50 protein-coding genes (2 of these 50 running past the window's edge) are annotated in these 57,671 nt (G+C 50.4%); 44 read left to right on the forward strand and 6 right to left on the reverse strand.

All coding sequences use genetic code 11. From position 1 onward, the window contains the following. The 8 genes from J7I43_RS13515 to J7I43_RS13550 form a co-directional block, all read left to right on the forward strand. Positions 1–874, forward strand: the end of a protein-coding gene (locus J7I43_RS13515; RefSeq protein ID WP_209146210.1) for a MutS-related protein. 905 nt of this gene lie to the left of the window's left edge; only the last 874 of its 1,779 coding nucleotides appear in the window; the start codon falls outside the window, past its left edge; its stop codon occupies positions 872–874. Positions 875–926: 52 nt separating this feature from the next. Then, positions 927–2,009 carry a PA0069 family radical SAM protein gene (locus J7I43_RS13520; RefSeq protein ID WP_209146211.1) on the forward strand — a complete coding sequence of 361 codons (1,083 nt, stop codon included), beginning with the start codon at positions 927–929 and terminating at the stop codon, positions 2,007–2,009. A gap of 185 nt (positions 2,010–2,194) precedes the next feature. After that, the gene (locus J7I43_RS13525) at positions 2,195–4,033 is read left to right on the forward strand and encodes a transglutaminase-like domain-containing protein (RefSeq protein ID WP_209146212.1); all 1,839 of its coding nucleotides are present in this window, start codon (positions 2,195–2,197) and stop codon (positions 4,031–4,033) included. A 7-nt stretch (positions 4,034–4,040) separates the two neighbouring features. Continuing rightward, positions 4,041–6,263: a hypothetical protein gene (locus J7I43_RS13530; protein ID WP_209146213.1), complete on the forward strand. Its 2,223-nt coding sequence runs from the start codon at positions 4,041–4,043 to the stop codon at positions 6,261–6,263. A 533-nt stretch (positions 6,264–6,796) separates the two neighbouring features. After that, the gene (locus tag J7I43_RS13535) at positions 6,797–7,363 is read left to right on the forward strand and encodes a DinB family protein (RefSeq protein ID WP_209146214.1); all 567 of its coding nucleotides are present in this window, start codon (positions 6,797–6,799) and stop codon (positions 7,361–7,363) included. A 171-nt stretch (positions 7,364–7,534) separates the two neighbouring features. Continuing rightward, positions 7,535–7,834 (forward strand): hypothetical protein, encoded by a 300-nt coding sequence (locus tag J7I43_RS13540; RefSeq protein WP_209146215.1) that lies wholly within the window; start codon positions 7,535–7,537, stop codon positions 7,832–7,834. A gap of 10 nt (positions 7,835–7,844) precedes the next feature. Next, a complete protein-coding gene (locus J7I43_RS13545; RefSeq protein ID WP_209146216.1) occupies positions 7,845–8,915 on the forward strand; it encodes an AAA family ATPase in 1,071 nt (356 codons plus the stop codon). Positions 8,916–8,920: 5 nt separating this feature from the next. Continuing rightward, entirely contained in the window at positions 8,921–10,330 is a 1,410-nt protein-coding gene (locus J7I43_RS13550; protein WP_209146217.1) for an RtcB family protein, read from the forward strand. 159 nt (positions 10,331–10,489) lie between these two features. Here J7I43_RS13550 and J7I43_RS13555 read toward each other — a convergent pair whose 3' ends face one another. The 3 genes from J7I43_RS13555 to J7I43_RS13565 form a co-directional block, all read right to left on the reverse strand. After that, positions 10,490–11,650 carry a lycopene cyclase family protein gene (locus J7I43_RS13555; protein WP_209146218.1) on the reverse strand — a complete coding sequence of 387 codons (1,161 nt, stop codon included), beginning with the start codon at positions 11,648–11,650 and terminating at the stop codon, positions 10,490–10,492. A 32-nt stretch (positions 11,651–11,682) separates the two neighbouring features. Further along, positions 11,683–12,222 carry an isopentenyl-diphosphate Delta-isomerase gene (idi, locus tag J7I43_RS13560; RefSeq protein ID WP_209146219.1) on the reverse strand — a complete coding sequence of 180 codons (540 nt, stop codon included), beginning with the start codon at positions 12,220–12,222 and terminating at the stop codon, positions 11,683–11,685. A 230-nt stretch (positions 12,223–12,452) separates the two neighbouring features. Further along, positions 12,453–12,953, reverse strand: a complete 501-nt coding sequence (locus J7I43_RS13565) for an RNA polymerase sigma factor (protein ID WP_120517189.1) — start codon at positions 12,951–12,953, stop codon at positions 12,453–12,455. Between the two features lie 535 nt (positions 12,954–13,488). Between J7I43_RS13565 and J7I43_RS13570 the strand changes: the two genes are divergently transcribed. The 31 genes from J7I43_RS13570 to J7I43_RS13720 all read left to right on the forward strand — a co-directional run bounded on the left by J7I43_RS13570 (position 13,489) and on the right by J7I43_RS13720 (position 51,014). Then, on the forward strand, positions 13,489–14,781 hold the full coding sequence (locus tag J7I43_RS13570) for a nucleotide sugar dehydrogenase (RefSeq protein WP_209146220.1): 1,293 nt from the start codon (positions 13,489–13,491) through the stop codon (positions 14,779–14,781). 504 nt (positions 14,782–15,285) lie between these two features. After that, on the forward strand, positions 15,286–17,382 hold the full coding sequence (locus tag J7I43_RS13575; RefSeq protein ID WP_209146221.1) for an SLBB domain-containing protein: 2,097 nt from the start codon (positions 15,286–15,288) through the stop codon (positions 17,380–17,382). Between the two features lie 31 nt (positions 17,383–17,413). Beyond that, on the forward strand, positions 17,414–18,493 hold the full coding sequence (locus tag J7I43_RS13580; RefSeq protein WP_209146222.1) for a hypothetical protein: 1,080 nt from the start codon (positions 17,414–17,416) through the stop codon (positions 18,491–18,493). Positions 18,494–18,537: 44 nt separating this feature from the next. After that, entirely contained in the window at positions 18,538–19,704 is a 1,167-nt protein-coding gene (wecB, locus tag J7I43_RS13585; protein ID WP_209146223.1) for a non-hydrolyzing UDP-N-acetylglucosamine 2-epimerase, read from the forward strand. A 31-nt stretch (positions 19,705–19,735) separates the two neighbouring features. After that, positions 19,736–21,634: a DCC1-like thiol-disulfide oxidoreductase family protein gene (locus J7I43_RS13590; RefSeq protein ID WP_209146224.1), complete on the forward strand. Its 1,899-nt coding sequence runs from the start codon at positions 19,736–19,738 to the stop codon at positions 21,632–21,634. A 5-nt stretch (positions 21,635–21,639) separates the two neighbouring features. Further along, positions 21,640–22,488 carry an NAD-dependent epimerase/dehydratase family protein gene (locus tag J7I43_RS13595; RefSeq protein WP_209146225.1) on the forward strand — a complete coding sequence of 283 codons (849 nt, stop codon included), beginning with the start codon at positions 21,640–21,642 and terminating at the stop codon, positions 22,486–22,488. Then, complete coding sequence (locus tag J7I43_RS13600) at positions 22,467–23,447, forward strand: ATP-grasp domain-containing protein (protein ID WP_209146226.1); 981 nt, start codon at positions 22,467–22,469, stop codon at positions 23,445–23,447. The genes J7I43_RS13595 and J7I43_RS13600 overlap by 22 nt, the downstream gene beginning before the upstream one ends. Before the next feature lie 12 nt (positions 23,448–23,459). Beyond that, positions 23,460–24,107, forward strand: coding sequence for an HAD family hydrolase (locus J7I43_RS13605; protein ID WP_209146227.1), 648 nt, complete (start codon positions 23,460–23,462; stop codon positions 24,105–24,107). 1 nt (position 24,108) lies between these two features. Continuing rightward, positions 24,109–24,756: an acetyltransferase gene (locus J7I43_RS13610; protein ID WP_209146228.1), complete on the forward strand. Its 648-nt coding sequence runs from the start codon at positions 24,109–24,111 to the stop codon at positions 24,754–24,756. A 24-nt stretch (positions 24,757–24,780) separates the two neighbouring features. Beyond that, positions 24,781–25,929, forward strand: a complete 1,149-nt coding sequence (rffA, locus tag J7I43_RS13615) for a dTDP-4-amino-4,6-dideoxygalactose transaminase (protein WP_236023366.1) — start codon at positions 24,781–24,783, stop codon at positions 25,927–25,929. Positions 25,930–25,940: 11 nt separating this feature from the next. Further along, the gene (locus tag J7I43_RS13620; protein ID WP_209146229.1) at positions 25,941–27,017 is read left to right on the forward strand and encodes a TDP-N-acetylfucosamine:lipid II N-acetylfucosaminyltransferase; all 1,077 of its coding nucleotides are present in this window, start codon (positions 25,941–25,943) and stop codon (positions 27,015–27,017) included. A 6-nt stretch (positions 27,018–27,023) separates the two neighbouring features. Continuing rightward, entirely contained in the window at positions 27,024–28,451 is a 1,428-nt protein-coding gene (locus tag J7I43_RS13625) for a lipopolysaccharide biosynthesis protein (RefSeq protein ID WP_209146230.1), read from the forward strand. A 9-nt stretch (positions 28,452–28,460) separates the two neighbouring features. Then, on the forward strand, positions 28,461–29,531 hold the full coding sequence (locus tag J7I43_RS13630; protein WP_209146231.1) for an EpsG family protein: 1,071 nt from the start codon (positions 28,461–28,463) through the stop codon (positions 29,529–29,531). A 308-nt stretch (positions 29,532–29,839) separates the two neighbouring features. Beyond that, positions 29,840–30,913, forward strand: coding sequence for a glycosyltransferase family 4 protein (locus tag J7I43_RS13635; protein WP_209146232.1), 1,074 nt, complete (start codon positions 29,840–29,842; stop codon positions 30,911–30,913). Continuing rightward, positions 30,914–31,288, forward strand: a complete 375-nt coding sequence (locus J7I43_RS13640; protein WP_209146233.1) for a sugar 3,4-ketoisomerase — start codon at positions 30,914–30,916, stop codon at positions 31,286–31,288. Between the two features lie 39 nt (positions 31,289–31,327). Then, entirely contained in the window at positions 31,328–32,008 is a 681-nt protein-coding gene (locus J7I43_RS13645) for a hypothetical protein (RefSeq protein WP_209146234.1), read from the forward strand. Positions 32,009–32,013: 5 nt separating this feature from the next. Beyond that, on the forward strand, positions 32,014–33,096 hold the full coding sequence (locus J7I43_RS13650; RefSeq protein WP_209146235.1) for a DegT/DnrJ/EryC1/StrS family aminotransferase: 1,083 nt from the start codon (positions 32,014–32,016) through the stop codon (positions 33,094–33,096). Between the two features lie 3 nt (positions 33,097–33,099). Beyond that, the gene (locus J7I43_RS13655) at positions 33,100–34,137 is read left to right on the forward strand and encodes a hypothetical protein (protein WP_209146236.1); all 1,038 of its coding nucleotides are present in this window, start codon (positions 33,100–33,102) and stop codon (positions 34,135–34,137) included. A gap of 51 nt (positions 34,138–34,188) precedes the next feature. Continuing rightward, a complete protein-coding gene (locus J7I43_RS13660) occupies positions 34,189–35,229 on the forward strand; it encodes a polysaccharide biosynthesis protein (RefSeq protein ID WP_209146237.1) in 1,041 nt (346 codons plus the stop codon). 20 nt (positions 35,230–35,249) lie between these two features. After that, positions 35,250–36,368, forward strand: coding sequence for a polysaccharide biosynthesis C-terminal domain-containing protein (locus J7I43_RS13665; protein WP_209146238.1), 1,119 nt, complete (start codon positions 35,250–35,252; stop codon positions 36,366–36,368). 21 nt (positions 36,369–36,389) lie between these two features. Continuing rightward, positions 36,390–37,529: a non-hydrolyzing UDP-N-acetylglucosamine 2-epimerase gene (gene wecB, locus J7I43_RS13670; protein WP_209146239.1), complete on the forward strand. Its 1,140-nt coding sequence runs from the start codon at positions 36,390–36,392 to the stop codon at positions 37,527–37,529. 54 nt (positions 37,530–37,583) lie between these two features. Next, positions 37,584–38,795, forward strand: a complete 1,212-nt coding sequence (locus J7I43_RS13675) for a UDP-N-acetylglucosamine 4,6-dehydratase (protein ID WP_209146240.1) — start codon at positions 37,584–37,586, stop codon at positions 38,793–38,795. A gap of 10 nt (positions 38,796–38,805) precedes the next feature. Continuing rightward, positions 38,806–39,468 (forward strand): sugar transferase, encoded by a 663-nt coding sequence (locus J7I43_RS13680; RefSeq protein ID WP_209146241.1) that lies wholly within the window; start codon positions 38,806–38,808, stop codon positions 39,466–39,468. 76 nt (positions 39,469–39,544) lie between these two features. Next, positions 39,545–41,251 (forward strand): glycoside hydrolase domain-containing protein, encoded by a 1,707-nt coding sequence (locus tag J7I43_RS13685; RefSeq protein WP_209146242.1) that lies wholly within the window; start codon positions 39,545–39,547, stop codon positions 41,249–41,251. 72 nt (positions 41,252–41,323) lie between these two features. Further along, on the forward strand, positions 41,324–42,910 hold the full coding sequence (locus J7I43_RS13690) for a hypothetical protein (RefSeq protein ID WP_209146243.1): 1,587 nt from the start codon (positions 41,324–41,326) through the stop codon (positions 42,908–42,910). Positions 42,911–42,969: 59 nt separating this feature from the next. After that, positions 42,970–44,154 (forward strand): glycosyltransferase family 4 protein, encoded by a 1,185-nt coding sequence (locus J7I43_RS13695; RefSeq protein WP_209146244.1) that lies wholly within the window; start codon positions 42,970–42,972, stop codon positions 44,152–44,154. Continuing rightward, on the forward strand, positions 44,151–45,074 hold the full coding sequence (locus tag J7I43_RS13700; RefSeq protein WP_209146245.1) for an NAD-dependent epimerase/dehydratase family protein: 924 nt from the start codon (positions 44,151–44,153) through the stop codon (positions 45,072–45,074). Before J7I43_RS13695 ends, J7I43_RS13700 begins: the two co-directional genes overlap by 4 nt. Positions 45,075–45,791: 717 nt before the next feature. After that, positions 45,792–47,684: an ABC-F family ATP-binding cassette domain-containing protein gene (locus tag J7I43_RS13705; protein ID WP_209146246.1), complete on the forward strand. Its 1,893-nt coding sequence runs from the start codon at positions 45,792–45,794 to the stop codon at positions 47,682–47,684. Positions 47,685–47,724: 40 nt separating this feature from the next. Continuing rightward, a complete protein-coding gene (gmd, locus tag J7I43_RS13710) occupies positions 47,725–48,837 on the forward strand; it encodes a GDP-mannose 4,6-dehydratase (protein ID WP_209146247.1) in 1,113 nt (370 codons plus the stop codon). 5 nt (positions 48,838–48,842) lie between these two features. Continuing rightward, on the forward strand, positions 48,843–49,763 hold the full coding sequence (gene fcl, locus J7I43_RS13715) for a GDP-L-fucose synthase (protein WP_209146248.1): 921 nt from the start codon (positions 48,843–48,845) through the stop codon (positions 49,761–49,763). 123 nt (positions 49,764–49,886) lie between these two features. Then, positions 49,887–51,014: an acyltransferase family protein gene (locus J7I43_RS13720; protein WP_209146249.1), complete on the forward strand. Its 1,128-nt coding sequence runs from the start codon at positions 49,887–49,889 to the stop codon at positions 51,012–51,014. Here the strand turns inward: J7I43_RS13720 and J7I43_RS13725 are convergent. From J7I43_RS13725 to J7I43_RS13735, 3 genes are read right to left on the reverse strand one after another with little or no spacing between them, the layout of a single operon-like run. Beyond that, positions 51,011–51,727 (reverse strand): peptidase associated/transthyretin-like domain-containing protein, encoded by a 717-nt coding sequence (locus tag J7I43_RS13725; protein WP_209146250.1) that lies wholly within the window; start codon positions 51,725–51,727, stop codon positions 51,011–51,013. The two genes, J7I43_RS13720 and J7I43_RS13725, sit on opposite strands and share 4 nt — an antisense overlap. Before the next feature lie 57 nt (positions 51,728–51,784). Beyond that, positions 51,785–52,300, reverse strand: coding sequence for a YdeI/OmpD-associated family protein (locus J7I43_RS13730; RefSeq protein ID WP_209146251.1), 516 nt, complete (start codon positions 52,298–52,300; stop codon positions 51,785–51,787). Beyond that, on the reverse strand, positions 52,275–52,667 hold the full coding sequence (locus tag J7I43_RS13735; RefSeq protein ID WP_209146252.1) for a hypothetical protein: 393 nt from the start codon (positions 52,665–52,667) through the stop codon (positions 52,275–52,277). The genes J7I43_RS13730 and J7I43_RS13735 overlap by 26 nt, the downstream gene beginning before the upstream one ends. A 216-nt stretch (positions 52,668–52,883) precedes the next feature. Here J7I43_RS13735 and pseB point away from each other — a divergent pair, with 216 nt between their 5' ends. The 5 genes in view from pseB to J7I43_RS13760 are tightly spaced (each overlapping or abutting the next) and all read left to right on the forward strand, a layout consistent with a single transcriptional unit that may run on beyond the window. After that, positions 52,884–55,049: a UDP-N-acetylglucosamine 4,6-dehydratase (inverting) gene (pseB, locus tag J7I43_RS24765; RefSeq protein WP_236023367.1), complete on the forward strand. Its 2,166-nt coding sequence runs from the start codon at positions 52,884–52,886 to the stop codon at positions 55,047–55,049. After that, a complete protein-coding gene (locus J7I43_RS13745; protein ID WP_209146253.1) occupies positions 55,042–55,725 on the forward strand; it encodes a class I SAM-dependent methyltransferase in 684 nt (227 codons plus the stop codon). Before pseB ends, J7I43_RS13745 begins: the two co-directional genes overlap by 8 nt. After that, positions 55,709–56,578 (forward strand): aldo/keto reductase, encoded by an 870-nt coding sequence (locus J7I43_RS13750; RefSeq protein ID WP_209146254.1) that lies wholly within the window; start codon positions 55,709–55,711, stop codon positions 56,576–56,578. Before J7I43_RS13745 ends, J7I43_RS13750 begins: the two co-directional genes overlap by 17 nt. Then, positions 56,575–57,336: a cytidylyltransferase domain-containing protein gene (locus J7I43_RS13755; protein WP_209146255.1), complete on the forward strand. Its 762-nt coding sequence runs from the start codon at positions 56,575–56,577 to the stop codon at positions 57,334–57,336. The genes J7I43_RS13750 and J7I43_RS13755 overlap by 4 nt, the downstream gene beginning before the upstream one ends. Further along, on the forward strand, positions 57,326–57,671 hold the 5' portion of the coding sequence (locus J7I43_RS13760; RefSeq protein WP_209146256.1) for a glutamate-1-semialdehyde 2,1-aminomutase. The gene runs 974 nt beyond the window's last position; 346 of the gene's 1,320 nt are visible here — the first part of the coding sequence; it begins with the start codon at positions 57,326–57,328; the stop codon falls past the right edge of the window. The genes J7I43_RS13755 and J7I43_RS13760 overlap by 11 nt, the downstream gene beginning before the upstream one ends.

The following is a 57,671-nucleotide window of genomic DNA, read 5'->3' on the forward strand; positions in this document are numbered from 1 at the left end:
GGATAGGTCGCTGCACAAACTCGCGTCTATCAGTAACCTGCTGGACCAGCGCTTGAATCTGCTGGTAGGGTTTGTGCTTAATTCGGTGATGTTGTACGATATCCACTGCATATTCAGGCTGGAGCGGTGGAAAGCCGAGCACCGGCTGGATGTGGAGGAATGGATCGAAGTGATCGCGCGGGTGGAAACAGTGGGCAGTCTTGCTACTTTTGCATTTAATCACCCGAATTACACTTATCCTGAGATCAGCGACCAGCCGGGCGTTTCGGGCAAAGCGGTGGGGCATCCGCTGATCCCTGAAGGGGAATGCGTGGTGAACGACTGGAACATCGGTGAGGGAGAACAGTTTCATATCATCACCGGCTCCAACATGTCCGGCAAAAGCACGTTCCTGCGCAGCGTGGGCGTCAACTGGCTGCTGGCGATGGCGGGCGCGCCGGTATGCGCGGCGGAGTTTACCTGTCACCCGCTGCGGATCATGACTTCGATGCGCATTAAAGACTCGATCGCGCGGCATACGTCTTATTTCCAGGCGGAATTGCTGCGGCTGCAGCATATCATACAGGTATTGAAAAGCGGGCAGCGCGTGTTCATCATCCTGGACGAGATATTAAAAGGCACCAATTCGGAAGACAAGCTGACGGGCTCGCGGGAGCTGATCCGGCATTTCCTGCAATATAACTGCATGGGCATGATCGCCACGCACGACCTGGAATTGGGCGGGTTGGAGCAGGAACATCCGCGGCAGATCAGGAATTATTGTTTCGAGAGTAGTCTCGACGGCGGGCGCCTTCACTTTGATTATAAAATGCGGCCCGGCGTGGCGCGCAATAAAAACGCGACCTTTTTGATGAAACAGATGGGAATCATTTAAAAATTTGCCAGTACTAATATATTTAGTATTTTTACTAAAATAATTAGTGCAAATGACGCTCCCTTTTAGCGACAACGCATCTGGAAACCCTTACTATAAAGGTCGCGGCGCGCAGGTGAACCCGAAGAACAAATACCTGGCGGCCGAATACGCCAAGGAACATCCCGAAGGGATCGACGAATGGTGGCAGGCGGACGTGCCTACGCAGATCTTCGAGGAGCATTCCAAAACCCTGGTGAACAAGGTGGATAGTCCCGACGTGGGCATGTGGTATTCGATGAACCCTTACCAGGGCTGCGAGCATGGCTGTATCTATTGTTATGCGCGCAACAGTCACCAGTACTGGGGTTTCAGCGCGGGGCTCGATTTTGAAAGGAAGATCGTTGCCAAAACGAATGCGCCGGAGCTGCTCAAAAAATTCCTCAATAATAAGAACTGGGTGCCCAAGCCGATCTCGCTTTCGGGGAATACGGACTGTTACCAGCCGCTGGAAAGAAAGATGTGGCTGACGCGGCAGTTGCTGGAAGTGGCCTGGGAATACCGGCAGCCGGTGGGCATTATCACGAAGAATTCGTTGGTATTGCGGGACAAATACATCCTGCAGAAAATGGCGGAGCATAACCTGGTGTGCGTGTATGTATCGATCACTTCGCTGCAGGAAGAGCTGCGGCAGAAGATGGAGCCGCGTACGGCCACGGCTGTGCAGCGTTTGAAGGTGGTGCGTGAATTATCCGAGCTGGGCATCCCGGTGGGGGTGATGACGGCGCCGATCATACCGGGGCTGAACGACCACGAGATACCGCGTTTGCTGGAGCAGGCTTCGGAGAACGGGGCTCGGTTCGCGGGGTATACGGTGGTGAGGCTGAACGATGCGGTGAAGATCATTTTTAACGACTGGTTGTATAAAAATTTTCCTGACAGGGCGGATAAAGTGTGGCATCTGATCGAAAGCATGCATGGCGGCAAGGTGAATGACAGTGATTTTGGAAGAAGGATGCGGGGCGAGGGAAATATCGCGGACCTGATCCGGCAGCAGTTCAAATTGCAGGTCAAGCGGTTAGGGATGAACCAGGAGCGGTTTGAGTTTAATACGGAATTATTTCAGCGGCCGAACAGCCAGTTGAGATTGTTTTAGGTTTTCGGAGAAGGCATAAAATTTTAGGTGGGCATGAGGGAATAACATATGATCTTTATTTGTATCTTTATGTTCCTTATACCTATTTACCTATGCTTTGCACTCGTAATCGACTGTGTATCAATCTCATACTTTGCGGATTGTCTTTGCCGGCTTTGGCTGCCGGTGGGAATTATTGGCCTGAAGTGGCTGAGAATAAGCGTGTTGTTTCGGCGTTCGAAGAAAATAAAAATATCGTTATCCGCGAAAGAAAAGAGCGGTATGAATTTGTAAAAGGCGATGAAAAGAACCCGGTATGGGTGAAACAGTCGTTCACGACTTTTTACCGTTGCGACGAATATCGCGGTTCCGTTCCCGTAGTGGAGTTTTATGACGACTACAGCCGCGTAGATGAAGTGAAAGCCTATGTGAACGGCGACAGGATGAAAGTGAAAGTAGAACACGACTACTATTCCGTAGAAGGGCTTTTTTATTCGGACGCGCGTGTTTGCGGCTTTATGCTTCCCCTCGAAAAGAAAGGCACCGAAAGCCGGGTGGAAATGCAGAAAACCGTGCTCGACCCGCGTTATTTCACCTCCATATTTTTCCAGGAAGAATTTTTCCAGGAACAAAAAGAAGTGACGCTCGTAGTGCCCCGGTGGATGAAGATCGAGATCAGGGAGATGAACTTTGCGAAGGCAGGCGTAAAAACATCCAAAACCTACGACGAAAAGACCAACGCGGATATTTACACCTATTCCGCCAAAGGCATCAAAGCTTCCAAATCGGAGCCCCATGCGCCCGGCCCCAGCTATCTTTATCCGCACCTGCTCGTAATGACGCACGCAGCGGAAACACCTTCCGGCAAGATCACCTACTTCAGCAACGTCAACGACCTCTACGCCTGGTATCGCAGCCTTGTGAAAGAGATCGGCAACGATCCGGCCACCGTTAAGGCCACCGCGCTGAACATCACGAAAGACAAAAAAGAAGACATCGACAAAATAAAAGCGGTATACACCTGGGTACAGGAAAATATCCGCTATATCGCCTTCGAAGACGGCATCGCCGGTTTCCGGCCCGCCAAAGCGCAGGACGTGCTTGAGAAAAAATACGGCGACTGCAAAGGCATGGCCAATCTCACCAAGGAAATGCTTGCCGCCCTCGGCTTAGACGCCCGCCTCTGCTGGATCGGCACAAGGCACATCGCGTACGATTATTCTACGCCTACGCTCTCCGTAGACAATCATATGATCTGCGCCGTGAACCTCAAAGGCAAACAATATTTCCTCGACGCCACCGAAACCTACATCGGCTTCGATCAATACGCCGAACGCATACAGGGCCGCCAGGTGCTCATCGAAAACGGCGACCAGTTCACCCTTTCCAAAGTGCCTCTCCGCACCTTCGAACAAAACCGCCAGGTCGAAAAAAGAACGCTGGAAATAGACGGCAACAACCTCACCGGCAAAGTCGATCACCAATATACCGGCGAATGCACCGAATACATCCTCACACAGGCACACCAGATCAAAAAAGATAAGCTCGAAGAGGCGCTGGAACAGTTCCTTTCCAAAGAAAACCGCTCCTACGCCATCTCTTCCGTAAAAACTTCCGACCTGCACGACTGGAGCAAAGACATGACCATTCATTACGATCTCCAGCATAAAGACGCGGTGAACAATTTCGGCGACGAGCTCTACGTGGAGCTGGACTTCCGAAAAGAAATGGAAGACGCCGGCATAGACACCACGTTGCGCGAGCACGACCTATGGCTCAGCTTCAAACGCCAGCTGGTGCAGGAAACGGCGCTCACCATTCCCGCGGGCTATAAAGTAAAATCGCTTCCCCCGGCCGTCAATATCGACCAGCCGAAATACGCCTTCAAAGCGGCGTACGAACAGCAGGCCGACAAGATCGTGTACCGCAAAGAGATCACCATTAAAGACACGCACCTGGAGAAAAAAGATTTTCCCACCTGGAACAACGACATCAAAAAACTCCGTCAGACTTACCTCGAACAAATAACCCTTACCAAAAAATAACGCACGCATGAAAACCTACATCGCCATACTGATCTGCCTGCTGCTGCTGATTACAGGCATGATGGCGCAGGAAAGAAAAATGGAACCCTGGGATGCAAAGGCCGAAGTGAAATACAAAAAACGCCTCGCCGAAGTGAAAGAAGAGATCTGGGGCTGGAAACAGGCCGGGTTTAAAAACCGCACCGTGCCCGCCGAATACGCCAAAGAATCCGCCGTGGTGCTGGCCAAACATACTGAGCTCACCACGCCGGACAAAGACCGCGAGCTGCACCGCTCGTTCCGGGCGCTGGTGGCGATCAACGACAAGGCCGCGCTGGAAGAATATTCCGAGTTCACTTTCAAACAGTACGAAACCCTCAGCAGCTGGTACCCGCTGGAGCCGTTCGATAAAATGACCAAAGTGATCTACATGGGCGCCCGCATCTTCAAAAAAGACGGCGGCACCCGCGAAATATATTCAGACGAAGCCGTGGTGACCGAAGTGAACCGCCGCTCGCACAAAACCCGCAAGCTGGCCATTCCGGACCTGCAGATAGGCGACCTGATCGAATATTTTGTAAGGGAAGAAAAATTCATCAACCACAATACCGCTTACACCGAAGAGATCTTCGTGCTGGGGGAAGAAGAGCCGGTGCTGGAATATTCCGTGCACGTATCCGCCTGGGAAGAAGTGTTTGCGCTGGAATACCGCAGCATGAACGGCGCGCCTAACTTCAAACAAAAGATCGCAGACCATATGCTGCAGCTGGACATGCTCGTGAAAAACGTTCCGCCGCAACCCGTCAGCCTCTGGATGAACCCCTTCCGGCAGATCCCCATGCTGCGTGTTCACCTGCGCGTGGGCGTGCGCCGCGAAAAGCTGGGCCGCCGCAAAGAAGGCACCATTTACAGCAATCCCAATGCGCTGAAAACCAGGGATGAAGCCGTAGCCGGGATCGTAGGCATGCGCAATGCCACGTCCAGCAGCACTTTGCCTTTCCTCGGCGAGGTGTGGGACAATGTGAAACGTTTCAAAAAGGAAAACAAGAACGTTACCGACGAAGAGCTGACGCATTATATATATTACCTGATCCGTTATATGGGCCTTTACCGCGTAAACCCCCAGGACGCCATCGTGGTGGACCAGCGGCGCAACTGGGCCGGTCTCAGCGAGATCAACTTCCTCCGTTATGTGAACTACATGCTCGTGAAAAACGATATCGACGCGGATTTTGTGTTGGCCACCCCCCGTTACGGCCCGGCGCAGAACGAGGTGTTTGAGGCGGACGACTTCAGGGTGATGCTCAAAACCGTCGGTAAAAAACCCGTTTACATGAGCGCCGAAGGCATCTTTTCCAATACGGACTACATTCCCGCCGAATTTGAAGGTCAGAAGGCCCCGCTGGTGAACGGCGGGCCGAAAGAAGACGGCATCAAAGGAAACGTGGAAATTCCCTACAGCGATGCCTCGAAAAACCGGCAGGTAGAGAACATGAAGATCAGTTTTGCCAAAGACGACCTCCAGCAGCTGAAGATCGACCGCACTTCCAGCGCCAGCGGGCATTTCAAAAGGCCCCTCCAGCAAAAGCTGCTCCTGTACGAAGATTATTACGACGCCGAACGCCAGGCGCTGGGCATCAAACAATCCTTTATGGAAGAGTTTGCGGACAGCAAAAGGAACCGTTCCCTGGCGGACGAATACCGCAACGCCTTCGACAAAGCCCGGAAAGACGTGAAGGAATCTTTCCTGGACGAGGTGAAGGAGCAATTCGACATCTCCCCCGAAAGCCTGGACGGCTACAAGGTGCTGAAGATGGGCCTGCGGCACAACGTGCCGGAGATTGCCTACAACACCAACTTTACCATGAACGGCTATATCAAAAAGGCCGGCAGCAATTATATTATCGACGCGGGCAGGCTGATAGGCCCGCAGATGAGCATCAAACCCTCGCAGCGTGAGCGGAAGGCGGATATTTATATGTCATTCGCCCGTTCTTTCGAATATAACATTGAATTCCAGATACCTGAAGGGTACACGCTGGAAGGGGCAGACAAGCTGGCCAGGAACGTAGACAACGAATGCGGCAGCTTTGTGGTGACCACGAAGCAGGCGGAGGGCAAGCTGACGGTAAATGTGAAAAAGATTTATAAAAACTCCTTCGCGCCGGCCGCAAAGTGGCCACAGTTGCTGGAAATGGTAGATGCGGCTGAGGCATTCCAGCAGCAGAAGATCCTGCTCAAAAAGGCGTGATCAAAAAAAGTTTTGCCGGAAACAATTTTTTAACGATAAAAAATTGTGTAAGAAAAAAAATAAAAATTATCTTTGTTGCGTAAACAAACAGTAGTAACAATGTCTCGCAATTGTACATATAAGATGAAGGTCTCAAAACGCATGCACAAGCAGGCGGTTGAGCTCATGCGGGCAGGTTATAACTGGTAGTAACAAGACAAAAGTTATCCAAAAGATATAACAGAAGGGTCCCGCAGACGAAGCGGGGCCCTTTTTTTTATGGTGTTGATGAAGATAGAATTGATAATCACGGTGTCTGTTGAGCGATGCATGGCAAAAGCGTCAGGGGTGTGCTATAAGGTACGGTCCCGGCGGAGAAGGTATGTTTTGATGTAAACGAAAAAAACGTTTTAAATCAGGAATATAGCCCGGTCCGCTACGCAAAAGCAGGCCGGGCTTTTTTAATAAAATATGGAAAATAAACAAACCGAACATCTATAATATAACCTGGTAATGGCTTTTATGTAAAAGTGATTGCCCCAAAAACAGCAGCGATGAGAAACGTAGTACAATTCGTAAGAGAGGCCCTGATCAACAATTTCCGGGAACTGGACCAATGGTTCAAAGAAGATAATGTGTTGCTTCATTTTAAACCTTCGCGGGAACAGTGGAGCATACGTGAAGTACTGGAGCATATCAGCCTTACCAATTATTTCCTGTTGCTTACCATCAACAAAAGCACCCGCAGGGCGCTGGAACGCAAGCTGGACGGACTTATCATCATGCCTCCGCATGATTATGAGGAAAAATTCCGGCAGATCGAGATCGTGAGCAGCAAATCCTTCGGATGGGTAAATCCCGCGCACCTGGAACCTACCGGCGAAAGGGACCTTCACGAAGTGAGAACATTACTGAAGCAACAGTTCGCGCAGTGCATGTATAACCTGAGCCTGCTCAAAAACGGGGAAGGCAGGCTGGTGAAAACAGAAATGACCGTCAATAACCTGGGAAAACTGGATATCTATCAATATATCTTTTTCCTTACAAGACATATCGAACGCCACCAGGCGCAGATGAGGGAATTGAAGGAACAGTATGAAGACAGCGCCGTGCTGATATAAATTTTTATTACGCAAGAGGTAAAGAGTCAACCCGGCTCTCCCATTGCGGGAGAGCTTTTTTTATCTCATTATTTTAAACAATGCCGACAATGAAAAAGAGTTTGACATCCACATACCAGCTGCAAAGACAAAACCGCCTCGCGGTATTATCAGCTCATTACTACATCAGGTATGATGGATTATACGACAATGGCGCAGGGAAAGGACTTTTGGCCATCCTTGCGCATACGGTGCCCGCGGCGAAAAAAACGCGCGCTGCGGGAGCACCGGGAGAAACAAATGTTGAAACTTGAACGGGAATTAACAACGATTTCCACGCTCCAACATAATTTGGGTGAAGTACCCCTGCATCCGCCTGTCATGCGCGGCTGGAAGCGGACCTTTGTGCTGCGCGCCGACGTGGCCGCGGGGCCGGAGGCCGCTTTCTACCAGGGAATTCCCGACCGGATCAATGTGAAGAGCAACGACTAAAATTCCAACGATGGAAAACAAAGATTTACACCAGATAGCGTTGCACGCTAACCTGTGCGACGATTATTACATAGACCCCAAGGCCCTTTACCTGCAAACGCACGGAAAAATGCCGAGCATCAGCTCCATTTTCCCGCTGGACTTCAGTAAAGCTTTCGAATGGTTCAAAAAGAACCGCGCCGAATGGATCGAAGACATCTACACGTACAGGAATTACAAACGTTCCGGCAAAGGGTACGAGACAGAACGCATCATCGTGCTGCTGAAAAACGCGCCCGTGATGCTCTTTTTCGCGCCGGACTACGTGGACATCCTGCACGGGGAAAACGACCTGGCGCTGGCCGAAGAATTGACGGCCAACGTAAAACCTTTCCGGCAAAAACAAAAACGGAAGGCGCACGAGATCAACCTCGTGGTGCAGAGCGGCGGCACGCTCCGTCTTCGCAGCATGGAGATCAAACGGACGAAACTCGACCTTGGCCTGTATTACGAGCCCGATTTTGAGGATATCGACAGGGTTATCCTCAAACGCCTCAACACGAGCAAAGATAAAGGCCTGGTGTTGCTGCACGGGAAGCCCGGTACGGGCAAGACCACCTACCTGCGCCACCTTACCGGCAGGCTGAAAAAGCGCGTGCTTTTTGTGTCGCCCGCCCTGGCGCAGGAGATAACCGGCCCTTCATTCATTGAATTGTTGATCAGTTACCCCAACAGCGTGCTGGTGATAGAAGACGCGGAAAACGTGCTGGCAGACAGGGCGCAAACGGAAAATTCCTCCGTTTCCAATTTGCTGAACCTGTCCGACGGATTGTTGGCAGACTGTTTGAATGTACAGGTAGTTTGTACCTTTAACGGCGCCCTCTCCCGCATAGACAGCGCGTTGCTCCGCAAAGGGAGGCTGATCGCGCAGTACGAGTTCAGGGAACTGTCCATTCCCAAAGCGCAGCGCCTGAGCGCGCACCTGGGCTTCGACACGCTGATCGACCGGCCGATGAGCATCGCTGAAATCGCGAATCAGCACGAACGGAATTTTGAAGTTAAAAAAGTGCAGATCGGTTTCCGGGCTGCACTGCAATCTTAAAACGAATGGCAAAATTAAAATTACGGGGCAAAGACCTGCGGAACATCGGTTACCCTGAGGGGCCGGTGATCAGCGTTGCCATGGCCGTAATGGAACAACATTACAAACATTATACGCAGGAAGCCGCGCTTACATTGCTGCAACAGGTGCTGGAAGCGCCGGCTTCCTTTACGGGCGACGAACAGCTGTCGAAGATCTCGGTGAAGCTGATCGTGGAAGCGCCCACGGAAATTGCGATCAATCCCCAGGCGCTGCCGTACGAAGTGTACGGGAAGTCCTTCATCGACGAAGGCGCCATCAGGCAGATGGATTACGCGATGCGGCTGCCGGTGACCGCCGCGGGGGCACTGATGCCCGACGCGCACCAGGGCTACGGTCTGCCGATCGGCGGGGTGCTGGCGGTGAAAAACGCCGTGATCCCTTACGCCGTGGGCGTAGACATCGGTTGCCGGATGTGCCTGAGCGTGCTGGATATCCCGCACGAACAGCTGGAGAAAAAAGCCTCAGTATTCAAAAGGGAGCTGAAAGCCGGGACCGTGTTCGGTGCCGGCGCGGAATGGCGGCCGCGTATCGACGACGAAGTGCTGGAACATCCGGCCTTCAACGAGATCGGGCTGCTGAAACACCTGCATGGCAAAGCCGCGGGTCAGTTGGGCACTTCCGGGTCTGGGAACCACTTCGTGGAATGGGGCCTTGTTGAGATCGGCGACGCCGCCAACGAACTGGGGCTTGCGCCGGGCACTTACCTGGGCTTGCTGTCGCACTCCGGTTCGCGTGGACTGGGCGCGCAGATCGCGGGGCATTACACGAAAGTGGCGCGGGAGATCTGCCAGCTGCCGCGTGAAGTGCAGCACCTGGCCTGGCTGGGGCTGGATACGGAAGAAGGACAGGAATACTGGATGGCGATGAACCTTGCGGGGGATTACGCGTCCGCCTGTCACCGGCAGATCCACAAAAGGCTGATCAAAGCCGTGGGCGGCGCTTTGCTGGCGAGGGTGGAGAACCACCACAATTTCGCGTGGAAAGAAACCTACGGCGGCGAAGAGTTGATCGTGCACCGGAAAGGCGCTACGCCGGCGGGCAAGGGCATGCTGGGAGTGATCCCCGGCTCGATGACCGCACCAGGCTTTATTGTACGGGGGCGTGGCGAACCGGCATCGCTGAACTCGGCTTCTCACGGCGCCGGGCGGCAGATGAGCCGGAGCAAAGCAACGCAGACGTTTACGCGTCACGAACTGACGAAGATACTGGCCGAGCACAATGTGCACCTGATCGGCGGCGGTCTTGACGAAGCTCCGGGCGCTTACAAGAACATCGCGGATGTGATGGCGGCGCAGACCGCGCTGGTAGACGTGATCGGTTCATTCCACCCCAGGATCGTGCGGATGGCCGATGGCGGCCCGGGGGAGGATTAACATGAGAAATCTATTTGAACCACCAGGGACCTTCAGACAGACAATGACGAAGGTTCCCACGGATGCAGGGCTTTAGCTCGGCACCCCCAAAACATCTGCAGTTTCAGGTAGAGAAATTTAGTCTGATAACAGCCGGCATGCAATTGCCGGCTTTTTTTGTCACCCCATGATCCTCAACCACAACTCCTTCCATGCGGCGCGGAAGAACCGCAGCTTACGCAGGCTCATCGTGAGCAGCACTTCTTCCCGTAAACTGCTCATGTTGTCGAAAAACCTGAACACGCGGGGAGCCGGGTTGCGGGTGAACATCCTGGAGAACACCGCCGCGCCAATGGCGCTTCGTTCACTGAGCATGCGCAGCAGTACGCTGTCATAAAAATGAAAACGTTTCCATCCGGCGCGGCTGCCGAGGTAGGGATGGCCGTTTGCGGCCAGCTGATCGGTAAGCCGGCGTGAATGCTGCTGGATGAAGCGGAAGGTATAACCCGTTGAAGGTTTCGTTTGCCCGCCCGCGGTACCGATAAAAACAATGCGGCCTTCGTGCGGGGCGAACCGGTGATTGGTCATGGGAATGATGCCGGCCGTCTCTTCCGCCACGGTAAATATCGCGCCGGGAAAACTGGCCTCCATGTGCTCCTGCAGCGCGAGGTCGTAGTCAGACTGCGGCAGCGGGCCTACGGAAAAAACGGTGTATTCCACGATCGCTTCGCTGGCGGAAACGGGAAGCGTGTAAATGAACGATACGCCGTGTTGCTGCAGTGGCCTGAAATCCATCAGGGTGGCGGCTTCCGGGTCGAAGATAGGGTTGCCGGACTGTACGGCCCAGCTGCGGAAATGTTGCACGAGGTAATGTTTTCCTTTTTGTTTTTCAATGGGTGCAATGGGAATGCTGCTGAAGATATAATCCGCTGCGATGGTTTCGCCGCCGGCCTGGACAAAAGCGTGGTCTTTCTCGGACCACATCTTTTCGATATGCAATTGCCGGATGGTGAAGTTGGGATGGCGGCGGATAATGCCGCGCGCGTGATGGTAGAAATCTGCGGAGCGCACCATTTTGTAGGTATACGGCCGGATGTCGAGCAGGGAGGATTCGCCATTTTCGTCGTGGAACCAGACCTTCTCCCAGCGGCGGTGAACGATCTTTTCAAAAAGACCGGGGGCGGTTTCCCAGAAACACCAGGTGCGGTCGTTCTCTTCTTTGGCGTCTTTGTCAATTACCAATACCCTTTTACCGCGCAGGCGTGCGCAGTCTGCAAAATGCACGGCCAGGCTCAGGCCCGCACAGCCTGCTCCCGCGATGATATAGTGGTAATGTTTCACGAACGAAAGGTTGGTTGAACATCATTCTCCTTTTAGCCTGCCTGTGTTTCTTTATGTTGTTCGAGATAGTCTGCAATTTTTGGAAAGGCGAGGTGGAACCAGGGGGTGAAGGAGCCCGGTTCTTCCCGCAGCAGCGCCCTGATGCGGTCGAGCGGCAGAAAGCGGTACGCCTGAACCTCGGATGCATCCGGCGATATGGCGCCGTCGTAGGTTCCTACAAGCACATGATCGTATTCGTGTTCGGTCAGCCCGTTGTCGAACCGGGCGTGATAGGTAAAACTAAAAATTTCTTCCAGCGGGCAGTCGAATCCCATTTCTTCCATGAGGCGGCGGTGCGAGGCGGCGAGGGTATCTTCGCCCGGAAGCTGATGGCTGCAGCAGGTGTTGGTCCAGAGGCCGCCGCAGTGGTATTTGTCCAGGGCGCGCTGCTGCAGCAGCATATCGCCGCCGGAATTGACGACGAACACGGAAAACGCGCGGTGGAGCAGGCCTTTCTGGTGTGCTTCCAGTTTTTCCATGGTACCTAGGGGCTCGTCCTGTTCGTTGACGAGTATAACGGGTGGTAGTAACATTTTGCGCCGGATGGTCTGGTTATAAATTTAAACAAGTTCGGTTGATTTTCCGGCGCGAGCGAAAAAAATGATGGCCTGTATCACGGGATGTGTCCGTGAAAAATTTTGCATACGGGTACCATTTCCGCCGGGGGTAACAGTTTTGCCGGGGATGCGGTATGTTAAGGGATGTCTGTTTTTGATGGAGCGCTTTTCCGTGAGGACGGAGAAAAAAGAATCGGGTTTTAGTTTTAGTAGCGGGCTACCTGGGCTTTCAACATTTTACGGGCGAAATGGATACGGCTTTTGATGGTTCCTAAGGGTTCTTCCAGGATGTCTGCAATCTCGAAATACTTGAATCCGTCGAGGTACAAAATGAATGGTTTTTTAAAGATAACGGGCAGGTTGTGAACGGAGGTCTGGATGTCTTTGATCCGGAGGCCGCTTTCTGCCTGGTTACCGATAATGACCTGCTGGGTGTTGAGGAGGAAATCGTTGGTGGAATTGTCAAAACAGAGGTGTTGTTTTGATTTCCGCCGGTAATTGTTAATAAAGATATTCCTCATGATAGTGTAGAGCCAGGCGCGTATGTTCGTTCCCGCAAGATATTTTTCCTGGTTGGAAAGGGCTCTGAACATGGTTTCCTGGTAGAGGTCCTTGGCGGATTCGGCGTCCTTCGTGAGAGTAATGGCGAAGGGCTTTAGGAAGTCAGCATTGCTGAGCAATAGGGTGTTAAATTCAGCGGATGACATATTGTTTAATTTTTGTTCTTCTAATTTAAACAAAATAAGGCGATACTCCAAACAATTTCCACGATTTTTTTTCGTTGCGGGCCAGGATGCTATCGGATTAATCATTTAATAATCAGCATTTAGCAAAATCTAAGGGAGTATTATTCACATGTATAGACGATGGTTAACGGGGTTAAATATGTTTAACTATTTATGCATAAAATATTAAACAAATGTATGGTTACTTCTATATAACATGAATAGTCCACGTCTTTTATATATACGAGCCAGGCTACCCAATGGTTTTGTAATTTTGAAAAAAAATTAATCACGAATTTGGGCGCTGATTTTCAGCCAGCTAACATTTATATGTTATTTTTAATAAATTTGCCGGGCTTTCTGTAAAGCCCCAACGGGATGTTCCTGGTCTGCCAGGCGAACATCCTGAACGGCGTTGCTTTACATAAAGATTTTTATGCCGGATTCCGGGGGAACAAATTGTTTTTTCACTAACTCCGAAAATATTATCTAAAAACATTGCTAACACCGTTTAAAAATGACAGCCAACGATCAAAAAATTGCCGTGATAGGTTTAGGATACGTAGGATTACCCCTTGCCATTGAATTTTCCCGGAAATACCCTGTACTGGGTTTTGATATAAATGCCTCCCGCGTAAAAGAGCTTTCGGTTGGCGATGACCACACCAACGAAGCGGATATCGAAAGCCTGAAAGCCATGCTCCTTTCGGGCAAAACGAACGGAGGCAGCGGGTTGAAAGTCTCTTCAGATGAAAAGGACCTTGCCGGTTACAATATTTTCATAGTAACTGTACCCACGCCGATCGACCAGTTCAAGGCTCCGGACCTGAGACCTTTGCTGAAAGCGTCGGAGATGCTGGGCAGGCACCTGAAAAAAGGAGATATCGTGATTTATGAGTCTACCGTTTACCCCGGCTGCACGGAAGAAGATTGCGTGCCCGTACTTGAAAAGTTCTCGGGCTTGCGGTTCAATTCGGATTTCTTCTGCGGTTATTCCCCGGAGAGGATCAATCCCGGCGACAAGATCAATACCCTCACAAAGATCAAAAAAGTGACCTCCGGCTCTACGCCGGAAATAGCGGAAAAGGTGGATGCGCTTTACCGCAGCATTATTACGGCTGGCACCCATAAGGCGCCCAGCATTAAGGTGGCCGAGGCTTCCAAAGCGATCGAGAATGCGCAGCGCGACGTGAACATCAGCTTTGTGAACGAGCTCGCACTGATATTCGACCGCATCGGCATCGACACTACGGACGTGATCGAAGCCGCCGGCACCAAATGGAACTTCCTGAAATATAAACCCGGGCTGGTTGGCGGCCACTGCATCGGTGTGGACCCTTATTACCTCGCGCATAAAGCGGAATCGTTAGGTTATCATCCCCAGGTGATCCTTTCCGGGCGGCGCGTGAACGACAATATGGGTATGTTCGTAGCCAATAAAGTAGTGAAGCTCATGATCAAAAAAGGGCATAAGATCGACGGTGCAAGGGTGCTGATACTGGGCGTTACCTTCAAGGAAAACTGCCCGGACGTACGCAATTCCAGGGTGGTGGACATTTACGGGGAACTGTCCCAGTTCGGCGTGACGGTGGACGTATATGATCCCCATGCTTCCAAAGAGATCGTACATGAAGAATACGGGATCACCTTATGCGATCAACCAGGCACCGGTTACGATGCGGTGATATTGGCCGTTTCGCATAACGAATTCCTCGCGATCGATTTTTCTAAAATCACCAATGGGAAAAACGGGGTGATATTCGACACGAAATCGTTCCTCGACAGAAGTCTTGTGGACAGCAGACTCTAAGACTTTAGACTGATTCTCAATAGATTAACTTTTAGCTGTATTTTTAAATAAATTTGACGATCCTATCCTGCGCTCCCTGAACGTGGCAGGAAGTTTGCGGAAGAGGACCAACATTTCAAAATAATTCGGGAACAGCTTTTTATCTGAACATACATGAAGAAATTATTATTTGTTCAATTTTTTTTGCTGGTTGGGCTATGTACATATGCACAAGTGCCTTCTCCCGCGCAGATGCAGCAAATAAAAATAGAGAACCTGTCCGATGAACAGATCCGTCAGATTGTGAGAGAGATGAAACAGAATAAGGTTTCGCTTGATCAGATAGATAGCTATGCCCAGCAAAAAGGAATTCCTCCGGCAGAGGCGGTCAAACTAAAAAGCAGGATTAAATCGCTGAACCTGGAAGCAGAGCTGAACGGCGCGCCCGCTGCCAGTTCAACGGATCAATCGTCAGAACGAACTGTCGATGAGGGTACGGTCACATCGGCAAAGGATATACAGCCTATGACGGAAGCGGAAAAAAGAAGATCGAAGATCTTCGGTACAGAGCTTTTCAGCAACAAGAACCTGACCTTCGAGCCGAACCTCCGCATGGCCACTCCTCCCAATTACCGCCTGGCAGCGGGTGACGAGCTGGTGATAGACGTATATGGTTATTCGGAAGTGCAGCACAAGGTAAAAGTAACGCCGGAAGGCCATGTGCGCATTCCTTACCTCGGGCCTGTGTATGTAAACGGGCTTACCGTTGATGAAGCGAAGAAACGCATCACGACGCAGCTTGCCACCATTTACGGCGGCATCAAGTCCGGGAACACTTTTGTACAGGTATCTCTCGGCAGCATCCGCAGCATCCGCGTATTGCTTATCGGGGAAGTGGTCCGCCCCGGTTCCTATACACTTCCTTCACTTGCTACCGTGGCCAATGCATTGTATGTTTCGGGGGGGCCGGATGAAAACGGTTCTTTCCGCTCCATCCAGGTGATCCGGAACGGGCAGCCGGTTGCGGATTTCGATCTTTATGACTTTCTCAGGAACGGCGACCTGAGCAACAATATCGTATTGCAGGACCAGGACATCGTAAAGATCAATCCATATAAAACGCGGGTAGAGCTGAGCGGAGAAGTAAAGCGGCCCGCCATTTTCGAAGTGAAGCCGGGTGAGAGCCTGCAGGACGTCATCGATATCGCTGGCGGATATACGGATCTTTCCTATAAAGAAGCCATCCGGGCATACCGGATCAACAATAAAGAGCGGGAAGTGCTCAACATTTCCGCTGCAGAAATTGCGTCTTTCCCTCCCCGTTCCGGCGACCGGTATTTTGTGGAGGGCATCCTGGATCGTTTCACCAACCGTGTGCTGATCTCCGGCGCAGTGTTCTACCCGGGTGAATATGCGCTTGAAAACAACATGACCGTAGCGGACCTGATCAAAAAAGCCGCGGGTGTAAAGGAGGATGCTTCCCAGGGGCGCGCCATCGTTTTCAGGCAAAATGAAGATCTCACGCCCTCCTCGCTCAGCTTCAGCCTGCAGGACGTGCTGTCTGGCAAACAATCCGTATCGTTGCGCAGGGAAGACAGCGTGGTGATCTATTCTAAACTTGCATTGCATGAAGATTACCAGATAAAGATCAGCGGCGAGGTGAACAACCCGGGATATTTCAAATACGCGGATTCTCTTCGCGTCGAAGACCTGATATTGATGGCGGGCGGACTGAGCGATGCCGCATCCCTCAAAAGAGTGGAGGTAGCCAGGCGTATCCGCGGAAAAGAATACAGTCCTTCGGATTCCGCCATAGCTATCGTAGCACAGTTCGAAATCACCGACGATCTGAAACCGGTGAACGGATTTGCCCTGCAGCCCTTCGATGAGGTAATGGTAAGAAGGTCTCCCACCTATGCGGAACAATCCTCCGTTTCCATCGATGGCGAAGTGGTATATCCCGGCACCTACGCCATCAATTCCAAACGCGAGCGTATTTCCGACCTGATGAGAAGGGCCGGCGGCCTGAAATCCGAAGCTTATGCGGAAGGAGCATTGCTGCTGCGCAAAACCTTCACTAATGCTTCCGACAGCACGCTGCTCGAAAATAAGCTCCAGGTATATTACAACAAGCTGGAAGACAGCTCGGACATCAACAAATTACAAAGTTCCGTTACGCAAAAAAACCAGCTGCTGGGCATCAGCCTGAATGAGATCATCAAAAATCCCGGCTCCAAGTACGACCTGTACCTGGAAGAAGGCGACGAGATCAAAATCCCCAAAAGACTGCAGACGGTCCAGCTTTTCGGGGAAGTATATTTCCCTAAAAAAGTAAGATACGACAAGAGCGTCTCCTTCAGGGACTACATCCGCGGGGCCGGCGGCTTTACGGACAACGCGCTGAAAAGAAGAAGCTACGTGGTATATGCAAACGGGGATGTAAAAGGTGCCCGGAAAATACTGTTCTTTAACAGCTATCCCAAAGTGAAACCCGGCGCAGAGGTATATGTGCCGAAAAAAGGCGAGAAAAAAAGCTTGTCCAGCCAGGAAGCCCTCGGCATCACCACCGGCATCGCTTCATTGGCGTTGATCATCGTGACCGTATTGGAAAAGATAAAATAGTATTCAAAAGTACTTTGTAATTAATACATTCATGGAGCAGACAACACTCCCTCCGCACAACAAGGACGAAGAACTATCGATAAAAGAACTGATCCTGAAGATCCGAAGCTGGGTACGTTATTTTTCAGGCAAATGGAAAATAATCACCGTGCTCGGCTTGTTGGGCGGAGCGCTCGGCTTTTTATACGCAAGTTTTCAAAAAACACAATACCTCGCCGAGCTCACCTTCATCCTGGAAGATAATTCGTCCAACCCACTCGGGTCCTATTCGGGTATAGCCAGCCAGTTTGGTGTAGACCTGGGGGGAGCTTCTTCATCCAACGGCCTTTTCACGGAAGACAATATCCTCGAATTTCTGAAATCGCGGCTGATGATAGAAAGAACACTGCTTTCAACCGCTGTTTCCAACGGCAAAAAAATAAGCCTGGCCGACTTCTACATCGAAATGACAGGCGCGCGGAAGAAGTGGGAGCAGAAAAAAAACCTCAAAGACGTTTCTTTCCCTTTAAATGCCAACCGCGCGGATTTTTCGCTTATGCAGGACAGTATCCTGAATGTCATTTACTCCAATATCGTCGAAAAAAACCTTGAGGTTGGCAAACTGGATAAAAAGCTCAGCTTCATCGAAGTGAAATGCACGTCTCCCAATGAAAAGTTCTCCAAGGCCTTTATCGAAAGACTGGTGAAGGAAGCCACCGAGTTCTATGTACAGACCAAAACAAAACGTCATAAATCCAATGTGGACAGGCTGCAGGAAAAAGCCGACTCGGTGGAGCGCCTGCTGAACCAGAAAACATATTCCGTTGCCGCCACGCAAGACCTGAACCTCAACCCAGCGCGCAGCGTTGCCGGTGTAAACCTGGAAGTGGGCACGAGAGATAAGCTGGTGCTGCAGACCATGTATGGGGAAGTGATCAAAAACCTGGAGATCAGCAAAATGGCCATGCTGCAGGAAACACCTATCATCCAGATCATCGACACCCCGATACTCCCGCTGGAAAAAGTAAAGGTAAGCAGGCTGAAAAGTCTCATACTCGGCGGCATGATCGCGGGGTTCCTCATCATACTGTTCCTTTTCGTCAAAAAACTTTATAACGAAAGCATGCGATAATATGCTGCGGAAGCCCAGGCCATGCAGTATTTAATAAATAAAAGATGTTCGACAACGCCAAATTCAAGCTGATTCTTGTCGCAGGTGCCAGACCCAATTTCATAAAAATTGCGCCTTTAATGCATGCCCTGCAAAACCACCCGGCTATTCACGCCATCCTCGTTCATACCGGGCAACACTATGATGAAAAAATGTCTGACCTCTTTTTCAGGCAGCTGAATATTCCCCAGCCGGATATCAACCTGGAGGTAGGCTCGGCATCGCATGCCGTTCAAACCGCCCGCATCATGGAAGGGTTTGAGCAGGTTTGTCTCAAGGTAAAGCCGGATATGGTGCTGGTTGTGGGAGATGTGAACAGCACGGTGGCCTGCACCCTGGTAGCATCCAAAATGGGCATCAAAACCGCGCACTATGAAGCCGGTCTCCGCAGCCGGGACCGCTCCATGCCGGAAGAGATCAACCGCCTGGTAACCGATTCCATCAGCGATTATTTTTATACCACCAGCATCGATGCAGACGAAAACCTGCTGAAAGAAGGGGTAGACGCCTCGACGATACATATGGTAGGCAACCTGATGATAGATACGCTGGCAAAAAATCTTCCCAATATCAACAGTTCTGCACTGACGCTGAACCTCATCAATAAAGACCGGTCCATCGCCTGGGGAACCGATTTCACCAAGGATAACTTCGGCGTAATGACCTTTCACCGTCCTTCCAATGTAGACGACAGGCAACAACTGCTCACGCTCGTAAAGATCTGGGGCAAGATCGCCGCCCATATGCCTTTGCTGTTCCCCATCCACCCGAGGACCTATAAAAATATCCAGCTGTTCGGGCTGCAGGAAGAAGTAGATAAAATAGCACAACTCTATCTCGTTGAATCGCTCGGTTATTTCGAATTCATTTCCCTGGTAAGGAATGCCCGCTTTGTGCTCACCGATTCCGGCGGTATCCAGGAAGAAACCACATACCTGAACATCCCCTGCCTCACTGTACGGCCGAATACCGAAAGGCCTGTGACCATCTGGGAAGGCAGCAATAAACTGATAAGGATAGAAGATATAGAGGATGAGATCATGCTTATCCTGAAAGGACAGGGCAAAAAAGGCAAAGCCCCGAAATTCTGGGATGGCCATACCGCTACGAGGATCGTACAACTGATCGAGAAAATCGCCGGCAAAACAGCGTATGCCGTGCAGCATCAGTAGGTGGCCAATTATCCGAAAAACCTTTGTTACTATGAATTATCTGTTTAAAAAAGTTGACGAGTTCTATAATAAAAAAATAGACGGCAGGGGATTGGCCGTATTCAGAATTCTTTATTGCCTTGTGCTGCTCGCAGAAGTGATCCAGTTCTTTTACTTCAGGCACCTGGTATTTGATAAGATCCCCTTCATCGAGGAAGGCCCTATAGATCCCACCATCCCTATATTATTATGGATAGCCTGCATCATTTTCCTGGTATTCGGATGTTTCACAAGGCTGGCGAGCATCGTCAACTATTTATTTTCCCTGATATTCATCGGCACCATCACCTCATATGAGTACCATATGTTCTACGTGTACATGGGGCTGAACTGCCTGTTCATCTTTCTGCCGGTTTCTCAATGCTGGTCTCTGGACAGACTGTTTAAAAAGCTAAGATACTCCGGCATCCATACTCAGTACGATCCTCCAATGACCGTTCCTGCACTGGCTTATACGCTGCCCGTATTTATCACCGTCGGTTATGTATATATCGATTCCGTATTTTTTAAGATCACGTCCTATAATTGGATGAGCGGCCTGGGTATGTGGGTGCCTTCCTCGCTGCCCATGATAACCCATTCCAACGCCTCCTTTCTGCTGGACAACGAATTCCTGATCAAATTCCTGGGTTACCTCACGCTTGCCTTCGAAACAGTATTCGTTTTTCTTTTCTGGTTCAGGAAGTTCAGGGTTCCCCTGCTGATCATTGGTCTCGGCTTGCATATCGGCATCCTCGTTCAGTTCCCTATTCCCTGGTTCGCACTTGGTTACTCAGCGATCTACCTGCTAATGGTGCCGGTGAAGGTCTGGAAAAAGTTATTCACCAGGACCAAAGCCTCCAGCCCTGTACTGACGTTCTATTACGACCTGGAGTGTCCGCTTTGCCTGCGAACCAAAATTGTCATCGAACACCTGGACGTTGCCGGTAAAATAAAATTTGCATCCGTACAGTCATACGCATCCGCGGAGCCCGCATTAAAAGATATTCCCGAAGAAACACTTCTGCTTGACATACACAGCGTCGATAAAAAAGGAAAGGTCTACAAAGGCGTAGATAGTTATATCCGGGCTTTCCGGAGCATTTTCTACCTGAAACCGCTCAGCTGGCTGCTGCGCATACCCGGGATCTATCATCTTGCCGGAAAAGTTTACCGGTTCACCGCGGAGAACAGGACCAGGCACAGGTGTACTGAAGCCAATTGCGGCTTCAAGCCGCAGATACTGCCCGGTGCGGAGAACCAGGTGAAGATCATGGAGAACATCTCCCTGAAAGATCTGAAAGTGGCTGGCATCCTGGCCGGTGTGCTGTTCCTGACCTTGCTCCAGCTGAATACGACCTATAACTCCGCGTTCATCAAAAATCTCCGGGAAAGCTCCGGTTTTGAGAGCACGAAGCCCGGAAGGACGATCGGGAAAGCGTCCACCGGTCTTTCCATCATCACCAGGACCCTTTTTGGCATTACCACTCATGCGGTGTTTATGGATTTTCACTTCAACAAGTATAACCACATCATCGCCATCACCTATAAACCGCAGGACGGCGGAGCACCGGTATTCCTGCCGATCATCGATGAGAAAGGCATGCCCGGCTTCTATATCTATGGCCCCAACTGGGTAAAGTGGACATTCCGCGTAAATGCGCCCAATGTGAATACCCGGGAACTGGAAACAGGCATCAGGGACTTTACCGCCTTCTGGGCGCACAGAAATAATGTGGATCTCAACAACGCGACATTCGAAATACTTGTAAAAAAGGTGGAAACTCCCGTTATCTGGAGAAAACATTTCCTCGAGGAACAGATCCGGCATCCATGGCAGTCTGCCGGCGAAATAACCTGGGAGAACCGCCAGTTTAAAGTAGTAAGTTTATCGCCCATTGAATCACTGTGACCGGTATGAACGAAAGATCCCTTATAATAGGAGCTAACAGTTTCATAGGAAGTTACCTGGCACGGGCCATCCAGCCTTTCAGGGAGGTGACAGGCGTATATCATCAAAACACCGACCGCCTGCCTGCCGGAATGCGGCAGGTACCGGTGGAGCAGCTCGGCGTGTTGGAAACCGGCTTTCGGGAAGTCTATATCGTGAGCGCATTTATACAGCGCGGTAAATGGGATGTGCAGGCGCGGAGAAAAGCTTTCCGGACGAATGTGGAACTGGTGGGAGATATCTGCGAAAAGTTTGCCGGCAGCAGGATCATTCTCTGCTCATCCGTATCGGTTTATAACGTACAGGAAGATACGGTCACCGAACAAAGCAGCAAGAGCGCCCTCAATGAATACGGCGTATCCAAGCTATGGAGCGAAAAGATCGTGACAGGGACAGATAATTTCGCCCTTCTGCGGTTCTCTTCCGTTTTCGGCACCGGCATGAACATGGATACCATCCTGCCGCAATATGTTAAACAGGCGCTGGAGCGGAAGGAGATCACTGTTTACGGGGAAGGCAAACGGCTGCAAAATTACCTGCATGTACAGGACGCCGCCGGATATCTTTGGGCTGCCGCCAACAGCCGGGAGAATGGCGAATTCCTGGCCTGCGCGCCTGAAAGCATCTCCAACCTCGACCTTGCCAGGCTCATTGCGGAGGAAACGGGCAGCGTGGTGAAGTTAACAGGTGAAGATCATTCGCCGTCTTTTGTATACAACAATACGTTCACTGCCAGGACCCTGAAATATCATCCGGGCGTATCCATGCAGGAAGGCGTGAAAGAAATTATAAAATGGATAAAAAAAGAGTTTTAGTTACGGGTATCGGGGGCAATGTGGGCCAGGGAATCATCCGTAATATCCTGAAATGCAATTACGACGTCGAGATAACCGGGACGAATATCAGCAGTTTTTCCGCGGGCAACCACCTGTGCGACAGGTTCCACGAAGTGCCGTATGCCTATGATCCGGCATTTCTTCCCGCCATCCGCGCCATCGTGGAGCAGGAAGGCATAGACCTCGTTATCCCTTCCACCGATTACGAAGTATATTACCTCTCGGCGAACAGCGCCTCGATCGGCGCGAAAGTGGCTGCTTCCGGGCCGGTAGCGGCAGAGCTGTACCTGGACAAATTTCTTAGCTACCAGCATCATAGCCGGCATAATATTCCCTTTGCGGCATCCCTGCTTCCCTCCGCATACCAGTCGGAATTCGACGGGATCATTGTAAAGCCCAGGAAAGGCCGAGGGTCCAGGGGACTGCACATCAATCCTTCTGACCTCACGCCCTACAGTGACGAAGAATACATGGTGCAGCGGTTTGCAAGAGGAAAGGAGATTACTACCGCTTTTTATGTGACCAGGGAAGGCAAGCTGCATGGTGCCATTACCCTCATGCGCTCCCTGGAAAACGGCGCCACATCGCAATGCCGGGTGGTATTCGATTACGATGACGCGCTCGTTCCCATCCTGCAAAAAATGATCGCGCATGCCGATATCAGGGGCGCTGCGAACCTTCAGTCCATCGTGACGGAAGAAGGTGAGATCGTGCCCTTTGAAGTGAATTGCAGGATATCCGGCACTAATTCCATCAGGTCTAATTTCGGGTTCGAAGACGTTAAATATACCTTGCAAGAATACCTGTACAATACCAGTCCGGACAAACCGGCCATCAAACCCGGCGTAGCCGTGAGGATACTGATGGATGTCATTTACCCGGATGTGACCGATTTCGATCAATGTAAGGACAATTCCGCAGGGTTTCACATCTTTTAACACCAGGCACCGATGAAAAAAGAACCGATCAGATACATACTTTTCGACGCTGCCAACACCTTGATACACAAACCGCTCATTTGGGACAGGATGGAGGCGGTATTCCGCCGGCATGGCCTTCAAGTGGACGGCAGGGCGTTGCGCATACATCATAAACTGATCTCGGAACTGATCGAGTTCCCGGACAAAACCTCCGCGGAATTTTATCATCAATTCAATTCCGAATTGCTTTTCTCCCTGGGCATACTCCCCGGGGATGCTTTACTGAAAGACATCTTCGACAGCTGCACCTATCTGCCCTGGGAGAAATTCGACGATACGGCGATCCTCTCCCGGACCGGCCTGCCGATGGGCGTACTGTCCAATTTCAATAACGGGCTGGGAGGGGTCATGAACAATCTGTTCGGCCACCTTTTCACAGACATCATCGTATCGGAAGAAAGGCAGTTAAGAAAACCGGACGCTGCATTTTACGAGCTCGCCCAGGAGGCCATCGGCCTACCGGCTGACCAGATCCTGTACATCGGCGATTCCCTGAAACTTGATATATTGCCGGGAATACGGATGGGCTGGAATGTATTACTGATCGACAGACTGGAAATATTTACGGCGTCTCCCCTGTCCATACCCTCCCTTGAACGAATAAAAAACTATCTGTAACATGAGTGCAGGGAATATGAAACGGCTGGCCATCATCGGCTCCGGGGATCTCGGGCAGCAAATAGCCTATCATGCCGGGCACGATAACCATTACACGATAGCAGGTTTTTTCGACGATTTTAAGAAACCCGGTGAAACCGCCGGCGCATATACCGTATTAGGGGGCCTGCCGGACGTACTCGAAAAATACCAGGAAGGTATGTTTGACCACCTGATGATCGGGATCGGCTATAAACATTTCGAGAAACGCCGGGAATGTTTTGATGCCTTTGCCGGCCAGATCCCTTTCGGGAGGATCATTCATTCGCAGTCCAGCGTGGACCCATCCTGCCGGATCGGCGAAGGCGCGTTCGTTTTACCAGGCTGTGTGCTCGACCAGCAGGTGGTGATCGGTGAAAATGTACTGATCAACGTGGGTTCCTGCATTGCGCATGACTCGCAAATCGGACGGCACACCTTCCTTTCTCCCCGCGTGGCAATAGCAGGATTCACGACAGTAGGCGAATGTTGCAATATCGGCATCAATACCACCATTATCGATAATATCCGGGTCCAGGACAGGGTACAGACCGGCGGAGGCACAGTTGTGATACGCGATCTTGACCAGCCCGGCCTGTACGTAGGGAATCCGGCCCGTTTTGTTCGATAACAATAAAAAAAGTAATAAGCTATAATGATGAATCCATTAATTCCATTCAATAAACCGTACCTGACCGGGAAAGAGGCGCACTATATATACCAGGCCGTTTATTCAGGCAAGATATCCGGTAATGGCATCTATACAAAAGGTTGCCAGCGTTTTTTTGAAGAACGTTATGGGTTCAAAAAAACCCTGCTGACCACCTCCTGCACCGACGCCCTGGAAATGGCCGCCATACTGGCCAACATTCAGCCGGGGGATGAGGTCATCGTTCCCTCCTATACGTTCGTATCTACCGCCCTGGCGTTTGTACGCGAGGGTGCTAAAATAGTTTTTGCGGACAGTTGCGCTAACAACCCGAACATCGATGCGGACAAAATCGAGGCGCTCATTACCGAACGTACCCGTGTGATCGTGCCGGTTCATTATGCCGGCATTGCCTGCGATATGGACAAGATCATGCAACTGGCGGAAAAATATAACCTGCTGGTGATCGAGGATGCGGCACAGGCGATCGATTCGTTTTATAAAGGCCGGGCGCTGGGCGCTATCGGGCACATGGCAGCATTTTCTTTCCATGAGACCAAAAATATCGTTTCCGGCGAAGGCGGCATGCTGGCCATCAACGACGACCGGTTCGCCGATCGCGCGGAGATCATATGGGAGAAAGGCACCAACCGCGCGCAGTTCTTTCGGGGTGAGATCAACAAATACGGTTGGGTTGATACGGGCTCATCCTTCCTGCCTTCCGAGATTGTCGCCGCATTCCTCTATGCGCAGCTGGAAAACCTGGACGATATCCAGCGCAAACGCAAAGAGATCTGGGGCCTGTACGCATCCGGGCTGGCCGGCCTGGCGGAAAAAGGCCTCATTACGCTAACAGATATCCCGGATTATGCAACAAACAACGCGCATATGTTCTATATCGTATGCCGCGACCTGGATACCCGCTCAAAGCTGATCGAGCATCTCAAAGCCAGTAACATCCACAGCGTTTTCCATTATCTTAGCCTGCACAAAAGCGACTTCTACAGCGCCAGAAGCGGCAAAACGGCTTCGCTGCCCAACAGCGACCATTATACGGACTGCCTGCTGCGCCTGCCGATGTATTTTGAGCTGACGCACGACAATGTGAGATTCATCACAAAAGAAATAGTTGATTTTTTCAATGATCCCTCTTAAGCTGCTGTGAAATGAAGTATGTGCATGTGATCGTCAATACGGCTTATACCGCTCCTTTTATTTCGTTTGTCAACACACATTTTAAAGCGGAGGAGCATTTTTTTTACGTGATCGGCGGCTGGTCTGAAGAAACGGTGCGCGTGCCGGTATCAGGCAACGTGCGCTCCCTTTATCACACCAGGCATCTATTGAACGGATTCCGCATGCTGAAGGACATGAACGTTTCCAAAAAGATATTCATTCATGGCCTGTTCAGCCCTTATATATTATGGGCGCTGGTTACCCAGCCATGGCTGCTGAAAAAATGCAGCTGGGCCGTTTGGGGAGGAGACCTCTACCATTACCAGGTGCCGCGCGAAACGCTGCGGCTCAAAGTGGAAGAATGGCTCAGAAGGATATGCATCAAACGTTTCGGGGAGCTAATCACCATCAAAGGCGATTATGAGCTGGCGCAGAAGTGGTACGGTGTAAAGGGAGTTTACAAATATGCCATGTATTCCACTCCGCTTAAGATCGCGGAGATAGACCAGATCATCCGTTCCGGCCAGCCGAAGGTCGACACCGGCGTTATTTCCATCCAGATCGGGAATTCAGCGGCTTATGAAAATAATCACTTTGAAATAATCGATCTTTTAAAACAGTACCGCGATCAGAATATTAAGATCTATGCATTGCTTTCCTATGGTGAGAACGACTATGCGGAAAAGGTCATTGCCTACGGCCGGTCGGTATTTGAAGATAAATTCGTACCTGTCAGGAACTATATGGAATTCAAAGATTTCGTTCTGTTCATGAACAGCATGGACCTGATCGTATTCAATCACAAGCGGCAGCAGGCGCTGGGCAACCTGTTGCTGGCCACCTATCTTCAAAAGAAGGTGTTCATCAGCAGCGAAAGCAGCCTTTGGGGATTGTTCACCGACGAGTTCGGGATGATGATGGAAGACACTCAAAGCATCAGGGACCTGGATTATGAAAGGTTTAAAACGAAAAACCAGGCGGGCGTTGAAAGGAATAAAATAAAAGCGGATGTGATCCTGGACGAGAAATTTATTATTGGATTATGGGACGCCCTGTTTGATAAATAACTAAGCATGAACATCGTCAAAAAATTCCTTTCTTTTTCCATAGGCACATGGATTGGCGCCATAATCGGAATCATCACTATTCCGCTTTCCACCTATTTTTTTTCCCCCGAAGATTTCGGCAAGGCATCCATTTTTACATTGGCGTTGAATATCCTGATGCTGTTCACGCTTTTCGGCATAGACCAGGCTTTTATCCGTTTTTTTTATGAGGAAAGAACCGAAAAGCTGCTCAGCAAATGCCTGGTGCTCACCACCGCCGTTTATCTTTGCCTGATGGGCGCGCTGTTCGTTTTCAGGCAGGAAGTGTCCATGTACCTGTTCGACGTTTATTCCCCTGAAATGATCCTGCTGTTAGGCGTCGCCACCATCGTCAATGTGCTGAACAACTACGCCGCCTCCATCGTAAGAATGAAACAGGAAGGCCTCATCTATTCCATCATCCAGATCGCCCTGCGTTTTCTTGAGCTGGCATTTATCCTGATATTCCTGCTTTTCATGACGCGGGACTACGCGCTGCTGGTATATGCCAAAGCCGCATCCCTGCTGCTGGCCACGATCTATGCCATTTATGTGACAAAAGAAACATGGGCAAAAGTGGAAGCGGCGCCGGGGCAATCCACCTATTCCTATAAAGATATTTTTAACTTCAGCTATCCCCTGGCCTTTACCAACCTGGTCACCTGGGCGCTTCAGTCCATCGACAAGCTGGCGCTGAAGGAATGGGCTACCCCCGAAGAGCTCGGCGTGTATTATGCCGCATTCAAGGTGGTGCTGGTACTGCAGATCATCCAGACCTCATTCACCACCTACTGGATCCCGCTGTCCTACGAACGTTTCCACCAGTACCAGGACAAGGAGGTGAATCAGGTATTTTTTGGCAAGGTGAATCAGAACGTATCCGTAGCCATGCTGCTGTTCGGCGTCGGGCTGATCATGTGCAAGGACCTGGTATCCATTGTGCTGGGCGCAGAGTACAGGTCGGCAGTATCCATGATCCCGTTCCTCATTTTTATGCCCGTCATGTACACTATCGCAGAAACCACCACCATCGGCCTCAATTTTTTCAAGAAGGTGAAACTGATCCTGCTGATATCCGTCATTACGCTGATCGTCAACCTCATCTGCAATTACCTGCTGGTGCCGGCCTATCATGGCGTTGGCGCAGCCATTGCGCTGGGTGCTTCATCCATCCTGTTTTTTATCCTGCGTACCCATTTTTCCCTGCGGTATTTCAGGGCGGATTATAAGCTGCTGAAGTTCTACGCCATGCTGTTCCTGGTGGTCTGTTACGCGCTGTTCAGCACGTTTTACCCGTGGAGCCCGTTGAATACAGCCGCGGGCATCCTGTTGTTTATTTTAATATTTGCCTTATATTCCAATACAGTACTGCCCGAAATCAAAAAAATCATTGCGGGGGACAAGGTAGCCGGTTAAACTAAAAATATGCTGATCACCGTTTTATTCATATTACTTGCCGCATTGAGCTTCTACCGGAGAGACAACGGCAGTACGGTAAAACTGGTATTTCTGCTGCTGCTCATCATCTCCTTCTTCCTTTCGTTCAGAGCGGATTTCGATACATACAAGGCTTTTTTCGACCACATCGATTCCCTGGTCACTGTGCTGGCCAGCGGCAATTTCAAATCATTTCAAAGCGAAGAGAATTTTGAGATAGGGTATGTGCTGCTAAATTCCTTTCTCAAAATATTTACCGACCAGGTAGCGGTATTGTACTACATCTGTAATGCATTTGTACTCTTCGTAGTATATATTTTCATAAAAAATAAGTCCCTGAATATCTATAAGCTCCTGCTGACTTATTTCATGTTCGTATTCATCTCCATCCAGGTAACCATCCTGCGGCAGGCCATTGCCATTGCCATTTTCTATTTCAGCATCCGGTACCTGGTAAAGCGTGAATTCTGGCGGTATTTATTATGCATCGTGGCGGCTTCGTTGTTTCACAGGACAGCAATGTTCCTGTTACTGCTGTATTTCCTGGTAAAACGCACCTATTCCACGAGGTTTTTGCTGATCCTGTTCTTCGTTGGAATGCTGATCTTCGTGCAGATCATTCCTTTTTCGGCTTTAGGCGCGTTTGAATCCATTACCCAGTACCTGCTCCCTTCCATCGGTAATAAGCTGGCATATTATATTTTCCAGAACAAAAACCTGGAAGCTCCTGCCAGGTTTACCCAGGGCATCTTTGAAAACGTCGGTATCTTCTTTCTGCTGCTTTGGATCAGGCGCACGCTGATCAAAAAGGAATTATATTCCGCTTTTATGAATATCTGCTTCAATCTGTCTCTTTTGTATATATTTATATATATATATTTATTTGATCTGATTACATTCACATACCGGATCAACTATTACTTCATATTTTTTAAATTTTTCCTTATCGTCAAGTTTATAGAAACGATGGAATCAAAAGAGCACCGTTTCATCGGAAACGTGACCCTTATCTCATATTGCGCTATCATGTTAACAATCAGGTTGATACAAGGCTATTAGGGCGTGCGTGACAGCCTGTATGACATTCTTTCATAATTTATTTATTGTCAATCTTTTATAACTTATCTGAAATAAATTATTTTTGCGGATCAATTCTTGTTCCGGAGAATGCCCGGGTTTAACCCTCAATGTAGACTTTCAGGTTAAACTTGGTGAAAATGAATAAAATAAATCATAATGTATTCACTAATATTAACTGGCAGTCGCGTCCCAATCATCTCCTCCGCTCCCGGGAAGCACACATTCCGGAAATGGGAAACCTCATTAAAATCGAACCGCATCTAAAGCAAGCTTAAGCGCGATATTTTATGGCCAAAGTTTTATTGATCCAGAATTATATCACCAACTATAACCTGCCAATCTATAACCTGCTCAGCGAAGAACCGGGTGTAGAGCTGACAGTGGCTCACTTCGGGGAGAAGGTCAAAAATGAAAGAAAATTCAGTGAACTGATCCTGCATGAAAACAAAAAAGGGCCTTTTCATTTTGCCCAGGAAAACCTTCGTGCTATTTGCAACGAATATGAGGTCGTGATCAGCCTGGGTGATATACACTGGGTGCCGCTAATGATGCTGGGAAAGATGATAAACCGGAAGTTCAGGCTCATCTACTGGGGCATTGGCGTATCCGCTTCTTATAAAAACAGGTTCGACGAGAATAAAAGATGGGATTTCCTGAGATATTTTTTCATGCGCGGCGCGGATGCGCTGGTTTTCTACAGCGATTACCCCGTTGAAAAATATAACAAAAAAGGCTTCCCCAGGGAAACGCTGTTCGTAGCCCACAATACAGTAGAGGTGCCCCGTTCCGCTCCTTCAAATGCAACGAGGGATAGCCTCCTGTTCGTAGGCACCCTGTACCGCGAAAAAGGCATCTTCGAGCTGCTGGATGCTTACCGGGAAGCTCATCGCATCAATAGCGGCCTGCCCGCACTGAATATTATAGGTGGAGGCGACGATTTTGAAAACGTGGCACGATGGATAAAAGAAAAAGAGCTTGCGGACAAGATCCGTATGCACGGAGCGATTTACGACAACAAAAAACTTGAAGGATATTTCTCCCGGGCCCTTGCCTGTATATCGCCCAACCAGGCCGGCCTGTCCGTGCTGATGAGCATGGCTTACGGCGTGCCCTTTGTGACCAGCGTCAACGCCATCACAGGAGGAGAAAGATTCAATATTCAAAATAACGAAAACGGCATTTTATATACGGACGCTGCGGAACTGGTAAAAGTATTGGGCGACATTAGCATCGCTCCCGGGAAATACATCAGGATGGGCGAAAAGGCGAAGGATTTCTATGATAATTTCAGAACGCCCCGGCACATGGTAAAAGGGTTCGTTGACGCAATAAACTTTGTACAATCAAAAAAGCTCAGGTAAATGGCAAATATAATCGATCTGAAAACTTTCACTGATTCAAGGGGCAACCTCACTGTAGTGGAAAAAGTCATCCCATTCGATATAAAACGGGTATTCTATATTTACGGCGTGGATGATTCCGTGCGGGGCAAGCACCGGCATAAAAAGACCCTCCAGGCCGCCATTTCCATACAGGGCTCCTGCAGGATCATGAACCAGTCGGGAACCGGGCAACCTTATCAGGAGTTTACACTGGATTCTCCCTCCAAATGCCTCATAATCAATCCTGAAGACTACCATTGGATGGACCGGTTCTCCAAGGATTGTATACTGATGGTATTTGCTTCGGAGTTTTATGACGCGGGAGATTATATATTTGAACCATACGAACAATGATCATTTTCTACCGGCTTATTCCAGCTTAACAATATCCTTATGAAAATAAAACACTACGCTGTTTTTAATAACGAATCGGAAAAACTGAACTGGGAGCGTCTCAGGAATGATGCTACCGAGTCGTCCTATTTTCTGCCCTACACAAAAGAGGAGTACCTGAAAAAGGTGGATACCGCCGCCCCATCGGACATGACAGCCATTATCATCAGGGAAATCAAAAAAACAGGCTGCGATCATCTCTTCTCGTTGGGCTCCGGCGTGGCTGCCCAGGAATATCAGATCAAAAAATTCTCGGACCTGCGGGTGGTAGTGTCCGACTACAATCCGTCGGTATTGCGGTTGAAAAGTTTCGGCGTGTTCGATGATGCCGTGATGCTCGACGCGTTCAAGGATAAAATTCCTGTGGATAAAGACTGCATCATGCTGTTCCCAAGGATCGACACCGAATTTGACGATGAGGCCCTCCGGTCGCTCTTCGAAAAATGCGCGGGGCTGGGCATCAAACATATCTGTTTCATTCCCGCACAGCTTCTCGATTTTTCCGTGGTCGTTTCGGAGATCAAAGTGATGCTGCTCAGCGTACTCAAAAGGAAAAAAAGAGTGTTCTGCGGCTATTCCAGGACGAAAGCGGCTTTTAACAAGATCTGGGGCGACTTTTACCGCATTTCCGGGGAGTTTAACCCCGGCAAAGAATTTTTCTTCTTACAAGCAATAAAATGAACGTAATGATAGAATACGAAAACCTCGGCAAACTGAACCAGCCTTTTTTTGACGAGTACAGGGATAAATTCGAAAAGATACTTGCATCGGGATGGTATATCCTCGGGAATGCCGTTGCTGCTTTTGAAAAAGAATATGCGGATTATACGGCATCCAAACATTGTATCGGCGTGGCCTCCGGTCTGGATGCGCTCAGCCTGTCGCTGCGTTGCCTGGATCTGCCGGCGGATTCTGAAGTGATCGTGCCTTCCAATACCTATATCGCCACTATATTATCCATTGTGCAGAACGGCTTCGTTCCCGTGCTGGTAGAGCCCGACATTCGCACGTACAACATCGATCCCGAAAAGATCGAGGAAAAGATAACGCCCCGCACGCGCGCCATCATGGTTGTGCATCTTTATGGCAAATGCTGCGGGATGGACCGTATCTCGGCCATCGCCCAACAGCATGGCCTGTACGTGATCGAAGATTGTGCACAGTCGCAGGGGGCAAAATTTAAAGGGAAACTTGCCGGCAGCTTCGGGCATTTCGGCGCACACAGCTTCTATCCCACAAAAAACCTGGGCGCTCTCGGCGATGCCGGCGCAATTACGACGGACAGTGCCGGGTTCGACGAAAGGCTGAGGGCCCTGCGCAACTATGGCTCCAAGGTTAAATACATCAACGATTACGTCGGCGTCAATTCAAGGCTGGATGAAATGCAGGCCGGGCTGCTGTCTGTAAAGCTGGCGCATCTCGATAAAATTAACAGCCACAAAAGGGAACTGGCCAGTATTTATTCGGCCTCGCTCAAGGAAGATTTTATTAAACCCGTGGTGGACGAGGATTATTTCGATGTCTATCACATTTATAATATCCGGCATCCGAAAAGGGACGATCTGCGCGCATACCTTCTGAACAAAGGCATCAAGACGGAAATTCACTACCCGGTTGCCCCCAATAAACAAAAAGCCATGCAGGGCATACTGGAAGGCTCATACCCGATCTCTGAAGAGATCCATGCCACCACGCTGAGCCTGCCCATTTCCTATTATCATTCGCAAGATGACGTATTACAGGTGATCGAGGCGTTAAATTCATTCTAACAGATGAAATACAATTTCTGTACATTATTCGATTCATATTACCTCACAAGGGGCATCGCTTTATACCGGTCGCTGGAAAAACACTGCAGGGATTTTCACCTGTACATTTTTTCCTTCGACGACAAATCGTTCTCCGTGCTTACGGAAATGAAACTCGCACATGCCACTATCATATCGCTGAAGGATTTTGAGAACGAGGAGCTTCTCCGCGTAAAACCGACCCGCACCATTGCCGAGTACTGCTGGACCTGCACCGCTTCTACGATCTGGTATGCCATCCGGAATTTCAACCTGGACCATTGCACCTACCTGGATGCGGATATGCTGTTCTTCGCTTCTCCCGACCCCATTTTCGAAGAGATCGGGGGGAGGTCTTCCGCCATTACAAAACACAACTTCAGCCCAAACCTGAAGTCGCAGGAAGTATACGGCAAGTATTGCGTGCAGTTCGTTTTTTTCAGGAACGACGAGCATGGTATGAAAGCGCTCGCATGGTGGCGGGAAAGCTGCATCGAATGGTGTTACGCCAACCTGGAAGAAACCCGGTACGGCGACCAGAAATACCTGGATTATTTCGAAGAAAAATTCGACAACGTCTGCGTGGTGCAGCATATCGGCGTCGGCGTAGCGCCCTGGAACTATACCAACTATCACCTCAGGGAGCTCAACGGCCAATTGAGGTTGTCCGCCAATGAAAACATGACGGAAAACGTACCGTTGATCTTCTACCATTACCAGGGCCTGAAATTCACTGATAACGGGAAGGAGATCATTTCTGAACCGGCATTCCTGAAGATCGGCAAAAACTGGCTCGCACAGGTGTATACGCCTTATATCCGCCAGCTGACGGGTATACAGCACATGCTGACGGGTACGGAAGCGGTAGAGAAAAAAATCGTGTTTCAGCGGACAAAGATCAAATCCGTTATCATGTTCTTCCGGTTGAATGTAAAAAGATTCAGTTTCCTGAGAACAATATTCTATGCATTAAAGAAAAACCGGTACGACCGGCCGAAAGGGATCGGGGGCAATATTTCATGATCCGGCGGCATTCTTTAAAAACCTATCAAAACATTCAAAACAATTGCACATATGTTTCAGAATAAGATACTATTAATTACGGGGGGAACAGGATCTTTTGGAAATGCGGTGCTCAACCGCTTTGTGAATACGGATCATTTTAAGGAAATACGGATCTTCAGCCGTGACGAGAAAAAACAGGATGACCTGCGCAAACGCATCAACAATCCGAAAGTGAAGTTCTATATCGGCGACGTAAGAGATTATGCCGGTGTAGACGCCGCCGTAAAAGGAGTCGATTATATATTTCATGCGGCGGCGCTGAAACAGGTGCCCTCCTGCGAGTTTTTCCCGCTGGAAGCCGTTAAGACCAACATACTCGGTACGGACAACGTGCTTGCCGCCGCTGAAAAATACGGTGTGAAACGCACGGTAGTGCTCAGTACGGATAAAGCGGCATATCCGATCAATGCAATGGGCATGTCCAAAGCGCTGATGGAAAAAGTGATGGTGGCCAAGTCCAGGAACCTGGACGATTCCCTGTCCATCTTCTGCGGCACCCGGTACGGCAACGTAATGGCCTCCCGAGGCTCCGTGATCCCGCTGTTCATCGAGCAGATCAAAGCCGGCAAACCGCTTACGATCACCGACCCGAACATGACCCGTTTCATGATGACGCTGGAAGACGCGGTTGACCTGGTGCTGTTCGCCTTCGGGAACGGCAGGCAGGGAGACATCTTCGTGCAAAAATCTCCCGCCGCTACCGTGGAAACGCTGGCCAAGGCGCTGCTGGAGCTTTACGGGGCGAAGAACGAGATCAGGATCATCGGCACCCGCCATGGCGAAAAGCTGTATGAAACCCTGGTTAACAGGGAAGATATGGTGAAAGCCAGCGACGTCAGCAACTATTATCGTATTCCGGCAGATAACAGGGACCTCAACTACGAACAGTTTTTCTCCGAAGGTGAAGTAAAGGTCAGCTCGTTTGATGAGTATAATTCACACAATACCACCCGCCTGGATGTGGAAGGAATGAAAGCGCTCCTGATGAAACTCCCGGTGATCCGGAGAGATATCCTGGGAGAAACAAACGTTGTTCAGTATCCTGATTGATCTTTCCATAAACGAGACCCATGTTGAAAATAGGAATTACCGGCCAGGCCGGTTTTGTCGGAAAACATCTTTATAATGTCCTGGGGCTTTACCCTTCGGAGTTCGAACGGGTCGGCTTCGACCGCTCGTATTTCGCGGACGGCGGGAAAATGGATGAGTTTGTCCGGCAGTGCAATGTGATCGTGCATCTTGCAGGCGTAAACAGGCACAGCGATCCGCGGTGCATTTACGATACCAATGTCGCGCTGGCGGAAAACCTCGTTGCCTCCCTGGACCGCTGCGGCAGCAAGGCGCATGTGATCTATTCCTCTTCCACGCAGGAAGAAAGGGATAATCCTTACGGCCGGTCGAAACTGGCGGGCAGAAAGATGCTGGCGGACTGGGCCGCCCGGGCGGGCGGCAAGTTTACCGGAATGATCATACCCAACGTTTTCGGCCCTTTCGGCCATCCTTATTACAACTCGGTGATCGCTACCTTCTGCCATCAGCTTTCGCACAATGAAACGCCTGTGATAGAGGCCGATGGGGAATTAAAACTGATCTATGTAGGCGAACTGGCCGGCAAAATGCTGGAATGCATCCAGAACGGGCAGGCCGCGGACCAGCTGCTGGTGCCGCATACGCACCAGGCACGGGTATCCGAGATACTCGCGCTGCTGAAGACCTACCGCGACGAATACCAGGAACGCGGGATCATACCCGCCCTCCGGAATGATTTTGAACTGAATCTTTTTAACACCTACCGGTGTTACATGGATATCGGGCGGCACTATCCGGTGAGCTTCAGGCTGCATACCGACATGAGGGGCTCTTTTGTGGAAGTGGTACGCCTGAATACCGGCGGACAGGTTTCGTTCTCCACCACCCTGCCGGGGATAACAAGAGGCAATCACTTCCATACCCGCAAAATCGAACGGTTTGCAGTGATCAGGGGAAAGGCGCTGATACAGCTGAGGCAGGTAGGCACCGGGAATGTCATGAATTTTAACGTATCCGGCGATCAGCCTTCGTACATAGACATGCCGGTATGGCATACGCACAACATCACCAATACCGGGGAAGAAGAGCTGTTTACGATCTTCTGGATCAACGAATGTTTTGATCCCGAAGATCCTGATACCTACATGGAAGTCGTTTAAATACGCAGTATTTTTTACATTATGAAAGCAAAACTGAAAGTAATGACCGTCGTTGGCACCCGCCCTGAAATCATCAGGCTGGCCCGTGTCATCGCAAAACTGGACGAATCTCCTGCTATCGATCATATTCTTGTTCACACCGGCCAGAATTATGATTATGAGCTTAACCAGATCTTCTTTGACGATCTCGGGATCCGCAAACCTGATTTTTTTCTTGACGCGGCAGGTAAATCCGCTACTGAAACGGTCGGTCAGATACTCATCAAGATCGATCCGCTGCTGGGAAACGAGCAACCGGATGCGTTCCTCGTGCTGGGAGATACCAATTCCTGCCTCTGCGCCATCCCGGCCAAAAAGCGCCACATTCCCATATTTCACATGGAAGCCGGCAACCGCTGCTTCGATCAGCGCGTGCCGGAAGAAACCAACCGGCGGATCGTGGATCATATTTCCGACATCAACCTTACATACAGCGATATCGCCAGGGAATACCTGCTGCGGGAAGGGCTCCCGGCAGACAGGATCATCAAAACGGGCTCGCCGATGTTTGAAGTGCTCGAACATTACCGGCCCGGGATTGAGGCTTCCGGCATCTTGCACCAGCTAGGCCTTGAAGAACACAAATACTTTGTGGTTTCATCGCACCGCGAAGAAAACGTCAACGACCCGCGGAATTTCGCGGCGCTCATCGAAAGCCTGAACCTGATCGCCGAAAAGTACCGGTTCCCGATCATCGTGAGCACACATCCCAGAACAAGGAAACTGATCGAGGCAGGCAACATTAAAGCCCGGCCGGAGATCCTATTCCTGAAACCGATGGGATTCACAGACTACAACGCTTTGCAGCTGAAGTCATACGCCGTGCTGTCCGACAGCGGTACCATTTCCGAAGAATCGTCTATCCTCAACTTCCCCGCCCTTAACATCCGGGAAGCGCATGAAAGGCCTGAAGCCATGGAAGAAGCATCCGTAATGCTCGTTGGGCTGAACCCCGAGCGGATACTGCAGGGACTAACACAGCTGGAACATATGGAAAGAGGCAAGCGGGCGTTCAGGCAGGTCGCAGACTACAGCATGCCTAACGTTTCTGATAAAATGGTCCGGATCATCATCAGTTATACCGATTACGTAAGGAGAGTGGTATGGTCTGAAAAAAAGTGACAGCCATTCAACATTATTCAAAATCTTTACCTTTATTACAAAGTATCGTCCAATATGCAATTTGAACTCAATAAATTTATCAGCGAGGCCGTTACCGAACGCGAGGAGAGCCTGTTCAGCGAAGACCTGAAGACGCGGGATGTTTTGCTGCATGAAAAAATAAAGGACAAGTCCATGCTGGTGATCGGTGGCGCAGGCACCATCGGCTCGTCCTATATCAAAGCCGCATTGAGATACGCTCCCCGGACGCTTTATGTGATAGACAACGATGAAAACGGCCTTACCGAGCTGGTGAGGGATATCAGGAGCACGTTTACGCTGCCTGCCGGATTCGAGATCCATACTTACCCGATCGACTTCGGTGATCCCATCTTCGAAAAGATACTGGAAAACGAAGGCCCTTTCGATATCGTCGCTAATTTCGCGGCGCATAAACATGTCCGCAGTGAAAAAGATCCCTATTCCATCGAGGCGATGCTGAACAATAATGTCATCAAGGCCAAGAACCTGCTTGACCAGCTTGCCAGGCATAAACCCTCGCATTTCTTTTGCGTATCCACCGATAAGGCGGCCAACCCGGTAAACGTGATGGGAGCCAGCAAAAAGATTATGGAATACCTGATACTGGCTTATTCAGAACAGTTCAAGATCACCACGGCCCGGTTCGCGAACGTGGCGTTCTCCAATGGCAGCCTGCCATTCGGCTTTACCCAAAGGATGTTAAAGATGCAGCCTTTATCCAGCCCCGGCAATATCAAACGTTATTTCGTATCTCCCCAGGAGGCGGGCGAGCTTTGCCTGATCGCCTGCATGCTCGGCGATAATGGCGATATATTCTTCCCCAAGTTGGGAGAAGAGCATATGAAAACCTTTGCCACCATCGCAGAGCGTTACCTGGAAGCGCTCGGCTACACCCCCGATCATTGCCGGACGGAAGAGGAAGCACGTAACAAAGCGGCCAGGCTGGATAAAACCTCCCGCCAGTACCCGGTTTACTTTTTCGAATCGGATACGTCCGGCGAAAAGACGTTTGAAGAATTTTATACGGACGAAGAAGAGCTGGACCTTGATTCCTTCCGGCAACTGGGAGTTATAAAAAATGCGGCAAGGCGGCCGCTGGAAGAAATGGTTTCCATCATCAGCAGGATCGAAAAGCTCTTTACCCAGAAAGGCCTGCGCAAAGAAGCCGTCATTGATGAGCTGAAACGTATTATCCCTTCCTTCCAGCATATCGAAACCGGTAAGAGCCTGGATCAACGAATGTAATACTCATCTTATGTACAACATCATAAAGCGACTGTTCGATCTTATTGCTTCTTTAATTGCCATCATCATACTCCTGCCGGTTTTTATCCCCATCATCATCCTGCTGAAATTTTCGGGGGAAGGCGAGATATTCTATTTCCAGAAAAGGATCGGGTACAAAAACAAAATGTTTGACATCTGGAAGTTCGCCACCATGTTAAAGAACAGTCCCAACATGGGCACAGGCTCCATCACGCTCCGGAACGACCCCCGTGTAACATCCGTGGGCAAATTCCTCCGCATCACGAAGATCAATGAGCTGCCGCAGCTCGTCAACGTATTGATCGGCAATATGAGCGTGGTAGGCCCCAGGCCCCTGGTACAGCGCACTTTCGACGCCTATCCCGTTCACATCAGGGAAATTGTTTATAATTCCAAGCCGGGCATTACCGGCATCGGCTCCGTGATCTTCCGCGACGAGGAAAAAATGATATCCTCTTCTTCCATGGACCCGCACGAATATTATGATCGCGTGATCGCACCCTACAAAGGCGCATTGGAAGAATGGTACCAGCAAAACAAAACGCTGCTCACCGACCTCAAGATCATTTTCCTGACCATGTGGGTGGTCGTATTCCCGGAAAGCGAACTGCCGCATAAAATGTTCAAATCCCTGCCTCCCAAAACTTTATAACCAGCCTGTTTCGCCGAATCTCGGAAAAGTTTCGGAAATTTATAACGCCATACGTTAATGAGTAAACGGTTGTTATATGTTCGATATCACAAATAAAATAGTTCGGAACTCCTGCGCAATCTTCCTGCTGGTTCTTTGCAGCACCGGCCGGATCTTTGGGCAGGCGCCTCCCATCCCGCAAAAGGCTTATAAAAACGACCTGCTCAACAGGCTGAAAACATTGGGCAACTACAACGTAGCCCGGCAACTGGCAGCTTCCGACGCCGGCCTGCGGTCTGCGGACATCGGCGATAACATCAACGAAACACAATACCGTTCATTCCTTCAGAAAATAAGGCTTTCCTACCGGGACGGCCTGGTGAAAAAAATAAATAGCCCCGCCAATAAACTCTACTACGAAGTGATCAACCCATGGCAGGATATTGCAACGGACATGATCAATGTGAACGGACAGAAAAAGGCGGCGGGGATAGACATTAAAAACATCATCAATGGCAGCCGGTACGCCGCTTTCTGGGTGTGCAACCTGGATAATAAAACGCAAGCCCTAAGCCTGGGCATGTCCGCCGCCAGCAGCACTTCCCTGATCAGCTTCTATGATGCGCAATTCGTTCTCTGCAAAAACTACAAAAATACACCGGATGCCCTCATTCCCGTTGGCAGCTCCATTAATATCGCTCCCGGGGAGGTAAAAGTATTTTTTGTCACGATAAAAGGCCGGAAAAGCGGGAGCGAAAATAACAGCATCCAGGTCAGGAGCAGCCTCGGCAATACGGCCATCCCCCTGAGCATCCGCAATTATCCCGTTACGGTTACTGCGGGCAACGTCGGGCTGAACGCCATTAACTGGGCGTACTATTATTATCCCTTTTTTAAAGGAAAAGAAAAAGCTGCAACCGCCAACCTGAAAGATCATTACATCAATACGGTCGTGATACCCATAAACAACCTGCCTGTTTTTGCCATGGGCAAACCCCTTGCTTCCAAAAGTTTCGACCTTTATATAGATGAGTTCAAACAATATCCGAACATCATCCTGGGCCTGGACCTTGGGCGGCAGTCGAAGGAAAAGGATTATATGTCGCCGGCATGGAAAAAATCATTCATAGCCTGGTATTCCACGATCGTCAGCCGCTTTAAAAATAAAGGCGTGGCGGAAAACAGGCTTTACCTTTATGTTGCCGATGAGCCTAAACCGGCGGAACTGCCCGTCTTGACCGATTTCATCAAATGGGTCAGAAGCGCCATTCCCACTGCCAGGTTATATGCCACGCTCAATGACAAATCCTGTACCGACCGGCTGCTGCCGCTCCTGGATGTCGGTCAGCTGTACAACCGGTCGCTGTTAAGCCTCGACGTGAAACAGAACAACATGAACAAGGTCTGGATATACGATACCAAGAACAAAGCGTTTGCGCCTTATCAGTCTTTCCGTCTCACAGCCTGGGAAGCTTTCCTGAAAGGTTACGGCGGCATCGGCTTCTGGAATTATGCGGACATTGCCAGGGGAGCGGGTGCGGAGAACTCCGCCTGGAATGACTTTGACGGGGCTTATGAAGATTATAACGTAGTGTACGACATCAACGGCGGGATCATCAACAGCAGGAGATGGGAAGCGTTTAAGGCGGGCATTGAAGATTATTATATACTGAAAACCTATGCTTCGAAGTATGGTATGGCCGCCGCCAGGCAATTCTGCAGCGATGTGCTCAAAAATCCCAAAGACATTAACCGGGCGGACCAGGTGCGCAACAGCTTGCTTGCAAAGCTTGGAGGGAATTAGATTCCCGTAATGATTACTATATTCGCTCCCGCAAGGCACAATTTTTGCCATCCGTGAACCAAACTATTGATAATGAAGCATATCCTTCATATTACCGCCATCCTTTTGCTACTTACCACCCCCACCTTCGCCCAGGAAAAGCTGCCTGTGATAGCGCCTTATCATGCGCAGAATATCCGCGAGCTTTACCTGGATACAGCCAACCATCATACTGCGCTCAAAACCATTCTACATGAGGATACTTCCGCCATGTATACAAGGCCGGATACCGCCAAACGCAGCTGGTTTCACCGCAAGCTGTTCAAAGAGCACCTGTTTGAGTTCAGGAACAAGGAATACAATGTCTTCATCGACTTCCTGCCCGATCTTCAGCTCGGGAAAAGCAACCGTAACAAAAATCTCTGGCTGAATACCCGCGGAGCAAGGGTCCAGGCCAATATCGGCAAAGGCTTTTATTTCGAAACTTCTTTTTATGAGAACCAGGGCCTGTTTCCCGTATATCTCGATAGTTTCGTGGCCAGGCGCAGGGTGATACCGGGCCAGGGAGAAGCAAAGGTTTCCTCCATCGGCAAATCGTATGATTACTCTTACGTTAATGCATTACTCTCTTATTCACCCGGGAAATACCTGAATTTTGCGGTCGGGTACGGCACCAATTTCATTGGCGACGGATACCGCTCGCTGATACTTTCCGATATAGGGTTCAGCTATCCTTATCTGAAAATAACCGGCACGCTCGGCCAGTTCCAGTATACTTCCATGTGGACCCAATTCATGGACCTCAGCAGCCAGTCGTTTAACCAGGCCTACGAAGGCATTGGTTATCCCAAAAAATGGGGCGTGTTTCATTACCTGGACTGGAACGCCACCAAAAAATTGACCGTCGGCGTTTTTGATGCCATCATATGGGGCGACATAGATACTGCAGGGCGTAAAAGAGGATTCGATTGGAGCTATATGAATCCCATCATCTTCCTCCGCCCCTCCGAATTCTCGGTAGGCTCTTCAGACAATGCCATTATAGGCCTCAACGCGAAATATAAAGTATTTCCCAAAACCACGGTGTACGGGCAGTTCGTGCTGGATGAATTCAAAATAAAAGAACTGCTGGCCGGCGATAAATGGTGGGGAAACAAATGGGGCGCCCAGCTGGGCTTCCGCTCCTTCGACCTGTTCAAAGTGCCACGCCTCGATCTGCAGGGCGAGCTGAATATGGTGCGGCCTTATACTTATTCTTTCAGAAATACGCTGGCCAACTATGCGCACTACAATCAATCCCTCGCTCACCCCATGGGCGCCAATGTAAGGGAACTGCTGGGCATCGCCTCCTACACCTACAAACGCTGGTACTTCCGGGGCCAATTGAATTATGCCAGCTACGGCCTGGACCCAAATAAGACCGTCAGCTATGGCGGAGACATCTTCAAACCCTATGATCAGCGTGTAAAAGATTATGACAACACATTCGGACAAGGTATAAAAACGGATTTCCTGTACGGTCAGGGCACCGTCGCGTTTGTGCTGAACCCGAAATACAACCTCCGCCTGGAACTCTCGGCTGCCGGCCGCCAGGAAAAAAATGACCTGGAAACCAGGCGGGAATTCATTTTTTCTTTCGGATTAAGAAGTACTTTCCGGCAATTCTACTACGATTTCTAAAATAAAAAACAAAAGTGGCTAAAATTCTAATTCACTCATTAATATTTAAGCCGGATGGAGTGTCGACGGCATACCTGTATGCCGATCTTGCGTCTGAGTTGAAAAAAATGGGACATGAGATCGAGGTGCTCACAACTACGCCTCATTACAATATCATAGCGTCTGACATTGCAAAACAACCGCTGAAACGGAAAAATCTTTTTTTTAAACAGAGCATATACGATGGCATCCCGGTTTATCATATTCCGATGACAAAGTCCAGGTTCTCGCTCAAACGGATCATCGATTTCATAAAATTTCACGTGCTTGCGCTCTGCAGCATCTTTATCATCAGGAAATTCGATATCGTGCTCGCTCCATCCCCTCCGCTGACAATTGGCGTCATCTCTTATTTTCTTGCAAAACTGAAGGGAGGAAAGGCGATTTACAATGTGCAGGAAATATACCCTGACTTCGCTATTAACCAGGGCATGCTCAAAAATAAGCTCATTATATACATGCTGAAATCCATGGAAGCGTATGTGTATAATAAAAGCGCCGCCGTTGTTACCATCGACAATGTATTTTCAAATATCATCAAGGACCGCATCCATCAGAAATCCAAGCTGCATATCATTCCGAATTTTGTAGATACAACACTGTATGTTCCGGGAAACCGGGATAATTCATTTTCCAGGGAACATGGATTGACGGACCGGTTCGTGGTGGCATATGCCGGGAATATCGGCTACGCCCAGAATTGGGCACCCATCATTTACGCCGCAGAACAGCTGAAGCATCTTCCCCTCACTTTCCTGATCATTGGCGACGGCGTGATGAAACCCTGGCTAAAAGACACCATTTTATCCAAACAACTGGACAATATCAAGCTGCTGGATTACCAGCCCCGGGAATTGATGCCGGAAATCAACGCCTCCGCCGATCTGCATACGATCGTGATGAATGCGAAAACGGATGCGGAAGGCTTTCCTTCCAAAATATACACGATATTATCCTGCGCACGCCCCGTTGTAGTTTCAACCGGAGCGCACTCACCGCTGGGCACATTCCTCACAGAAGCAGGAAGCAAGCGCATAGTGCCGCTGGATGACAATGACGCCTATAAGAATGCTATCCTGAAAGCTTACCATGAGAGGGAACAGCTGCCGGCAGAAGGGGCCCGCGGCCGACAGTTCGTTGAAAAGAATTACTCGCGCGAAGCCGTTGCAAAAAAATACAATGATTTAATTAATAATCTCTTATGAGAATTGCGATGACAGGAGCAACCGGCTTTGTTGGGAAGAACCTGGTCCCGTACCTCCGGCAGCATACAGCGCATGACATTCTGGAAATAAGCCGCCGGACAGTGCAGAGGGGAAACGAATGTGTTACTTTCGAGCAGTTCCGGAAGGACGCCCCTCCGTATGACGCCTTCATCCATTTGGCTGGCAAGGCACATGATGTAAAGAATACCGCCGATGCAGCGGAATATTTCAAGGTGAATTATGAGCTGACAAGAGAAATGTTCGACCATTTCCGGCAGTCGTCCGCCACGGTTTTCATCTACCTTAGCTCAGTGAAAGCAGTTGCCGATCTTCCAGAGGGGCCGGTTACGGAAGATATGTTTCCTTCTCCGCAAACACCTTACGGGCAATCCAAATTGAAAGCAGAAGAATACCTGGCCAGCTCGGAGCTGGCGCCCGGGAAAAAACTTTACATCCTCCGGCCATGCATGATCCACGGCCCGGAGAACAAAGGCAACCTAAACCTCCTTACCGCACTCGTAAAAAAAAACATCCCTTACCCATTGGGCGCTTTTCTTAATAGCCGCTCCTTTCTTTCAGTTGAAAACCTATGCTTTGTTATCAATAAACTGTTAGCAGGGAATACACCCTCCGGGATATATAATGTCGCTGATGATGAACCGCTCTCTACCAATGAGCTGGTACGCCTGATCGGAGTCATGATGGGAAAACCGGCAAAGATATGGGCCATCAATAAACACCTGGTACGTTGGATGGCTAAAGCCGGAGACCTGCTGCGGCTGCCATTCAACAGCGAAGCGCTGCAGAAGCTGACCACCGATTATGTGGTATCCAATGCCAAGCTGATGTCTGTCCTGGACGCAGCACTGCCGGTAAACAGCCGCGAAGGACTGACGCATACGCTGCAAGCATTAAGATAACATTCTATTATGATTTTTAATCATGGATCTCGTCCGCTGTCTATTTCAAGAGATAAAACAGCATTAGAAAAATCACACAAAAGGTAGATGCGAAAATTGCAATGGATTGCGTTATTTTAGTGTCAGACACGATTAAAGTCTTCAGCCATGGTTGGAATTTTGCTCAACGCCCTCTGCATGGTAATTCTTATCCTAACTTGTACGTCATTAGCATGGGTTATGAAAAAATTCGGTAAATCAAATTAAGATTGGGGTAAAACTTACTTTCCCGTCCCGCTCAGCCGAGCGGGACTTTTTTTTGTAAATTCGCGCCAGATCAGCCTCTGACATTCCGAAAATCGAAGAACTGATCCAAATAAGGCAATAACTATAAAAACCAAACGCCCCCTGGATCTCCAGGAGGCGTTTTTATCTTTTCAACCAGGGGGAATCAAACAAAAGATAACTTACCGATGGATAAAGGCCGTGCAAAATGGGCAAATCACATGGAATGAAATAACCTCCCCGCCCTGTCCTTCATTTCCAATCACACAGGAAGCACACACGCAATTATCAATTACGTCAGTTTCTTTGCTAATAAGTTCAGTGATTATTTGGATAAGGTTCTCATATTCCCCGGTCGTTCATAGCTCTTACTGGTGTAACATTTGCCTTAATGAATATACGAAATAAATACGGAAAAAAACCATTTTTAACAAAACAGGTTACCTTCGCAGTATGCATTATGTCTCAGTGGAAGGGTTGACCAAATCGTACGGCGTCAACCCCCTTTTCGAAAATATTTCCTTTCATATTGAAGAAGGCGATAAGATCGCCTTGGTTGCCCTCAACGGCACCGGCAAATCCACCCTCCTCAAGATCCTCTGCGAAAAAGAAACCGCAGACGAAGGCAAAGTCTGGATCAATAAAGACGTTACCGTCGTGATGCTGGAACAATCCTCCAATTTCCGGGAACACCAGTCCGTTCTCGAAAATATCTTCGATCACGATCACCCCATCCTCAACGCCATCAAGGATTATGAGCGCCTGACAGACAACGGCGCCGAGCCCGACGCCGCCCTGCTTACCGCAGCCATCGCCCGCATGGACGAGCTCAACGCCTGGCATTTCGACAGCAAAGTGAAACAGATCCTCGGCAAACTCAATATCCATCATCTCGACCAGCCCGTCGGCACCCTCTCCGGCGGCCAGCAGAAACGCGTGGCCCTCGCTAAAGTGCTGATAGACATAGGCTTTGAGCATAAGCACACCCTGCTTATCATGGACGAGCCGACCAACCACCTCGACGTGAGCATGATCGAATGGCTGGAAAATTACCTGGACCAGGAAAACGTGACCCTGCTGCTGGTGACCCACGACCGTTATTTCCTCGACAGCGTGTGCAACGAGATCATGGAGCTTGATAATCAGCAGCTTTACATCTATAAAGGCGATTACGAGAATTATCTCGAAAAAAAGGCCGCCCGCGAAGAATCCGACCGTTCCAGCACCGAAAAGGCCCGCAACCTCTACCGCAAGGAACTGGAATGGATGCGCAAACAGCCCAAGGCCCGCACCACCAAATCCAAATCCCGGCAAGACGCGTTTTACGAAGTAAAGGAACGCGCCGCCAAACGCATCGAACAGCAGCAGCTGGAACTGAACGTAAAAATGACCCGCCTCGGCGGAAAGATCCTGGAACTAAAAAAGGTCTACAAAGCGTACGGCGATCTGCAGATCCTCAAAGGGTTCGATTATACTTTCAAAAAAGGCGAGCGCATCGGCGTAGTGGGCAAAAACGGCGTGGGCAAATCCACCTTCCTCAACATGCTGATGGGCACCGAAGCGGCCGATTCGGGTAAGATCAACGTGGGAGATACCGTCGTGTTCGGCAACTATTCCCAGCAGGGGCTGATCGTAAAGGAAGATATGCGGGTGATCGAGTTCGTGAAGAACATCGCGGAGAACTTCCCGCTGGCGGACGGCACGAAAGTAAGCGCCGCCCAGTTCCTCCAGCTTTTCCTGTTCGGCCCCGAAAAACAATACACTTATATCTCCAAGCTCAGCGGCGGGGAAAAACGCAGGCTGCACCTGCTGTCTATCCTTTTCCGCAACCCTAACTTCCTCATCCTCGACGAGCCCACCAACGACCTCGACCTGCCCACCCTCAGCATCCTGGAAGATTTCCTGCAAAGCTACCAGGGCTGCATCGTGATCGTGAGCCACGACCGTTATTTTATGGACAAGCTGGTGGATCACCTGTTCGTGTTCGAAGGCGCCGGCGAAGTGCGCGATTTCCCCGGCAACTACACTCAATACCGCGAATGGGAAAAAGACCAGGAAAAGCTGAAAGCCACGCCGGAACCGGCTTCCAAGCTCGCTGAAAACACGGCTTCCGCTGCACCCGCCAAAGGCCGCAAGATGTCTTTTAAGGAAAAACGGGAGCTGGAACTGCTGGAAAAAGAGATCGAAGCGATGGAACAGGAAAAAAAACAGCTGGAAAACCAGCTGGCCGAAGGCATACTGCCGTATGACCAATTGGAAAAAGCGTCCAACCGCATCGGCGAATTGCTTACCCAACTGGACGAAAAAGGCATGCGCTGGCTGGAGCTTAGCGAACTTTCCGCTTGATTTTTAGTATTACTTTTACCGGATAAAATTGTCCCGATCAATGAAAAAAGCATTAATCACAGGTATCACCGGCCAGGACGGTGCGTATTTAACCGAATTATTGCTGAAGAATAATTACGAAGTGCATGGCATCAAACGCCGCACTTCGCTGTTCAATACAGACAGGATAGATCATCTCTACCAGGACCCGCATGAAAAAAACGTGCATCTCAAGCTGCATTACGGCGATTTGTCCGACTCCACCAACATCATCCGTATCATCCAGGAAGTACAGCCAGACGAAATATATAACCTCGGCGCCATGAGCCACGTACAGGTGAGCTTCGAAACGCCGGAATACACGGCGGACGTAGACGGTGTGGGTACGCTCCGCATCCTGGAAGCCGTGCGGCTGCTGGGCCTTACGGAAAAGACGAGGATCTACCAGGCGTCCACTTCTGAGCTGTACGGTCTCGTGCAGGAAGTGCCGCAGTCCGAAAAAACGCCTTTTTATCCCCGTTCCCCTTACGCCGTGGCGAAAATGTACGCCTTCTGGATCACGGTGAATTACCGGGAAGCCTATAAAATGTTCGCCTGCAACGGTATTCTTTTTAACCACGAAAGCCCGCTGCGCGGGGAAACTTTCGTAACCCGCAAGATCACCCGCGGCGTGGCGAAGATCGCGCTCGGCATGCAGGACAAACTCTACATGGGCAACCTGGACGCCAAACGTGACTGGGGCCACGCCAAAGATTACGTAAAAGCCATGTGGCTCATCCTCCAGCAGGATAAACCGGAAGATTACGTGATCGCCACCGGCATTACCAATACCGTACGCGATTTTATCCGCCTCAGTTTTGCCGAAGTGGGCGTTGAGCTGGAATTCAAAGGCAGCGGCGTAAACGAGGTAGGCGTGGTGAGATCCAGCACCCATAAAGACTTTCAGCTGGAGGCCGGCCAGGAAGTAGTGGCCATCGACCCGCGGTATTTCAGGCCCACGGAAGTAGACCTGCTCATCGGCGACCCCACCAAAGCGCAAACCCTTCTCGGCTGGAAGCCCGAATACGACCTGGCTTCGCTGGTGAAAGAAATGGTGGCGGCAGACGTGGAGCTGTTCCGCCGCGAAAAACTGCTGAAAGACGCAGGGTACAAAGTGTTAAACCAGTTCGAATAATTTTTATGCAGGCACAAGACAGGATATATATCGCGGGGCACCGCGGCATGGTGGGCTCGGCCATTAAAAGGAGGTTGGAGAAGGAAGGGTTTTCCCATTTCATCACCCGCACCTCTTCCGAGCTCGATCTCCGCGATCAGTCGGCCGTAGCGGCTTTTTTTAAGGAAGAAAAACCCGATCACGTGTTTCTCGCGGCGGCGAAAGTAGGCGGTATCGTGGCGAATAACACCTATCGCGCAGAGTTCCTTTACGACAACCTGATGATCCAGAACAACGTGATCCATCATGCGCATGCGAACGGCGTGAAAAAGCTGATGTTCCTCGGCTCGTCCTGCATCTATCCCAAGCTGGCGCCGCAGCCGCTGAAGGAAGAATACCTGCTCACCGGCCCGCTGGAACCCACCAACGAGCCCTACGCCATCGCCAAGATCGCCGGCATCAAACTTTGCGACGCCTACCGCGACCAGTACGGTGCGCAGTTCATTTCCGTAATGCCCACCAATCTGTACGGCCCGAACGATAACTACGACCTGCAAACCTCGCACGTGCTGCCCGCGCTGCTCCGCAAGTTCCACGAAGCGAAAAAGAACAACACGCCCGAAGTGACTATCTGGGGCTCCGGCACGCCGCTGCGCGAGTTCCTGCATGCGGACGATATGGCGGACGCGTGTTATTTCCTGATGCAGCGGTACAACGAGCCCGGCCCGATCAACATCGGTGTGGGGGAAGATATCAGTATCGCCGACCTGGCCCGCCTGATCCAAAAGATCACCGGCTACAAAGGCGCCCTCACTTTCGATTCCTCCAAGCCTGACGGCACTCCGCGCAAACTGATGGACGTGTCCAAGCTCACCGCCCTCGGCTGGAAAGCCGCGATCCCGCTGGAAGACGGGATCAGGAAAGTATACGAAGAAAAATTCCTTTAACGGGCCATTCCCGATAAACTGACCGCCCCGGCCCCACACGGCCGGGGTTTTTCATTCCCCGGATTTTCCCCTTCCGATCCGTTTTTTATAGTAGATTTAAATGATAAACCCGACCTGATCTGTATGAACCAAAATCAACGTTTCCTATCCCTCGACGTATTCCGCGGGCTTACCGTGGCCGGCATGATACTCGTGAATACGCCCGGCAGCTGGAGCCATGTGTACGCCCCGCTGCTGCACGCCAAATGGCATGGCTGCACACCCACAGACCTTGTATTCCCGTTTTTCCTGTTCGCCGTGGGCAATGCCATGAGCTTCGCCATGAAGAAGTTCGACCAGCTGAGCAATGCACAGGTGCTGGGAAAGATCTTCAAACGCACCGCGCTCATTTTTATCATCGGCCTGGTGCTGGGCCTTTTCCCTTTTGTGAAATATGACGGCGACGGCAACCTGGTGCTGAAAAGCCTGGACACCCTCCGCATACTGGGCGTACTGCAGCGTATTGCGCTGTGTTACGGTATCGGCGCGCTGCTGATTCATTACCTGAAACCAAAAGGCGCTTTGATCGCCACCTGTATATTGCTGCTTGGTTACTGGGCGATCCTGTATTTCTTCGGCGGCAACGATCCCTACAGCCTCGAAGGGCATATCGGCCTGCAGGTTGACCGTGCCATACTCGGTGAAAAACACATGTATCACGGCGAAGGCGTTGCGTTTGAGCCCGAAGGGCTGCTGAGCACGTTGCCTGCCGTGGGTAACGTCGTATTGGGTTACCTCGTGGGCCTCTTTGTACAACGAAACCGCCAGAGCCGCAATATACTGCTGAAGCTGGTGCTGGCCGGCTCGGCGATGATAGCCGTGGCATTGCTCTGGAACGAAGTTTTCCCCATCAACAAAAAGATCTGGACCAGCTCGTATGTACTGTATACCGTTGGTATTGCCACGCTGCTGCTGTCCATTTTTATCTGGCTGATCGAGTTGAAAGGCCTGCGCGCGGGTACCTATTTCTTCGAAGTGTTCGGCAAGAACCCGCTGTTTATTTACGTGATGAGCGGGGTGATCGTGAAATTGTATTTCCTGTTCCGGATCGGCGCGGAGAAAGAAAACCTGTACGGCTGGTTATACGGGCATGTGTTCCAGCCCGCGTTCGGGGACTATCCCGGATCGCTGCTGTTCGGCCTGTTCCATGTGCTATTATTGTGGTTGCTCGGCTGGTGGATGGACAGGAGGAAAATATACATACGGGTTTAATTGGGTACGCTAACCCCTTCACGCCTGAATTTCTCCGCGTTTTGAAGGATGTACACGATCAGGTCGTATTCGGAAGCATCCACCACAAACCGGTAATCCGGCCGGTGATGGTTCATGAACCGCACGAGGCTGTCGCCCGCCAGCCCCGTGCGCGCCCTGACCAGCTCCGCCGAAAAACGCTCGTCGATAAACCGGTCCTGCTCATGTTTGATCAGCCGCTTTTTGAAAACGTCCGCCCGTTGGTTGCCGGCAAACGACAACGCTTTGTAAAGCTGATGAATATTCACGCCGATGCCCACCGGCGTGATCATCACCACCTCATGCACTTTCGGCCTCCGGAAATTAAAGGCGGCTTTAAATTCTTCCCGCGTTTCCAGCGAATCCCTTCGCCGCGTTTTTTTCACGATCTCCACGCCCGGCAGCGAGGTTACCAGCGTGCGCAGCCGCAGTTCCGCCGGTACCAGGTCTGCCCGCAGGCCCAAAGACAAATACCCCATTGCGCTGAAGAACAGCGTATCTTCCACGCCGGCGCCGATCGTGTAACGGCCGTTCGCATCCGTAATGGTCATTACATTCGTGCGGATATTGCGTACAGACACGCCTGGCAAGGGCAAAGAATCCCTGCCGGATACTGTGCCGCTTACGGCGGACTGCGCAGCGGCGGTCAGGGCCGGGGAACTGAAAATGCTGAGAAGAAAAATAAGTTTTCGCATGGCGCCGGATAACAAGTTATGGTTTCCGGTCCTAATGAAAAGTTAAAAGAGAAGGCTTCAGAATTTGTTTTTATCCGCTTTCATGGCGCGGATCATTTCGCCGTAATTCATGCCTTTCAGCATCGCATTGAGCGTGGCCGCAATGCGTTTGGCGCGGGTTTCATCGGTTTTTGCGCTGTCTATCCAGTTGGAGAAATACCGCTGATGGCCGGGCGCGAGGGATGTATAAAAACGCATGGCCTGGGGCTCGTCTTCCAGGCAGGCCAGGAAATCTTCATTCAGTTTCCAGCCCGTCTCGTCCTTTTCCAGCTGCACTTTTACGGACGCGCCCTGTTTTTTGCCGATCGCTTTCCGCATCACCGCGTTCACCGCCATAATAAACTGTCCTTCGCCCATGGGCACCAGCGCCACCTGTTCGATCGCGTGCTCGTCCAGTTTACCTTTTACCCGGTAGCTTTTTTTAACCCCGGGATTCAGCTTTTCCGAAAGCTCCTGGGGGATTTCAAGGTAAGTCCAGCCGGTTTTTTCACCCAGTTCGCCGAATTTCTTAAGAATGGCAGTGAAGCGTATCATGCCCGCAATTTAAAAATTTTTGCTCAACGCCTCCGGTAATCGGCCGTATCGCGAGCGTAATCGTAACTGGCGCGCCTGGCAGGCTTTTATTGAAGCGGCGATACTCATAGAAATTGGTGTCGCTTCTCATGTAGATCAGCTGGCCGGAAAGATCTACGCCGTATTTCGACTGTCCCGGCAGCTGCTCGTACACCGGCTCGTGCCAGAAGTCGATCACCAGGGAATCGAGGTAGAGATATGAAATATACAGGTTCTTGAAACCGTTTTTCCGCATACTTTGCATCGCCGCCCCTGCGTAGTCGCTGAAATACTCGAAAGCCCGCATGTCCTGCGGAAAGTAACCTCTTTCGGTCCTGTAACGTTTCATAGCGTTGCTGAAGGTGATGGTGGGGAGAAGATATACTGTAAAGTAAGCCCGGAAAATGTTAAGGATTATTTAAATAAGTCGATAATATTAGGTTTTCTTTGCCAGTGATAAACATTAGTTTTGTGGATCACCCTGACCGGAAGGGGGTTCCCGCCCCGGCAGGAGTAGCTGTAACAATGGGTATAAACCAAAAAAAGTGCTTAAAGGCATCATCTTATGTTAGATTTAAATGGAAAAAGCATCCTCATCACGGGAGGAACGGGGTCGTTTGGCAGGGCATTCACCCGCGAGGTATTCGAGCGGTGGCCGAAGATTAAAAGACTGGTGATCTTTTCCCGGGGTGAGCAGAAACATTTCCAGATGGCGCAGGATTATCCCGAAACGCAATATCCGCAGATCAGATTCTTTATCGGGGATGTGGGGGATTATGACCGGCTCAAAAAGGCATTGAAGGGAGTGGATTACGTGATCCACGCCGCCGCAATGAAACATGTGCCTATAGCCGAGTATAACCCGATGGAATGTATCCGGACAAACATAAACGGCGCGGAAAATATTATCAATGCCTGCCTGGAGACCAATGTTGAAAGGGTGGTAGCACTTTCCACCGCGAAGGCGGTGTCCCCGATTAACCTCTATGGCGCTACAAAAATCGCGTCGGATAAATTGTTCGTTGCCGCCAATAATATCAGGGGCGCCAACCCGATACGGTTCTCAGTAGTGCGATATGGTAACGTACTGGGGGCGAGCGGTTCGGTAGTGCCGCTGTTTATGGAAAAAAGGAAACAAGGGGCGTTGCCTGTTACGGATACTGATATGACCCGTTTCAGCATCACGCCCCGGCAGGCGGTGGATATGGTTTTGCATGCGCTGGAGACCGCCTGGGGCGGCGAGATCTTTGTGCCTAAAATACCGTCTTATAAAATTACCGACATGGCGGCGGCCATAGGACCGGATTGTGAGCTTAAGATCACCGGGCTGCGCCCCGGCGAAAAATTGCACGACGAATTGATCACCAGCGCAGATGCTTCCCATACGTACGATTTGGGCGAACACTACGTGATCCTTCCGCAAAACCCGGATTTTAAAGCAAAAGAGTTCGTCACAGCGTTCAATGCCGAGAAAGTTCCGCCGGACTTTCGGTATAGTTCCGGTGAAAACACCGGTTGGATAGGCATGGAAGAGATCAGGACGCTTATCCGGGAACATGTGGACCCTAAATTCACGCATGTTGCCCGGAACATCCCTTATGGCAAACAGGAGATTGATTATAAAGATATCGCGGCGGTGGTAGAAGTGCTGCAGTCGGATTTCCTGACGCAGGGATCGCGTATTGCCGAATTTGAAAAAGCATTTGCGGAATATATCGGCGCACGTTATGCGGTGGCTGTTTCAAACGGCACAGCCGCCCTGCACCTGGCCGCACTGGCCCTGAATGTGAACGAAAGCTCCAATGTGATCACTACCCCCATCACATTTGCCGCTTCGGCGAATTGCATCCGCTATTGCGGTGGGAAAGTAACGTTCGCAGACATCGATCCCCAAACGGCCACGCTCGACATTAACAAGGTAAGGGCATTGCTGGAAGCCTCGCCAAGGGGAACTTATACAGGCATTATACCCGTGGATTACGCAGGGTATCCCGTAAATCTCGAAGCATTCAGAAAACTGGCCGATGAATACGGGCTGTGGATAATCGAAGACGCATGTCACGCTCCCGGCGGATATTTTATAGACAGCAAAGGTGAAAAACAGTTTTGTGGGAACGGAAAGCTCGCGGAACTGGCTATTTTTTCTTTTCACCCGGTTAAACATATTGCCTGCGGTGAAGGCGGCATGATCACCACCAACGATCCTGTGTTGTACGACCGGCTGCTGCTCCTGCGTACGCACGGCATCACCAAAGATCCCGAAAAACTCCAGGAAAACCACGGAGGCTGGTATTATGAAATGCAATATCTCGGGCTTAATTACAGGCTTACCGATTTTCAGGCTGCTTTAGGTATTACCCAACTGAAGAAGGCGGACAAAGGGCTCGCCCGCCGTCGTGAAATCGCCCGTTATTACGCGGAAAAATTCGAGGGAACAAATGTGGACTTCAGCGTAGCGGTCAACGTAGAAGGACATGCCTATCATCTTTTTGTGATCAAGGTTAAAAACAGGAAACAGCTATACGACAAATTGAGGGAAAACCACATCTACGCACAGGTGCATTACATACCTGTTCATACATTGCCCTACTACCAGGGCCTCGGTTACCAGAAAGGCCAATACCCGCTTTCGGAAGCATTTTACGAGGTATGCCTTAGCCTGCCTATGTACCCCAGCCTTACACAGGAGGATCTCGATTTCGTCATCCAAACCGTTTTGAAATATGCCTGAGCAAACGGAACATTTTCAGAAGAAAGCCTTCCAGGAATATGAAGCGGACCAATGGTTCCAGCGTAATAAACCGTACCTCGACAATTACAGCGCCGGGGAAGATATCGTGATCAGCACCATCCGGAATTACAGGATCAAACCGCAGAACATCCTGGAGATCGGCTCGTCTGCCGGTTACCGGCTGGCTGCTCTCAAAAAACTGTTCCCTGAAACGAACGCGTTCGGCATCGATCCTTCGCAGCAGGCCGTGGATTATGGCACGCGTATTTACCCGGAAGTTCGTTTGTCCGCCGGTACCGCCGACCAGATGAACATATACGCAGACGGGCAGTTTGACCTGGTGGTGGTGGGTTTTGTGTTTTATGTGATAGACCGGCCGCTGCTGCTGAAAGTGATCGCGGAAATAGACCGTGTGCTGGCCGATAAGGGCATGCTCATCATCGTGGATTTTTTCTCCGAAAAAACGATCAAGAACAATTACCAGCATATCACGCAATTCCAGGCATACAGCTATAAACAGAACTACGACCGGATCTTTACCGAAACGGAACTGTACCAGCTGGTGTTCAAAGGCTCGTTCGACCTTGGCACCAAAGAGCCGGATTCCAGCGACGATTACTATAACAAATGCAGCGTAAGCCTGTTGAAGAAAGATATCTATGCAGCCTACAAATAAGATCATACTCGGCACCGTTCAGTTCGGCATTCCTTACGGCATCAACAACCGGCAGGGCATGCCCGCCATGCAGGAAGTGTTCGACATGCTGGATTTTGCCGGCGACAACGGCGTTTCCATGCTGGATACCGCCGAAGCGTACGGCGAAGCCGAAGCGGTGATCGCGGCGTATCACCGGCAGACAGGCAAACGTTTCAGCATCATTTCCAAATTCAAAGGCCAGGCGCAGATCGAAACATATACCCGCCGCAAGATCGAACTGCTCGGTATCGACAGGCTGTATTCCTACATGTTCCACAGCTTTGCGGAATATGCGGGTTATGCGGCGTTGATGAACGAATTAAAAGAACTGAAAGCAAAAGGGCTGATCGAAAAGATCGGCATTTCCATTTATACCAACAGCGAACTGGAAGCCGTGACCGGCGATGCAGACATTGAACTGGTGCAGCTTCCCTTCAACCTGCTGGACAATCACGCACAACGCGGCGCATTGTTGGAGAAAGCAAAAGAAGCGGGAAAAGAAATCCATGTGCGCTCGGTTTTTCTGCAGGGGCTGTTTTTTAAGGACACGAGCGCCTTTCCCGCAAAACTCTCACCATTAGCGCCTCATGTGGGAAAGCTGCAGCAGCTCGCCCTGGCGCACGACGTGCCGCTTGGTCAGCTCGCGCTGAATTACGCGCTGGCGCAACCGTACGTCGATAAAGTGCTTATCGGCGTGGATTCGATAGAGCAGCTGCGGGAAAACCTGCATGCCATCTGGCCCGCCACGCCGGCTTACCGGCATTTGTTCGAACAGGTGAACGGCATCGCGGTGGAAGACGCGGCATTATTAAACCCTGTAAACTGGAAATGATGCGGGTAGTGGCGATCACACAGGCACGAATCGGTTCTTCCCGCCTGCCGGGAAAGATCCTCCGTGAAATAAGCGGCCGCAGCCTGCTGGAAATTCACCTGCAGAGGATCGCCGGCGCCGCAACGGTCGGTAAGCTGATAGTGGCCACCACAAAGGAGCCCGGCATAGAACCCGCATTACGCGTCGCCGAGAAACTGGGCGTGGAATATTTCCAGGGCAGCACCAGCGATGTGCTGGACCGGTTTTACCAGTCGGTGAAAAACATCCGGCCGGAATATGTGATCCGCCTTACCGCCGATTGCCCGCTGATAGACCCGCAGGTGATAGACAAAGTGGTGCGTTATACGCTGGAGCATCAGCTGGATTATTGCAGCAACACGCTCGAGGAAAATTACCCGGACGGACAGGACGTGGAAGTATTCCGGTTCTCCACGCTGGAAAAAGCCTGGAACGAAGCCGCCTTACCTTCAGACCGCGAACATGTGACACCCTTTATCCGGAAGAACTCGGATTTTATGGGCGGAAAAATGTTCAAAGCCGCGAACTTCAACGACGGCGTACAGCTCGGCGGCCTGCGCATGACGGTGGACGAGCAGCGCGACTTCGACGTGATCGCCGCGCTGGTGGCGGAACTGGGCACCGACGCCAGTATGGAAGCATACGCGGAACTGTTGCTGAGCAACCCGGCGATCCGCGCCATCAACAATGAAATAAAAAGAAACGAAGGCTATCAAAAATCTTTAGAGAATGACGAATAAGTTCATAAAGTCTGATGCATTCAGGTCGAAGATCCACGACCTGATCCCCGGCGGGGCGCATACCTATTCAAAGGGCGACGACCAGTTCCCTTTGCTCTCGCCCGCCGCCATCAGTCATGGTAAAGGCTCGCAGGTATGGGATATCGATGGCAACCGGTTCCTGGATTGCTCCATGGGCCTCACGTCCGTGATCCTCGGCCATGCTTACGAACCGGTGCTGGAGCGCGTGCGCGCGGAGCTCGAAAAAGGCGTGAACTTTCAACGTCCCGCGTATATCGAAATGGAAATGGCGGAACGTTTCCTGAAAAATATTCCCGGTCACGACATGATCAAAT

Source organism: Chitinophaga chungangae, assembly GCF_017742215.1.
In the GTDB taxonomy this organism is placed as follows: domain Bacteria; phylum Bacteroidota; class Bacteroidia; order Chitinophagales; family Chitinophagaceae; genus Chitinophaga; species Chitinophaga chungangae.

Bases quoted from the DNA above. Each gene is read 5' to 3' on its own strand.
- J7I43_RS13690 (WP_209146243.1), top strand. From the start codon at position 41,324: ATGAAGCATATCCTTCATATTACCGCCATCCTTTTGCTACTTACCACC.
- J7I43_RS13755 (WP_209146255.1), top strand. From the start codon at position 56,575: ATGATGCGGGTAGTGGCGATCACACAGGCACGAATCGGTTCTTCCCGC.
- J7I43_RS13580 (WP_209146222.1), top strand. From the start codon at position 17,414: ATGGAGCAGACAACACTCCCTCCGCACAACAAGGACGAAGAACTATCG.
- J7I43_RS13610 (WP_209146228.1), top strand. From the start codon at position 24,109: ATGAGTGCAGGGAATATGAAACGGCTGGCCATCATCGGCTCCGGGGAT.
- idi (WP_209146219.1), bottom strand. From the start codon at position 12,222: ATGTTACTACCACCCGTTATACTCGTCAACGAACAGGACGAGCCCCTA.
- J7I43_RS13605 (WP_209146227.1), top strand. From the start codon at position 23,460: ATGAAAAAAGAACCGATCAGATACATACTTTTCGACGCTGCCAACACC.
- J7I43_RS13535 (WP_209146214.1), top strand. From the start codon at position 6,797: ATGAGAAACGTAGTACAATTCGTAAGAGAGGCCCTGATCAACAATTTC.
- J7I43_RS13660 (WP_209146237.1), top strand. From the start codon at position 34,189: ATGTTTCAGAATAAGATACTATTAATTACGGGGGGAACAGGATCTTTT.
- J7I43_RS13730 (WP_209146251.1), bottom strand. From the start codon at position 52,300: ATGATACGCTTCACTGCCATTCTTAAGAAATTCGGCGAACTGGGTGAA.
- J7I43_RS13675 (WP_209146240.1), top strand. From the start codon at position 37,584: ATGCAATTTGAACTCAATAAATTTATCAGCGAGGCCGTTACCGAACGC.
- J7I43_RS13545 (WP_209146216.1), top strand. From the start codon at position 7,845: ATGGAAAACAAAGATTTACACCAGATAGCGTTGCACGCTAACCTGTGC.
- J7I43_RS13550 (WP_209146217.1), top strand. From the start codon at position 8,921: ATGGCAAAATTAAAATTACGGGGCAAAGACCTGCGGAACATCGGTTAC.
- J7I43_RS13625 (WP_209146230.1), top strand. From the start codon at position 27,024: ATGAACATCGTCAAAAAATTCCTTTCTTTTTCCATAGGCACATGGATT.
- J7I43_RS13595 (WP_209146225.1), top strand. From the start codon at position 21,640: ATGAACGAAAGATCCCTTATAATAGGAGCTAACAGTTTCATAGGAAGT.
- J7I43_RS13645 (WP_209146234.1), top strand. From the start codon at position 31,328: ATGAAAATAAAACACTACGCTGTTTTTAATAACGAATCGGAAAAACTG.
- J7I43_RS13540 (WP_209146215.1), top strand. From the start codon at position 7,535: ATGATGGATTATACGACAATGGCGCAGGGAAAGGACTTTTGGCCATCC.
- J7I43_RS13575 (WP_209146221.1), top strand. From the start codon at position 15,286: ATGACGGAAGCGGAAAAAAGAAGATCGAAGATCTTCGGTACAGAGCTT.
- J7I43_RS13600 (WP_209146226.1), top strand. From the start codon at position 22,467: ATGGATAAAAAAAGAGTTTTAGTTACGGGTATCGGGGGCAATGTGGGC.
- wecB (WP_209146239.1), top strand. From the start codon at position 36,390: ATGAAAGCAAAACTGAAAGTAATGACCGTCGTTGGCACCCGCCCTGAA.
- J7I43_RS13655 (WP_209146236.1), top strand. From the start codon at position 33,100: ATGAAATACAATTTCTGTACATTATTCGATTCATATTACCTCACAAGG.
- rffA (WP_236023366.1), top strand. From the start codon at position 24,781: ATGATGAATCCATTAATTCCATTCAATAAACCGTACCTGACCGGGAAA.
- J7I43_RS13700 (WP_209146245.1), top strand. From the start codon at position 44,151: ATGAGAATTGCGATGACAGGAGCAACCGGCTTTGTTGGGAAGAACCTG.
- fcl (WP_209146248.1), top strand. From the start codon at position 48,843: ATGCAGGCACAAGACAGGATATATATCGCGGGGCACCGCGGCATGGTG.
- J7I43_RS13705 (WP_209146246.1), top strand. From the start codon at position 45,792: ATGCATTATGTCTCAGTGGAAGGGTTGACCAAATCGTACGGCGTCAAC.
- gmd (WP_209146247.1), top strand. From the start codon at position 47,725: ATGAAAAAAGCATTAATCACAGGTATCACCGGCCAGGACGGTGCGTAT.
- J7I43_RS13745 (WP_209146253.1), top strand. From the start codon at position 55,042: ATGCCTGAGCAAACGGAACATTTTCAGAAGAAAGCCTTCCAGGAATAT.
- J7I43_RS13620 (WP_209146229.1), top strand. From the start codon at position 25,941: ATGAAGTATGTGCATGTGATCGTCAATACGGCTTATACCGCTCCTTTT.
- J7I43_RS13750 (WP_209146254.1), top strand. From the start codon at position 55,709: ATGCAGCCTACAAATAAGATCATACTCGGCACCGTTCAGTTCGGCATT.
- J7I43_RS13640 (WP_209146233.1), top strand. From the start codon at position 30,914: ATGGCAAATATAATCGATCTGAAAACTTTCACTGATTCAAGGGGCAAC.
- J7I43_RS13685 (WP_209146242.1), top strand. From the start codon at position 39,545: ATGTTCGATATCACAAATAAAATAGTTCGGAACTCCTGCGCAATCTTC.
- J7I43_RS13720 (WP_209146249.1), top strand. From the start codon at position 49,887: ATGAACCAAAATCAACGTTTCCTATCCCTCGACGTATTCCGCGGGCTT.
- J7I43_RS13565 (WP_120517189.1), bottom strand. From the start codon at position 12,953: ATGTCATCCGCTGAATTTAACACCCTATTGCTCAGCAATGCTGACTTC.
- pseB (WP_236023367.1), top strand. From the start codon at position 52,884: ATGTTAGATTTAAATGGAAAAAGCATCCTCATCACGGGAGGAACGGGG.
- J7I43_RS13530 (WP_209146213.1), top strand. From the start codon at position 4,041: ATGAAAACCTACATCGCCATACTGATCTGCCTGCTGCTGCTGATTACA.
- J7I43_RS13520 (WP_209146211.1), top strand. From the start codon at position 927: ATGACGCTCCCTTTTAGCGACAACGCATCTGGAAACCCTTACTATAAA.
- J7I43_RS13590 (WP_209146224.1), top strand. From the start codon at position 19,736: ATGAATTATCTGTTTAAAAAAGTTGACGAGTTCTATAATAAAAAAATA.
- J7I43_RS13630 (WP_209146231.1), top strand. From the start codon at position 28,461: ATGCTGATCACCGTTTTATTCATATTACTTGCCGCATTGAGCTTCTAC.
- J7I43_RS13570 (WP_209146220.1), top strand. From the start codon at position 13,489: ATGACAGCCAACGATCAAAAAATTGCCGTGATAGGTTTAGGATACGTA.
- J7I43_RS13735 (WP_209146252.1), bottom strand. From the start codon at position 52,667: ATGAAACGTTACAGGACCGAAAGAGGTTACTTTCCGCAGGACATGCGG.
- J7I43_RS13650 (WP_209146235.1), top strand. From the start codon at position 32,014: ATGATAGAATACGAAAACCTCGGCAAACTGAACCAGCCTTTTTTTGAC.
- J7I43_RS13725 (WP_209146250.1), bottom strand. From the start codon at position 51,727: ATGCGAAAACTTATTTTTCTTCTCAGCATTTTCAGTTCCCCGGCCCTG.
- J7I43_RS13665 (WP_209146238.1), top strand. From the start codon at position 35,250: ATGTTGAAAATAGGAATTACCGGCCAGGCCGGTTTTGTCGGAAAACAT.
- wecB (WP_209146223.1), top strand. From the start codon at position 18,538: ATGTTCGACAACGCCAAATTCAAGCTGATTCTTGTCGCAGGTGCCAGA.
- J7I43_RS13680 (WP_209146241.1), top strand. From the start codon at position 38,806: ATGTACAACATCATAAAGCGACTGTTCGATCTTATTGCTTCTTTAATT.
- J7I43_RS13635 (WP_209146232.1), top strand. From the start codon at position 29,840: ATGGCCAAAGTTTTATTGATCCAGAATTATATCACCAACTATAACCTG.